The sequence below is a fragment of the Amycolatopsis sp. NPDC049159 genome (assembly GCF_040648295.1).
Lineage (GTDB): Bacteria > Actinomycetota > Actinomycetes > Mycobacteriales > Pseudonocardiaceae > Amycolatopsis > Amycolatopsis pretoriensis_A.
Map to the genome: position 1 here is coordinate 91,427 of NZ_JBEZDL010000026.1, position 52,091 is coordinate 143,517.

A 52,091-nucleotide genomic window follows, 5' to 3' on the forward strand; every position below is an offset into this window, starting at 1 on the left:
TGACCGACAACGGCCCCGGCATCGACCCGGACCTGCTCCCCGAAGTCTTCGAACGGTTCGCACGCGGCGATTCGTCGCGCTCCCGCAACGCCGGCAGCACCGGCCTCGGCATGGCGATCGCGTCCGCGGTCGTGCTCGCCCACCACGGCAGCATCGAGGTGCACAGCCGTCCCGGACGGACGGAGTTCGCGGTGCGCCTCCCCGTGGCCGTGCCCGCACAGCGAGTGCACAGCATCGGCACAACCCGGCCCCAGCTCGGCACCGGAAGCTGACCCTCATGACCGCTGTGACATCCGGGGCTTCGCCCCGGGCCGGGGGCTCCGCCACCCGGAACCCCCGAAAAGCCGGTGTAGCATCACGCGAAACCGTAGTAACCCCTCCTGTACCCGCCCGCTCGACCTGGCACCGGCCCGCACTGGCCGTCCTCCTGCTCGGCACGGCGGTGCTGTACCTCTGGGGCCTCGGCGCGTCCGGCTGGGCGAACGCCTTCTACTCGGCGGCCGCCCAGGCGGGTTCGGAGAGCTGGAAGGCGCTGTTCTTCGGCTCCAGCGACGCGGCGAACGCGATCACGGTCGACAAGACCCCGGGGGCGCTGTGGGTCATGGGGCTCTCGGCGCGGGTCTTCGGCGTCAACGCGTGGAGCATCCTGGTGCCGCAGGCGCTGATGGGCGTGGGCTCGGTGTGGCTGCTGCACGCGGCGGTCCGCCGCACGTCCGGCCCGGCCGCGGGCCTGCTCGCCGGGCTCGTGCTGGCGCTGACCCCGGCCGCCGCGCTGATGTTCCGCTTCGACAACCCCGACGCGCTGCTGGTGCTGCTCCTGGTCGCCGCCGCGTACTGCGTGGTCCGCGCCGCCGAGAAGGCGAGCCCGCGCTGGCTCGCGCTGGCCGGCGTCGCGGTGGGGTTCGGCTTCCTGGCGAAGATGCTGCAGGCGTTCCTGGTGCTCCCGGCGTTCGCGCTCGCTTACCTGATCGCGGCGCCGGTGTCGCTGGGCAAACGGCTGCTGCACCTGCTGGGCGCGTTGCTTTCCACGGTCGTGGCGGCCGGCTGGTACCTCGTGGTGGTCGCGCTCTGGCCGCCCGCCGACCGCCCGTTCATCGGCGGCTCCCAGACGAACTCCCTGTGGGAACTGGTCTTCGGCTACAACGGCTTCGGCCGCATCACGGGCGACGAGGTCGGCAGCGTAGGCGGCGGCGCCGGCCGCGGCTGGGGTTCGACCGGCCTGACCAGGCTGTTCGGCAGCGAAATGGCGGGCGGCATCGCGTGGCTGCTGCCGGCGGCCGTGCTGGCGCTGGGCGCGGGCCTGTGGTTCACCCGCCACGCCCCGCGCACGGACCGCTCCCGCACGGCCCTGGTCCTCTGGGGCGGCTGGCTCCTGGTGACGGCGCTGGTGTTCAGCTACATGGGCGGCATCATCCACCCGTACTACACGGTCGCACTGGCCCCGCCGATCGCGGCACTGGTCGGCACGGCGGCGGTCCAGCTGTGGCGCCTGCGTTCCCGCCCATCGGCATCGGGCCTGCTCAGCGGCGGCGTGGCCCTGACAGCGCTCACGGCGTACCTGTTCCTGTCGAGCTCGACGTGGCAGCCATGGCTGGCCCCGACGATCCTGGTGGGCGGCCTGCTGGCGGCGGTGGCCCTGTTCTTCGCAGCCCACCTGACCCGCTGGGCGGCGTCCGCGGTCGCCGTCCTGGCCCTGGTCGCGACTTTGACCGGAACGGGCGCGTACACGCTGGCCACGGCGTCGGTGACACACAGCGGCGCAATCCCGTCGGCAGGCCCTTCGTCCGGCTTCGGCGGCCGAGGCCCCGGCGGCGCACCGGGCGGCTTCCGCGGCGGCGGCCCGGGCTCACTGCTGAGCACGACGATGCCGGGCGCTTCCCTGACGGCGTTGCTGCAGAAGGACGCCTCCCAGTACACGTGGACGGCGGCAACGGTGTTGTCGAACGCGGCGGCGGGTTACCAGCTGGCGAGCGGAGCGCCGGTGATGGCGGTGGGCGGCTTCAACGGGACCGACCCTTATCCGACGCTGGCGCAGTTCCAGCAGTACGTGGCTGCCGGCCGGATCCACTACTTCCTGGGTGAGGGCATGACGATGCCGGGCAGCACGGGTTCGGACGCGGCCCAGCAGATCGCGGAGTGGGTGGCCGACCACTATGAGGCGTCCACTGTGGATGACGTGACCGTCTACGACCTGACCTCGATCGGCTGAACAATCCGGTAACCGATGTCCCGCAGACTGGATATCTCCGACACTTCGTGCCAAAATCCGGCCTTCTCCGCGACAAGTGGGGAACGCCAGATTCTCGACCGGGCCGGAATCCGTTCTGCGGGCGCACGGCCGGCGCCCGAACGACAGGAGTCCTCAACGGTGAGTCGATACTTGGTGCGACCGGTCCAGCCTGGTGATATCGAGATCCTCAGCGAAAAGTTCGGCGACCGGCACTTCCTCGACGACCGGCTGCTCCGGCAGAAGAACGGTCTCGGTGTGCTGTTCACAGCGTGGTCCGGCGACGACCCCGTGGGGCTGCTCTACCTCTGGCTCGAACCGGCCGAGGAGCCGGAAATCACCGCCGCGTTGCCGGAGGTGGCACTGCTCACCCATTTGGAAGTTTTGCCGGAACTGCGCAACCGAGGTATCGGCAGCGAGTTGATGAAGCACGCCGAGCGCTACCTCGAGGACCACGGCCACGAACAGGTCGCGCTGGCGGTCCACGAGGACAACACTCGCGCCGCCGCGCTGTACGCCAGACTCGGCTACCAGGACTGGGGCGGCGGCAAGATCGTTTGCCACACCTACGAGGTCCGGCCGGACGGCAGCGTCGTCCGGGAGCCGGAGAAGTGCTACGTGCTCGTGAAGTACCTCAAATCCGCGTGACCGCACGAGGCCGTGGCAGCCGGCGTTTCGGCGTGGTGCCGATCCGGCCGTCGACCCCGGGCTGGGCGAGGTGGGCAACACCCAGCGCAGCCAAGGCGTGATCGACGCCGAATCCCGAACGGTGGTCCCGGCGGAGGTCGCCGACGTGCCGGCGCCAGCGCACGGTGTCCGCCTGCCAGGCACGGAGGTACCGCACGCACAGATCCGGCGTGATGTGGTGGTTGCGTCCGATCGCGGCTTTGAGCGAGGCGATCATTCGAGCTTTCTGCGCGGGTTCGATCGTCGCTGCTTGGACCCGTTCGATGGTCGTCATGATGATCTCCCGCCGAGCGGGCAGGAATCCGCGCCAATAAGCTTCACCGGCGTCAGGCAGTCCCAGACCGTTGTCCAAGAGCGCGTAAACGCCTTCGGCGAGTGTGTCGCCCAGTTCCTCACCACGAGCTCGTGAGGCGTCGCGGTACGGATCGTAGGGGTGCTGGATCGCCGAACCCACAACCGCCGGCGGCCGCAGCGTCAGACCGTCCAAGAGGAAGAACCAGTCTTCGTTGTAGATGTTGGGGAAGAACGACTCGAACGCGGCCTCGCCGACGACGAGCGCACCTCCCCCGATGAACGTGTCTTGGTCGACGCCGACGTCGCGAAGTGCGTGGCAGACAACCGAGTTGTCCGGCATGCCGGCGTTCGCCAGCCCGACGACCGGATGCCTGGCGAGCAGTCCCGCCGCGGCGTTGAGGTCGCCGGGGTCGGGCAGGACGATGTCGTCATCGAGGAAGAGGACACGACGCCACCCGGCGACGATCGCGATGAGCAGGCCGAGGTTCCGTTTGAGGCTGGTGTCGACCGGCCGGTGGAACCGGCCGGCGCCGAGCAGCTTGTCCGTGCTGAACGTCGGGACGAGTGGTTCGGGGAGCAGATCCACATCGATGGCCCGCACCTGGACGCCGGACCGCTTCGCCTCCAGAGCCGCGCTCGAAGCACTGGCCCGCTTGCTGCACAACAACAGTAACGGCACCTCGAGCTTGCGAGCCGCCTCGATCGCTTGGGCGAGGTACGCCGCCGGCCGTCCGTTGGGCACGATGATCGCGTCCAGTGCAGCGGAGGGCGCCTTGACCGATTCGACGCGGGTCAGCAGATCTTGGTGTGATGGGTGCTGCCACGCGTTCATCCGGCTTCGGGCCATTCGTGCAGGCGGTTCTCGTCGATGCTCCAGTCAGGCGTCAGTCCATTGCCGTCCACGACGAGCACACGGCTGATGACGCTGAACAGCTCGTCGTCGCCGAACCGTTCTCGGACGTACGCCTCGTTGCGGTCCCGGAACCGTTCGTCGGTGAGCGCCCTGACCGCACCCAGCGTGCCTCGACCGTACATGCCATTGCACACGGTCACAGTGCGCTTCCGGTTGAACGGACTCACCCCGCGGTAGAAGTGCGCGACGTCTTCCAGCAGGTGGCCGTTCTCATCCAGCTGAGGTTCGATCAGCTTCTCCCGGCCGTTCTCCTCGACCAGGAACCCGCCGTGTTCGGCATCTGCCTGTCGACCGACCTGGGCCACCGGCAACTCGACCCGCTCGATGACGTCGCGGGTGACGGAATTCCAGTCGACACCCCCCAGCAAGATCAGGTGCGTGGTGTAGTGGTCGGTGGACAACTCGTCGGCGGTGTGGAACGTGACTTTGTTGCCGGGATTTCGCGCACGGATGTGGCCGAACAGTTCGATCAAGGCGTCCGGGTCGGCGTACGTGTACAGGGAGACGAAGTCAGCGCTGTCCGGATCCGTGTAGGGAAGGGACTTCCGGAACTTCTCCGGGAACGGCGCACAAACTATGGTCACGTCCTGGTCCTCGGGGAAGGTCCAGAGGTCGGCGACGGTCTCCGTGCCGTCACGCAGCCACAGCAGTTCGGCGAGCAGTTCCTTCCGCCGGACGCGCTCCTCGTCCGTCAGTTCTTCGAGAGACAGGACCCGAACGCGCCCGCCGTCCAGGGAGCGCCGTGTCGCGAAGAGCGTCGCGTACGCCTCGAGCCGCCGGGCGGGCGGGCGTACGGGTTTGTCGGCGTTTTCCCACGACGAGATGAGGGAGATGCTGAGCGGCTTGCCGACGCCGAGAGCGTCGGCCAGCTGCGCCTGGGTGATACCGGCTTCTGGCCAGTGCGTCTCCCGCAGCGCCCTCAATCGACGGGCGAGAGCAGGCCGGGGCGCGATCGGGGACACAACCTCGCCACCCTTCAGTAAATTTCAGCCCTGCAAACGGGTGCGCTGATAGTACTCCCCTGCGACGCGGAGCGCTGCGCCGCCTCGCCGAGTTGGCCTACAGTCACGTCACGACCTGTCGAAATGGCTGACATCAAACGAGTAACAGCAATCCACCTCCGTTGATACAGGTCATCTCAGGCTCTACAGTGAAGTTGACTGAACTTCAGTTCATATCTGAAGGCAGGAGCCGGCCATGGACAGCTCGGGCGACATACCCCGGTACCGGACCATCGTGGCAGTCGACATCGAAGGCTCGACGGCGCGGACGAATCCGGCTCGGGCCCAGCTCCGGAGCGTCCTGTCCGAGCTGCTGGACGAAGCCTTCCTCGCCGGTGGGATCACCAAGAAGTACCGCGACGGCTTCGTCGACCGGGGTGACGGCGTCCTGTGCCTGGTTCGCCCGGTCGACCAGGCGCCCAAGCCGGTCCTGCTCGCGACCGTCGTCCCCGCGCTGGCCGAACTCCTGGAGAAGCACGCCCGGAACCGGCCGGACCTCGCCTTCCGGCTGCGCGTCGCCGTGCACGCCGGCGAGGTGCACTACGACAGCCGCGGACCCTACGGCGAAGACATCGACATCGCCTGCCGCTTCGTCGACGCACCCGAGCTGAAACGACGGCTGCGTATCAGCGCCGGTCCGCTGGCGCTCGTCGTATCACCGGAAATGCACCGCTCGGTGGTCCGGCACGGCTACCCCGGCATCGACCAGGACGCTTTCGCCCCGGTGGTCCACGTCAGAGTCGGCACGCAACGCCTTCGGGGGTGGCTCCACGCACCCGAAGGCGTCGAGCCGGAGGAGGACATGACCGCGTAGGACCGCGAAGGAGGTGGGGACAGTGGAACCGACAGGATTCTGGACCGGACTGGCCCCGGCCGATCGGCGGGTGCTGGCGGAAGCCGCCACGCGGCGCTCGTACCGGCACGGCGAAACCCTGTGCCGGGAAGGTGACCGCTCGAGCGTCGTGCTGGTGCTGCTGTCCGGGCAGGTGCGGATCGTCCACGGCTCCGCCGACGGGCGCGAGGTCGTCGTCGGGGTGCGTGGCGCCGGCGACGTCATCGGCGAACTCGCCGCGATCGACGACCTGCCGCGGTCCGCGACGGTCCAAGCGCTCGAAGACCTCGACGTCCTGGAGGTTCCCGGCGACCGGTTCGCCACCCTGTGCCGGACGCGGTCGCGGATCTCCTGGGCACTGCTGCTCGTGCTGTCCACGCGCCTGCGATCGGTCGGCAGGCAGTGGCTGGACGTCGGGGGCGGGGTGGCCGCGCGACGGGTGGCCGCGCAGCTGATCCAGCTGGCCGTCCAGCACGGCGTGCCACGCGGGCCGGACATCGAAATCGCCGTCCCGGCCACCCAGGCGGAGCTGGCCATGACCGCCGCGATCTCCCGCGAATCCTGGGCGCGTGCGACGCGCGACCTGCGACGGCAAGGGGTGATCAGCACCGGCCGGAGACAAGTGACGATCCACCGCTTGGCCGAACTTCGACGAATCGCGAGCTGAATCCCGCCTTCTGAGTCACCTGACACACAAGGCGCGGCGTTCCGGAGGTTTTCTGGATCCACCGAGGAGGAGGGCAACTCATGGACCCCTACACCACCGCCGCACCGCGCGGCAGCCGCTGGCGTCGTGGCGTCTACGCCGCCGGGCTCGTCATCCCCTTCACCGCGTCCCAGCTGTGGGCGCTGCTGGTGCTGCTCCGGCTCGCGCCGCTCGAGGGCCTCGTGGGGCAGGCCGTCGTGCTCGTCCTGCTGGGATCCGTCGCCGCGGTCTGGGCCGGGTGGCGGTGGACCTGGCGGCTCGGTAAGGACAAGGACCTCCACCCCGCCCCCAAGACCCGGATCCCGACATGACCTCCGCGCCGGCGATCGTGGCGGCCATCGTGGCCGCCACCGGAGCCGGACGCCTGCTGCGTCACCTCGGCGGCTTCTTCCGCCGCCACCCGACCGAAAGGAGCACGGACATGACCACCAGGCAGCCGTCCTTCCCGCTGCGGATCTACCACTGGCGGTGGGAGATCCTGAGCCTGACGCTGCTCCCCTACGCCGTCGTGACGTTCGCGCTGTGGGCGGGCCCGCTGTGGGCCTCGGTCATCCTCGCCGCCGCGCTCGGCTGGGCGGTGCTGCGCCGTCACCAGGTCCGCGCCCGGATCCGCGCGGTCGCGCTGCAACACCGCTTGCGGGCGGCGTTCCCGCAGCTGCGCCTCCCCGGCGGCCGGCCGACGATCCTGTGGAGCCGCCCGCGCGGCGGTGACGTCGTCGTGTCGCTGTACGGGCACGAAGCCTTCGACCACCTGCACCGCCACCGCTCGGTACTGGCGGCGGCGTGCGCGGTGCCGGAGGTGTACGTCGACCGCCACCCGCGCTACGCGAGCCTGGTGACGCTGACGATCAGCTTCACGGCACCGAAGCACGAGCCCGGCCGGGCGTCCCTGCCGAGCAACGTGGTGCCGCTGCGGGTGCACAGCTGAGGTGCGGGTTCACCCCCGGGGAGCTCCCAGCATGGCAGTGATCAAATGCGTGAGGTTGTCGCCGTGCCAGGAGCTGTCCGAGAAGCGTTCTTGCGCTATCCCGCGCCACGGACGAGCGGCGGGGCCGACCGTGATCCTCCGGTCGGCCGTGAAGACGCCGATCTCCTGGGCCACGATCCCCTCCGCGCGCAGCGCCTTCGTGGCCAAGTCGACGTCCTCGGCCCGGGCCACGGCGACGAGACTCCAGTCACCCCACGTCTGGGCGAGGTCGAAAGGCAGGAACCCGCTCTGCCGCGCCACTTCGGCCACCGGCTCGTCCAGTTCGTACTCCCCGGTGACCGCGGCACCCAGGCCATTGGCCTCGCAAAGGGCTCGCACGGTGGCGAACAGACCGTCCGAGACGTCCATCGCCGCCTGTGCGAGCCCGGCCGCGGCCAGCACTTGCCCCGCCTTGAGCTGGGCAGTGGGCCGGCAAGCACGGCGCCGGACTTCGTCCCGGGCCGGTTCCGGGAGCGTCGCACGACCGTCGTGCAGCAAAGCTGCGGCCCAGAGGTAGCCGGGGGAACCCACCAGCAGCAGGCGGTCCCCGGCGCACGCCCCTGATCGGCGGAGCCTGCTGCCCGGCGCGCACCGCCCGATCGCCGTCGCCGTCAGCTGCATGGGTTCACCGTCACGGGTGTCACCCCCGGCGATCCTGGTGCCGTGCTCCGCACAGCAGTCGTCGACACCGTCGAGGAGCCGTTCGAAGTCACGCACCGTGGTTTTCTTCGACAGGGTGTAGGCGGCGACGAGACCGAGCGGCTCGGCACCCGTCGCGGCCAGGTCGGACAGGTTGATCGTCGCCAGCAGCCAGCCCGCGTGGTAGAGGTCGGGCTCGCCCATGAGTTCGACGACCACGGGGGTCGGGCAGCTGTCGGTGGTGGCCACGAGTTCGCTCGGCGAGCAAAGTGCGGCGAGCAGGGCGCTGTCGTCCCCGAAGCCCTCCACACCGTCGTAGCGCGGCCGCAGGACGTACTCCTGTATCCCGCGTTCGCCCAGGTCGCCCAGACGTGGCTCAGTGGTGCCGGACATGATCCGCCAATCGCGACGCGACGACAGCTTGGTCGTTCGAATAGTTGTGTGGCATCGCCCCGTAGGGTTGCTCACTCCCCGTCGAAGCGAACAGCATCAGGTTGCAGATCCGCGCACCGGGGTACAGCAGAACCGGATGCCGCAGGTGGTTCACGATCTCCAAGGTCAGCACCGCACCACCGTCCTGACCGAAGCCCGGACTCACTTGGCCGCAGAGCACGACCCCCACCCCGAGCCGCGCGTAGTCGCTGGTTCCGTCCACCAAGCCGGCGAGGTTCCTGGACAACCCGATCCGTTCCCGCGTCGGGGCGAGCACCAGTTCACCCGGCTCGACCACGAGCCTCCCGCCGTCGTCGAGCCTCTTGGGCACCAGATCCGGGTGAGTAGCACGATCGGCCACGTCGACCGGCCCCTTGCTGCGCAGGCTGAACGCCTCGGCGCCCAGGCGGAGGCTGATCGAAGCGGGCCGGACCAGTCCAGGGTCGAAGGGGTCGACGAACAGTTCACCGCTCGCGAGCGAGCGACGGATGGCGCGATCGGTCAGCACTCCCCGCTGCTTGGCACGCGAACGCCACCTCAACAGCGGGACGAGCATTCGCGGACCTCGGTGACGACCGCACTCACCAGCTGCCGGAAATCTTCCGCGGACAGCGGGCGGTTGGGCTGGTCCCCGGTCTCCCCCGGCGGACGGAACACGGTGGTGGTCGACGTGCGGTGCGGACCTTGGACGACGACCGTCGCGGTCAAGCGCTCGCCCAGCGGCTCGGCGGTGTGGACGATGTCGGTGCCGCAGGCGTAGACCCCGCCCCGTGACAGCCCCGGCGCCGTCGCGTCGACCAGCCGGGTGGCACCGTCGGCGACGAGCAGCGCGGGGTCGGCCGGGTTCGTGCCGTAGAGGTGGCGGGTGAACGGCTCTCCCCCTTCCGTGACTTCGAGGTACTCCGCCATGAGGATGCCTTGTCCCGCGATCAGCGTGGACGCGAACTCCCAGCGATGGCTGTGCGGGTTCGTCTCACCTCGTCTCGGCGCCTCCGACGCCGGCCACACGTGCATGCGGATCTTGAACTCCGGATCGATCGAGGTGTGCAAGACCAGTTTGGCGAAGCCGTTCGGGTGCCAATACGAGCGCGCCACGATTCCCCGGACTGAGTCGGCATCGCACGCCGTCTCCGCCAGCCAGCGCACGAAGCCTGCCGGGGCTTCACCCACCGTTCCGGCCGCCGTGGCCAGGCTGCGGAGGCCGACCTCACCTCGTCCCACCGAAGCAGCAAGATCGGCGATGAACCCGGAGCCACCGGCACCGTGCGAGAACGCACTCATGGGCGACGCTCCGTCTCCAGTTTTCGCCCCCCGCGCACTCCGGCGGCGACCGATACCGGGGCGGAGGCAACCGACCGGCCTGCGATCAGCGTGATCAGCCCATGAGAGCGCGGCATGGAACATCACCACCCGAACGGAGTGTCGCAGCAGTCGTCATACCACTTCCCCATGCTCACTCTCTCAGCGCGACGAGTCGCAGATGTCCGCCCATGGTAACCGGCTTGGTTCGGTCACCCCCGCATTCCTCAGCCCGAACACAGCCACGATTATTTCGTCAAGCAGCCATCAGAGTGGACATCGGCCATCCTCGAAACGGACGGTCAGCAACGACGGGGAGAGGCCGAAATGACGACACGCCACCAGAAGACCCGAGCCGGATCAGAAACTCCTCCCGACCGCAGGACCGCACGTCTGCTCCGCGGGCTGCGCCGGGATCCCGAGCAACTCATCATCCTCGTCGCGGCCGCGACAGTAGCGGTGCTCGGCGCGACCGACACGGTGAACGACGTCAAGACGCTCCTCGCCGCCACCCTGGCAACTCTGGCCATACTGGGCTTCTCACTGTTCAAGCAAGCCATGCGTCAAGAGGACAACGACCGGCGAGTCGTCGAATTGGCCCGATCAGTGGATCTGGTCGAAAAGGGAGTCGGCGAAGTCGGACACGCGCTGACGTTCAGGCCGTCCGTCGGCGAACTGACGACCCTCGCCTCCAGGCAGAAGGCTTTCGAAGCCGCTATGACGACCGCGGACATGTGGCAGTTCCGCGGAGGCACCGGAACGTTCACCCGCGCCTGGACCTTGCCGCAGCTCGCCGCGCGGGCCCGCGAAAGCAGCACGGGCACCCACTGGCGGATACAACTGCAGATCCTGGATCCGCAGAACACGACGCGTTGCCGGGAGTACGCGGAATACCGCGCCAAGCTGTCCCGCCGGCCGGAGAACAAGGGATCGGCCATGTGGACGACCGAGTTCGTGCAGACGAGCTGCCTCGCCACCATATTCGCCGCCGAGTGGCACCAGCAACACGAGTTCCTGACCGTCGAAATACGGTTGAGGTCGGAATTTTCGACATTGCGGCACGACATCTCGCCCGACTCGGTCATCATCACTAACGAGGACAGCCAGTTCCCCGCTCTGCACATCCGCCGGCAGGGCGGCGCCTCTGCCCTTTACCACGCATACCGCGCGGACTTCGACCTCAGCTTCTCGTCTCTCAAGCCGGAGTTGAAGGTGAAGAGCGACGTGCGGGTTCCCGCGGACAAGGGCCAAGTCACCGAGGACGACGTCTTCCGGGTACTCCGTGACGTGGGCATCGCGGAACAGTCCCTCGATCGACTTCCGCTCGCGTCGATCCGCGAACTCGCGTTGAACCCGACCAACCCCTACCACTGACTCCGTCCACGCACAGCAACCGCACCCGACCGCGCACCACACCGCGCGGCGCGGCCCCTCAGCCGAACCTCTTCAGCGGCGAGCGTCCAGAAGAGCACAATGACGTTCCCGCCGGAAAAGGCGAAGAAGCCGCGCCCACAATGCGACATTCTCTATTCTGAAGCCGCGGGTGGATGAAAAGGTGGTGCGGTGAACGCCAGCGCGGCCGCCCGCAGGGCGGTGACGGCGTCGAGGGTCATCCAGATGGGGAAGTCGCCGCTGCCCCAGGCCCAGAGTCCGATATCGGGTTCGTAGCGTTCCCAGAGCGAATCGAGCGCGCGGTTCAGCCGGACGGCCGGGACCCGGGGCGCCTCGGCCAGCGCTTGCACGACCCACGCGGACGTGAAGTGCTTGATGTTGACCCGGACGGTTTCCCGGCCGGGTTGCGGCAACGCCAGGTCTTCCATGACGCCGTCGTCCGGGTGCGTCCGGTCGACGAGCCACTGCGTCGCCACTTCGACCGCGTCCCGGACGTCGGCGCGGTCTGCCCCCGTACGCAGCAGGTCACGCAACGCCACGACGGCGCGCGCGGTGTGCGCTGTGGACGGTTCCGGGGCCACCAGCCCGGGTTCTTTCTTCTCGCCCCACAGGAGGACGCCGTCGAAGTCCAGCCGGGCGGTGAGGAGGTCGTCCGTCAGCCGGCGGGTCAGCGGAGCGCCGGGGCCGATCCGGGCCGACGTGCGCAACGCGGTGGCGAGCAGGAAGGGCCGGGTGCGGCTGTAGTCGTCGAGCGAGTTCTCGAGGTGCTGCAAACCCTCTTCGGCGGACAGGACGGTACTGGCCCGGCACAGCGCGTCCACCACCGCCGCGGTGACCTCGGGGCGGCGTCCGGCGGACCGACCTTGCCACCCGAAGTCGGACCGCTTGGCGTAGAGGCGCTCGACGACCGGACGTAGGTCGATGTAGGCGGAGCCCAACACGGCCAACGCGCTGATCCCGTACGCGGTGGCGAGCGTGGTCTGCTCGTTGTCCTGCTGGAGGTTGTGCCGCCAGCCGACCGCACGGCCGTTCTCGTCGCGGATCAAGTGCCCGACGAGGCTCTGTCCCGCCCGCCGGAAGACCTCGAGCAGCGAGCCGCGCGTCGACAGGAGCGCGCCGCCCGCAGGAGCGGGCGACCGAGCCGCTTCGACCATCTGGACCAGGGCGTTCGCCGCCCGGAAGTGGTCGTCGAGCAGCCTGGCGTTCTCCACCGACGGGAGGTAGCGCCCGGTTTCCCACTGCGTCAGGTTCGCCCGGCTCACGCCGATGATCCGGGCGACGTCGGCCTGGGTCAGGCCGGCTGCCTTGCGCAACCGGCGCAGCTCCGTGCCCACCGCTTCGATGGTCAGCGCTACCACTCAGTATCCATCGGCGGCGGCACATGGCGGCATGACGCCCAGCGTATCTGACGTTCTCACGGTCGGGACGTTGGTCAGCGGCGCCGGGTTCGAGGACACGCTCAGCTTCGGCGCACAGCAACCGCACAGAGAGATCACACGGTCGCCAAAGCGGCGGCCGCGACCGTAGGGGCATGACAGCCACCGCCCCCGCACCGCGGCCCGGGACCGTGCCGGTCGATCTGGCCGGTCCGCAGCCCGTTCTCGACGTCGTCATCCCGGTCTACAACGAAGAGGCCGACCTCGAACCGTGCATCCGACGGCTGCACGCGCACCTGGCCGAACACGTCTCCTACCCGTACCGGATCACCGTCGCCGACAACGCGAGCACCGACGCGACGCTGCAGGTGGCCGAACGACTGGCCCGCGAGTTCCCCGAGGTGGCCGTCCACCACCTCGACGAGAAGGGCCGCGGCCGCGCGCTCAACGCCGTCTGGCGGGCTTCCGACGCCGCTGTCCTCGCCTACATGGACGTCGACCTCTCCACCGATCTCGCCGCGCTCGGGCCGCTCGTCGCGCCCCTGCTCTCCGGGCACTCGGACCTCGCCATCGGCAGCAGGCTCGCCCGGGGGGCGCGAGTGGTGCGCGGGCCGAAGCGCGAGTTCATTTCCCGCTGCTACAACCTGATCCTCCGCTCGACGCTGGCCGCGAAGTTCAGCGACGCGCAGTGCGGGTTCAAGGCGATCCGCGCCGACGTCGCCCGCGAGCTGCTGCCGCACGTCGTCGACACCGGCTGGTTCTTCGACACCGAGCTGCTCGTCCTGGCGCAGCGCGCCGGGCTGCGGATCCACGAGGTGCCGGTCGACTGGGTCGACGACCCGGACTCGTCGGTCAACATCGTCAAGACCGCCACCGAGGACCTCAAGGGCATCGCCCGCGTCACGAAGGCCACCTTCACCGGCGAGATCCCGATCAGCAAGCTGCGCGAGCAACTCGGCCGCCAGCCGATCGGCGTGGACGCGCCCGGCGTGCCGCCACGACTGGTGACGCAGCTCGTGCGGTTCGCCGCGATCGGCGTCAGCAGCACGCTCGCCTACCTCGTGCTGTTCCTGGTGCTGCGGACCGTCGTCGGCGCGCAGGCCGCGAACTTCGCCTCGCTGCTGGTGACGGCGATCGGCAACACCGCGCTGAACCGGCGCCTCACGTTCGGCATCCGCGGCCGCACCGGTGCCGGGCGCCACCAGTTCGAAGGGCTGATCGTGTTCGGCCTCGGCCTGGCGCTGACGAGCGGGGCGCTGGCCCTGCTCAACGGCTCCACCACACCCGGCCTCGTCCTGGAGATCACCGTGCTCGTGCTGGCGAACCTCGCCGCCACGGTGCTCCGCTTCCTGCTCCTGCGCGGCTGGGTCTTCAACCCGCGCCGCCAGGCCGCCACCCAGAAGGAGTTCTGATGACCGCCGTCCTGTCCGACCCCGTGACGCGGGAACCGCGCCACCGCAAGGACTCCGTGGCGCAGGCGCCACCGCGCTGGGTCCGCCCGGCGGTGTTCGGGCTGCTGGCCGCGACCGCGGTGCTGTACTTCTGGAACCTGACCGCGTCCGGCTACGGCAACTCCTTCTACGCGGCGGCCGTGCAGTCCGGGACGCAGAGCTGGAAGGCGTGGCTGTTCGGGTCGCTCGACTCGGGCAACGTGCTGACCGTCGACAAGCCGCCGGCCGCGTTGTGGGTCGGCACGGCGTTCGCGCGGATCTTCGGGTTCTCGAGCTTCACCGTGCTGGCGCCGCAGGCCCTGATGGGCGTCGCGTCCGTCGGGATCCTGTACCTCGCGGTGAAGCGGACCGCGGGCCCGGTCGCCGGGCTGCTGGCGGGCGCGATGCTCGCGGTGACGCCGGTGGCGGCGCTGATGTTCCGGTTCAACAACCCGGACGCGCTGCTCGTCCTGCTCATGGTCGCGGGAGCCTACTTCGTCGTGCGCGCCACGGAAAAGGCGAGCCCGGTGTGGCTCGCGCTGGCCGGTGCCGCGATCGGGTTCGGCTTCCTGACGAAGATGATGCAGGCGTTCCTGGTGCTGCCGGCGTTCGGGCTGGCGTACCTGCTCGCGGCGCCGACGTCGCTCGGCAAGCGGCTGCTGCACCTGGGCGGCGCGGTCGTCGCGCTGGTCGTCTCGGCGGGCTGGTTCATCGCGCTGGTCGAGCTGTGGCCGGCGTCGTCGCGGCCGTACATCGGCGGGTCCGAAGGGGACAGCCTGCTCGAACTCGCGTTGGGCTACAACGGATTGGGCCGCATCTTCGGCGGCGAGGGCAACGGTGGCACGGGCGGCGGCGGGATGGGCGGCAACACCGGGTTCGGCGGGTCGACGGGCCTCTTCCGGATGTTCGGCGCCAGCTTCGGCACGGAGATCTCGTGGCTGCTGCCCGCGGCGCTGATCGGGCTGGTCGCCGGGCTGTGGTTCACGCGGCGAGCGCCGCGCACCGACCGGACGCGGCTGGCGCTGGTCCTGTGGGGCGGCTGGCTGGTCGTGACGGCGCTGGTGTTCAGCTTCATGAGCGGCACGGTCCACCCGTACTACTCGGTGGCGCTCGCGCCGGCGATCGCCGGGCTGGTCGCGATCTCGGGCCGCGCGCTGTGGCAGGGCCGGGCCAACCCGGGCCCGCGGGCGACGCTCGCCGGCATGGTCGTCGCGACGGCGGTGTGGTCGTTCATCCTGCTCGACCGGACGCCGGACTGGTTCCCGGCGCTGAAGTGGGCCGTCGCGGTGCTGGGTGTGGTGGTCGGCACGGTGCTGGTGATGGGCGCGCCCGCGTCGCGCCGGCTGGTCACCGTCGTGGCGGCGGCGCTGGTCCTGACCATCGGGGTGTCGTCGGCGGCGTACGGAGTCGAGACGGCGTCGGTGGCCCACACCGGTTCGATCCCGACGTCCGGCCCGACGTCGAGCAGCTTCGGCGGCGGCGGCGAGGACTCTTCGTCGAGCACGATCGGTTCCCTGCTTTCCCAGACGACGACCAAGTGGGCGGCGGCGACGACCGGTTCGCAGAGCGCGGCGTCGCTGGAACTGGCCAGCGGCAAGGCGGTGATCGGCATCGGCGGCTGGAGCGGCTCGGACCCGGCCCCGACGCTGGCCGAGTTCAAGGCGTACGTGGCGGCGGGCGAGGTCAAGTACTACATCGAGGGTGGTCGGGGCGGCGGACCCGGCGGGGGCTCGTCGGAGATCACGGACTGGGTGACGGCGACCTTCACCGCCACCACGGTCGACGGCCAGACGGTGTACGACCTGCAGAGCTGACAGAGCTGACAGGTGCGAGGCCCGGGTTCCCTTTCAGGGGGTCCGGGCCTCAGTCCGCCTCCGCACTCAAGAGATCGCTCGCACGTCCTGCACCTCGGTCTTGCAGTAGACACCCTGGACAACGCTGGTCTTGACGACGGCTTCGAACTTTCCGGAGCGCGGCCACCGACGGAGCAGCTTCGACTCGTCGAGCATTTCCGCCGCGGCAGCGGTGCCGTAACCCCAGCATCCCGCGAGAATGACGATCTCCGCGGATCCGGGCGCCAGCGGATTCGCCGATCGCACGATCAGACCGTAGTCCTCGACCGGGTCGCCGGTATCCGGGTCGGGGGCCGGAGAGAACTCTTCGCCTGCGCGGTTGTCCCGGAGTGGGGTCGCTTGATCCGGACGAGCCTCACCAAACCCGTAAGAAATCCGGTCGCCCAGGGCTTTCAGCATGGTCTTGGTGACCGTGTTCCCGTCCGGACCACCGATCAGGACGAGGTCGGACATCAGATCGTGCGGCGGCAACTCCTTCGCCTCGATGATCCGCCCGGTGAACCCGAGCCGCCGGAGCTGTGACTCGACCTCGACCAGCGCCAGGATGTCGCCCTTGCCGACCATTCCCGTCTTCTCCCATCGGCGGAGGGCTTCCGCATCCGGCGCCCCCAACACGATGAACGGCTGGCGACTGCCCATCGCCCGCCAGAACCGGCGCGCGCGGAACAGCTTCACTCTTCTGACTACTCGCGTGACCGCCCACACCAGTGCTCCACCGATCGCGGCGGCGATCAAGTTGCTCGAAATATCGGGGAAGGCGGTGGTCAACCAGCCGGCTACGCTCGATTCAGTCAGTACCATTCGGGGCCATCCTCACCTTGGTGAGCTCGGTCTCCCCCGGGGTCGCGATGCGCTGACCACTTGTTACCCGTGAGTCATCGCGTCAGGCGCCTCGCGGCGGATTCCCTCCGAATGGAGCACCCCCAGGCGGCTCAACGCTTGGGCCGCAGGTGGTGGCTGATGTCGCCGACCAGGTCCACCGTCGCGCGGCGCTCGGTGAAGTGCCAGCCGGTCTCCGCCTTCGTGAACCGGTCCGCGTAACGCCCGGCCGCGATCGTCTGCAGCGGTAACCCCGGAACCGCCTGCAGCACCGTGAAGTACGCGCTCGACGCGGCCGTCGAGCCGGTCACTTCCCAAGCCACGTTCGTGGTCACGTGCTTGGTCCGCGGAGTCCCATCGTCGTACACGATCACCGTCTCGCGCAGCATTCGCTCCACCGCCGCCGCGCCTCGCAACGTGCCGCCGCTGCCCGTGAACTCCCCTGAGGAGAACAGCTCGCCCACCGCGGTGAAATCGCCTGCGTCGACCAGGGCCGCGTACGAAAAGATCAAGTTCGCAAGCGCCCGGTGGTCGTCCACGGAAACGATCTTACAGAGAAAATATGGAAACCTTCCGTAGCTTGGCCGGTGAACGGCGGCAGGGGACCGCCGGGCAGGGGGTGCACCACATGGACCGACGAAGGCTGCTCAAGATCGGCGTTGCCACCGTTGCCGGGGCCACGCTGCTGCAAGGAACCGCGGCCGCGGACACCGGGCTTCCGCCGGTGCCGGGCATGCTCGGGGACCGGCGGGCCAACGAACTCTGGTACCAGCTCGACGAAATCGCGCTGTACCACCCGGCACAGGACGTCCAGGACGCCTACGCCGTGCTCTTCCCCTTCATCCAGCAGAACGCGCCCGAGGGCCTGTACGAAAAGTGGCGGGCACTGAGCCTGGAACCGGGCTACCCCGGCAACTACGCCGAGTTCGTCAAGCCCGTCGAACAGCCGCTGCGGACGCTCTCGAAACTCCAGCTCGGCAACTTCGACCGCTTCTACCGCGGCGACGGCGAGGGCCTCACCCGCGCCTTCGCCGCCTTCGGGCAGGGGGTGCTCTTCGACCCGCGGCGGGCGCCCGTCGAGTCGGAGGTGCACACCATGGACGGCGATCCGCCGAACGGGTACCACTTCTGGCACGCCGTGCAGCGCGCGCAGATGGTCCTCGACATCGACCGGCGGCGGTGGGCCGCGCTCGATCCGCTGCTCGGGTTCGCCTGGGCGCTGCAGTCGATCGCGAAACCCGACCACCGGCACGTCAATCCCGGGCTGCCCCGTGACCAGGTCCGCGCACTGGCGCGCTACTGGCTGTCGCGCTCGCCGCGGCAGCTCGACCTGGACTTCCGGTCGGCGCCCTACCCCGCCTGAACGTCGAGCACCCGCTGGTAGGCCGCCCGCAGCGCCGGGCCCGGCTCGATGCCGAGGCGCTCGGCCAGCAGCCGGCGGCCGCGGTGGTAGACCTCGATCGCGTCCGCCTGGCGGCCGCTCGCGCAGAGCCCGGCCATGAGCAGGGCCCTGGCGCGTTCGCGCAGCGGGTGCTCGACGACGAGCGCGGTGGCGTCGGGGACCGCCCGCAGGTGGTCGCCCGACGCCACTTCCGCGGCGATCCGGCCCTCCAGGACCGCCAGGCGCAGCTCTTCGAAACGCGCCGACTCCCCCGCGCGCAACGGTTCGGCGACGCCACATGCTTGCGGGGGTTCCGAGTGGCGGAGCCCCCGGCCCGGGGCGAAGCCCCGGATGGCGCGGCGAGCACCGGGCCACGCCAGAGCTCCAGCGCGGCGCGAAACGCCTTCGCCGCGCGGACCGCCCGCAGGTCGCCGTGGCCGGCGTCGGCCAGCCGTGCGAACTCCTCGGCGTCGATCGTGCCGCCCGGGGTCAGCAGGTAGCCGCCGCCCGTGCGGACGAGCCGGGCGGGCCGGCCGAGCGCGTTCCGCAGCCGGGAGACGTACGTGCACACCTGCGCGTCCACCGTCGAGGGCCGCTCGGCCTCCCACAGCAGCGAAATCAGCCGTTCGTCGGGCACCACCCGGCCGCGCGCCAGCAGCAACGCCGCCAGCAGCGTCCGCGGCTCGCGCCCGCCGAGCACCGCCGGGTGGCCGTCGGCGCGCGACACCGCCAGCGGCCCGAGTATCCGGAACTCCATGCCCCCACCCCGTTCCCACGGTAAGCGGACCTACACCGCGAGCACAGGAAAGTCTCAGACGGCCCACAGGTTCGGCGCGGATCATGGTGGTCAGAGGGGATGAGGAGGCCGCGATGATCACCACACGTCCGGGGTTCCCGCGCTGGCACACCGCGAGCGCGCAGGGCCCCCGCTCGCTCAACGCCGACGCCGTCGGGGCGTACGCCGCCGCCGGCGGGCCCGGCGTCGTCTTCGCGCTCGCCGACGGGGTCGGTGACGATCCCGCCGCCGCACGCGCGGCCCGCGCCGCCGCCGCGGCCGCCGCGCGGACTCCCGTCCACAAAGGACCGGTCGAGGCCGTGCTCGCCGCGCAGCGCGCCGTGCGCGAGCAGACCGGCGGGGACGCCGTGCTCGTCGTCGCGATGCCCGCCGCGCACGGCGGCTACCGCATCGCCTGGGTCGGCGACACCCGCGCGTACGCCTGGGACGGCACCACGCTCTCGCGGCTGACCACCGACCACACGCTCGCCGAGTACTTCCGCGCCCGCCACCAGCCGGTGACCCCGCGGATGGAGCACGTGGTCACGACCAGCGTCCGCACCGCCGAACCGCACGAAATCGGCACGGCCGAGACCACGAGCGCGGGCCTGCTGCTGACCAGCGACGGCATCCACAAGCCGCTCGCCGGCGCCGGCATCCGCGCCGTGCTGGCCCGGCCGGGCACGGGCGCCACCGAACTCGTCGAGGCGGCGCTGGCCCACGGCGGCTCGGACAACGCGACCGCCATCTACGTCGAACCCCTGGAGGCCGACAGCACGACGGTGCGATTTCCCGTCGCCGCGTGACGCTACTCAGCCCGCTTCAACTGCCGGTACTCGCGCAGCACCAGGACGATGATCACGACGTCGAGCGCGGCGAAGAACGGGAGCGCGATCGAGTGGGTGTGCACGGCCCGGAAGATCTCGTAGACCACGAAGGCGGCGAGGATGACCGCGGCCACCGGGTACGCGCGGACGATCTTCCGGGCCAGCGCCCACACGAGGCCGAGCTTGATGAGCCCGTGGGCGAGCAGGTAGGCGACGGCGAACGTCTTGGTGTCGCCGTTGAGGAAGTTCTCCGTCGCCGACTCGAGGTGCCGCGCGAGCGTGCCCGACGGGTCGCCGAGCAGGTCCCGCGTGATCACGGCGTGGGTGAACCCGCTCACGGCCGACGCCGGGATGAAGGCGAGGACCAGGGCCCCGACGACCTGCAGAGCGCCGTCGAGGCCCTTGATCGCGATGGCGACCCGGAAGAACTTCTCGGTCGCCGTGGTCTTCGCTTCCGTCATGCTCCCAGCTCAGCACAAACCGCAGGTCACCGCACCTGGGACGAGCCTCACAAGGCGGGCGGAACGGACGCCGTGCCCCAGGTGGTCGGGGTGTCGCTCAGCGAGAACCGGATCTTGCCCGCGCGGAGCAGGTCAGCGTGGGAGATCCAGGCGCGGTCGTAACCGCGCGACCCGATCCGGACGTCCTTTGTGTACTGCAGCTTAGCCGCGCTCGCGCCGGGCGCCTCGATCTCGATCTTGCGGCCGCCGGCCGGGCGGATCTCGACCTTCTCGAACATCGGTGTGCTGAGCAGGTACGTCCCGGAGCCGGGCTGGGCTTCGAAGACACCGGTCATGCCGAAGACGAGCCACGACGAGATGGTGCCGAGGTCGTCGTTGCCGGGCATGCCGTACGGCGTGTCGATGAAGAGCGTCCGCGCCGCGCGCAGCACGGCCGACGTCTTCCACGGCGCGCCCGTCCAGCTGTACATCCAGGGGGCGTGCAGGTCGGGCTCGTTGTTCGGGTTGAAGGCGAAGTTGTTGTGGTAGTCGTACGCGCCGTGGACCCAGGAGTCCTTGGCGGCCTTCGCCGGGTCGGCCAGCAGCAGCGGGATGTCGAAGAAGGTGTCGAGCCGCTTCTCCGCCTGCGCCGGGCCGCCCATCAGACCGAACAGCTTCGCCGGGTCCTGCTGCGCGAGCCACTGGTACTGCCACGGCGTGCCCTCGTGGAAGCCGGTCGACTGCGCCGGGTCGGGGTTGCCGACGCCGGTGCCGTCCGCGGCCTTGGTGCGCGGGAAGCCGGTGAAGCCGTGGGATTCGACGCCGGTGTCCCAGAGTTTGGCGAAGTTGCCGCAGCGGTTCTTGAGCGTCTCGGCCTTGTCCCCGTACCCGAGTCCTTGCGCCATTGTGGACAGTGCGCAGTCGGCGAGGGCGTATTCGAGGGTCGCCGAGCCGGCCTGGCGGGTGTCGCCGTAGGTGTAGCCGGGGAGGTCCTGGTACCCGATCCAGCCGTTCTTCACGTAGGACGGATTGCCGTCGCGACCGCGGAAGACCGACTGGTCCTCCGGCACTTCGTTGGCGTTGCGCCACAAGGCGTCGAAGAGCTGCCGCGCGGTCTTGTCGTCGAGGATGCCGCGGCGGTAGTTGTCGACCACCCACGGCGTGACGGGGTCGCCGCTCATCACGTTCGTCTCGCCGCCGCCCAGCGCCCAGCGCGGGACCCAGCCGCCGTCCTGGTAGACCTTGAGGACGGACTTGGTCATGTCCGCGGCCTTGTCCGGGTGCAGGAGCGCGACGAGCTGGTTCTGCGAGCGGTAGGTGTCCCAGAGCGAGAACATCTGGTAGTACGTGTCGCGGCTGCGGTGCACGGCGTCGTCGAAGCCGCGGTAGGAACCGTCCACATCGGACCCGACGGACGGGTGCAGCAGCGACCGGTACAGCGCGCTGTAGTAGGTGCGCTGGTCGGCGGTCGTCCCGCCGGCGACGCGCATCCGGTTCAGCTCGCCGGCCCAGGTGTCGTGAGCTTGCTTTTCGGCTTTGTCGAACGACTTGGGCTGCTCGGTCTTGCGGTTCAGCCGGGCGCCGTCGATCGAGGTGTACGACAGCCCGACGGAGGCGCCGACCTGGTTCTTTTCGGTGCCGAAGGTGAGCCAGGCGCCGGTCCGCTGGCTCCCCAGCTTCGCGTCGCGCTGGTTCGGCGTCAGCTTGCCGTCGGTCCAGGTGCCGAAGCTCGTGAACTTTCGGTCGAACTTGGCGCTGAAGAAGACCTTGTAGCGCTCTTTCTGGGTCTCCCAGCAGAAGTTGCCGCCCTGCAGCCAGCCTTCGACGGTGTCGTCGCCGACGACGTGGACGTCACCGGCGTAGGTGTAGCCGTTGCTCTCGCCGACCTCGATGAGGACGTTCTGGCTCGCGCCGGAAGGGAAGGTGTAGCGGTGCTGACCTGTGCGCTGGGTGGCGGTCAGCTCGGCTTCGACGCCGTTGCCGAGCTTGACGCCGTAGTACCCGGGGCTGCGGGTTTCGTCCGCGTGGCTGAACTTGGCGCCGTACTGCGCGGGATCGCTGCTGGTCACGGCCCCGGTGGTGGGCATGAAGCGGAAGTTGCCCATGGTCTGGCAGCCGACGCCGGAGAGGTGGGTGTGGCTGAAGCCGAGGGTGGTGTCCTGGGCGTAGTCGTAGGACGCGTACTTCTTGAGCTGGGTGTCCGGGCTGAGCTGCACCATCCCGAAGGGGGTGGTGGCGCCCGGGAAGGTGGTGCCGTCCCCGTTGTTGCCGATCGAGGTGTCGACGAGCGTGGTGGGATCGTCGGCGAACCTGGGCCCGCCTTGGGCGCCGGCGGGGGTCGCGAGGGCCACCGTGGTGGCGCCGGCGAGCAGGGTGGCGAGGACGCGCGTCCCCCGCTTTGGGATGCCACGTCTCATCCGTTTCCTCCTGACAACGTTGTCACATACACCGTGTGATCTTTTCCGTTGTCCGGTGGACAAATCAACCCCCGAAGGTGAACTTCGTCTTGTCCGTCCGTTCGGAGGTCCCCGCGGCGGTTTCGGCCACGACGTCGACGAGTCCGGGGTACCCGGCCGGCCGGTCCGGCACGGCCACGACGGCCTGCGTCGTGCTCGGCGGACCGATCCGGGTCGCGGGCAAGGTCCCGAAGAGGATGGTCGCGTCCATGAGCCCGGTTCCGGTCACCGTCACCGCACCGCTCGCCGAGGTACCGGGGTCGATGCCGCTGACGACCGGTGCCGCCGGGGCGCCGGGACCACCACCCGGCCCGGTGCCCGGCAGGTTCTGCGCGTCGATCGCCGTCTGCGCGGTGCGGGAACCGAAGTAGAACCCGATGACCAGGCTCAGCACGGTCAGTACTGAGGCGACGATCGTCTTGCGCAGGTCCGGCGCGTCGTCGGCGGCCGAAAAGACGGTGACGCCGAGCGCGGCGGCGACCAGCGCGACTATGAGGTAGGCGATCGTCGTACGGGCGGAGTTCACGGTGCTCCGCGGGCGGGCGATCAACCGCAGGACGGCGATCAGGTCTTCGCGGCGGATTTTGCCGCTCTTCAGCCAGTCGGTGAGCTCCTTCCGCCATTTGACGGCCTTGACGAGGTCGTAGCACAGGGGAACGAAAGCCGCGACGAGGATGATGACGACGAGTACCCCCACCAGCCACACCGCGGTCGTACCCGAGACGGAGATCAAGCCGGTGGCAGGCTTCGAAACGGAAGCCGGCGGCGTGGTCTGCGCCGGCACGAGGTGCAGACTCTCCCTGAAATGCGCCATCATCCCACCACCTGTTCTCGGAACGAGACACAAATGGTGCGACCGAAAAGGGGCTGCGCGCGGACGGACGGCCGAATCGGATCGATTTCTTCACCCGACCGGAATTTCGGCCGGGATTTGCCCGCGCCGCACTACGCCGGTCCGGGAAATTCCCGCCGTGCTCCCTATTCGTTCCCCGCTCAGATCTGGTGCGTCACGTGGCCGCCGAGGATGGTGGCCGTCACCGGGAGGTTTCTCAAGTCGGACGGCGACAGCGTCGACGGGTCCGTCGCCGTCACCATCAGGTCCGCGAGGTCGCCCACCGCCACGCCGCGCCGGCCGCCGGACGAGGAAGCCAGGGCCTCGGCGAACGGGATCGACTGTTCCGGGTGCCACGGTGGCCTGTCGTCGTCCGTGCGGGCGACCGCCGAAGCTATTCCGTCCCACGGGTCGAGGGGCGCCACCGGGGCGTCCGAGCCGAACTCCAGGCGGGCGCCCGATTCCAGCAGCGAACGGTAGGGGTACGCGCGTGAAGTCCGGCCGTGCCAATGGCGGTCCGCCACGTCCCGGTCGTCCGGCTGGTGGGCGGGCTGGATCGACGCCACCAGGCCCAAAGCCGCGAACCGGGGGACGTCGGCCGGCGAGAGCAGCTGGGCGTGCTCGATGCGGCCCGGGCAGCCGACCTCCTCGAACGCGTCCAACGCGATCGTGTTCGCGTGGTCGCCGATCGCGTGGACCGCCGGGAGCAAACCGTGGTCGAAAGCGCGCTGCATCAACGGGACCAGCGAATCCGGCGGCAGTTCCAGCGAGCCCGGGGAATCGCTGCCCGGGTACGGTTCGTGGCAGTAGGCCGTGCGCGTGTTGAGGGAACCGTCCACGAAGAGCTTGAACGGGCCGACCGTGAGGAGCCCGCCGGAATCCGGGAGGACGTCGCCCGTGCGGTGGCCGCGCTCGATGGTCTGGTCCAGCAGGTGCTTCGCGATCACGCACGAGATCCGCGTCGACGGCTTGGCCCGGCGGGTCCAGTCCGCCACCGTGTCCGCGAACTCGTAGTCGACGATCTGCGTCACCCCGCGGGCGGCCGCCGCGGCGAGGGCTTCCGCCACCCACTCGTCCTGGGTGTCGATCGCCGCCGTCGGGAGCTGGGCCGTCGCGCTCATGCAGTCGGCTTCCAGCAGGACGCCCGTCGGGTGGTCGCGGCCGATCAGCTTCAGCGCCGCCGGGCTCAGCCACAGCGTGTGCAGGTCCGCGCTGAACAACGCGACCGCGCGGCCGGGCAGCGCGCGCTGCAGCATGTCCTTGTGCGGCAGGTCCGGCCACAGCCCGTCGCGGAAGCCCGCGCCCACCACCAGTTCCGACTGCGCGGCCGGCGTCGCCAGCAGGTGCGCCAGCAGCAGCTCGATCGCCTCCGCCGCCGACCGGGCCGCGCCCAAGGGGATGCGACGGCGGGACGTCGCCCACTGCACGACGTGGACGTGCGCGTCCACCAGACCCGGCAGCAGCGTGCCGCCGTGGCCGTCGACCACCCGCGCGGCGAACCCGGGCGCCCCCGGCTCGGTGATCGCCGTGACGCGGCCGTCGTTCACCCGGACGTCCGCGAGCTCGCCGCCGAGCCCGGGGCGCACGCGGCGCAGCAGGAGATCATCCATGCCGCTTACCTTGCCAGCCGGACCCGTCCGGGTGAAGCACGGCTTGAGATGGGAAATATCCGGGTACCAGCTACCGTTGACACAGATGGCAGCCGTCGCCCGCCGAAGGGTCAGGGCCGGTCCATGGGCGCCGCCTTCACAAGCCGCGCAGGGTTCGACTCCCTCGGTTGCCGCCGAGCTCACCCCACCGGGATGTCCCGGCGTCGCAAGGCGATCAGCCCGAGCGCGCCGGCCGCCGCCGCGATCAGGACCAGCCACAGGACCGGGGTCACGGAGAACGCCCCACCCGGCAACCGGGCCAGGTGCTGGAACGGTGAAATCCCCAGCACGACGTCGTTCCACCGCAACGCCGTCCCCACCAGCGACAGCAGCAGGAACGCGCCCAGCAGCCCCCACGCCGCCGCCGCGAAGCGCGGGACGAACCCGATCAACGCCGCCGCCAGACCCGCGAGCACCCACACCGCCGGCAGCTGCGCCAGCGCCGCCGGAACCAGTGACGCGCCCGTTCCGTACGCCAACCCGGTCGCGAGTCCCGTGACCGCCAGCAGGACCGCCGAGCCGGCCAGGGCGATCAGCCAGTGCGCCGACGCCCAGCCGAGCCGTCCGACCGCCGTCGCCAGCACCGGCTCCGCGCGGCCCGCCGCCTCCTCGGCACGCGGCTTCAGCGTCGCCTGCACCGCGTAACCCGCCGCCGCGAGGCCGAACAGCGTCATCGTGCCCGCCAGGTACGCGTCGGTCACCGCGCCCCCGCCACCCATGCGGGAGAGCACGTCCGCGACGGCCCGGTTGTCGCGCATCATGTCCGCGACGTTCTGCGCGACCCCGCCCATCAGCAGCCCGATCAGCGCGAGGCAGCCGGTCCAGACCACGAGCGTCCCCCGCTGCAGCCGCCAGGCCAGCGCCCACGGCGAGCGCAGGGACGCCTTCGCCGTCGCCCGCCCGGGCCGCGCTGGAAGCAGCGCCGCGCCGAGATCACGGCGTGCCGACAGCAGGACCGCGGTCCCGAAGAACACGGCGGTCGCGAGGACGCCCACCGCGAGCACCCACCACTGTTCCCCCGCGAAGGGCCGCAGCCGGTGCGCCCAGCCGATCGGCGACAGCCACGCGAGCCAGGACGCCGAGCCGCTGCTGTCGCCCGCCGCGCGCAGCAGGAACGCCAGGACGAGCCCGCCGATCCCGATGCCCCGCGCGCCGCTCGCACCCCAGGTGAGCTGCGCCGCGACCGCCCCGGCGCCGGCGAACACCCAGCCGGACGAGGTGAACCCGAGTCCCAGCGCCAGCGCGCCGGCGACGGGAACCCCCTGCGCGGCCAGACCGGCCGCCACGACCAAGCCGTACACCAGGCACGCGCCGCAGGCCGCGAGCACCGCCGCCGCCAGCCCGGCGTGCCGCCCGACGGCGGTCGCGCCGGTCAGCTCGCGGCGTCCGGCCTCCTCTTCGGCCCGGGTGTGCCGGACGACGGTGAGCAACGCGACCAGCCCGACCACGACCGGGACGAACCCGCACTGCCAGGCCAGCAGGTTCCCGGCCGACGAGCCGTAGAGCGGGCCGTTGCGGACCACGAACGTCGCGCTGGACGCGTTGAGGTCGTAGAAGTGCTGCCGCGACGCCGCGTCCGGGTACGCCGCCTCGATCGAGGACAGGTAGCCCAGCGGCGCGGCCGCGAGGCAGACGATCCACAACGGCATGAGCAGCCGGTCGCGGCGCAGCACCACCCGCAGCAGCGCCCAGGTCCCGGTCATCGCGCCGCTCCGACCGGCTCGTAGTGGCGCAGGAACAGCTCCTCGAGCGTCGGCGGGCGGCTGACGAGGTTCCGCAGCCCGGCCTCGGCCAGGTGCCGCATGACGTCGTCCAGCGCCGCCTGGTCGACCGAGAGGTGGACGTGCGAGCCGTACGAGCTCAGGTCGTGCACGCCCGGCAGCGACCCCAGGTCCGCGGGCACGCGCACGAGCGACGCGTCGATCGTGATCCGGCCCAGGTGCCGCAGCTCGTCCAGGGTCCCCGACTCGACGGTGCGGCCGGCGCGGATGATCGTGACGCGGTCGCACAGCGCCTCGACCTCGGACAGGATGTGCGACGAGAGCAGCACCGTCCGGTCGCCGCGTCCGCGCTCCTCTTCGACGACCTGCCGGAAGACCTCTTCCATCAGCGGGTCGAGCCCGGACGTCGGCTCGTCGAACACCAGCAGCTCCACATCGGACGCCAGCGCCGCGACGAGCGCGACCTTCTGCCGGTTGCCCTTCGAGTACGTGCGGCCCTTCTTGCGCGGGTCGAGGTCGAACCGCTCGACGAGTTCCGCGCGCCGCTTGACGTCGAGCCCGCCGCGCAGCCGGCCGAGCAGGTCGATGACTTCGCCGCCGGTGAGGTTGGGCCACAGCGTGACGTCACCGGGGACGTACGCGAGCCGCCGGTGCAGCCGCGTCGCGTCCGTCCAGGGGTCGCCGCCGAGCAGGGTGGCGCGGCCGCCGTCGGCCCGCATCAGCCCCAGCAGGACGCGGATCGTGGTGGTCTTGCCCGCGCCGTTGGGCCCGAGGAAGCCGTGCACCTCGCCGGTGTGCACGGTCAGGTCGAGCCCGTCGAGGGCTTTCGCCGTGCCGAACGCCTTGGTGAGGCCATCGGCGGTGATCGCTTCGGCCATCGTCATTCCTTCCTCCGGTACGCGGCCAGCGCTTCGCGGGCCTTTTCGAGGACTTCGGTGGTGGCGAGCGGGTTCAGGAACAGGTGGCCGGCGGCGGCCGACATCCGCAGCATCGCCTCGTTCGTGCCCGGTTCCTCGCCGAGCGCGCGGGCGACGTGGTCCTGCAGGATCATCAGCCCGCCGGTCATCGCGGCGAGGGCGGCGGCGACACCCCGCGGGTCGGGCATGTCCATGCCCTGCTCGCGGAAGTAGCTCTCGGTGCCGTCGACGATCTCGACGAACTGCGCGGCCGCGGCTTCGGAGCCGTCGATCATCGCGCGGCCCATGTACCGCCGGAACAGCAGCTGGCGGGCGTCGAACGTCGGGAGGAACCCCGGGTTCGCGGCCCCCTTCGCCAGCACCTCCTCCTTGAACTTCACCAGCTCGTCGAAGACGTGCGCGTCGCACGCCTCGCGCAGGCCGTCCTTCGAGCCGAAGTGGTGGCGGATGAGCCCGCCCGACACCCCGGCTTCCTCGGCGATGTCCAGGATCGACGTCTTCTCCATGCCGCGTTCGGTGAACAGCCGGATGGCGGCGTCGCGGATCCGGGCCCGCGCGGTGAGGTCTTCGGTGCTCATGCTCGTCCTATACGTGCGTGTAGTCGACTACACGCCAACATAGCCCCTTATACGCGCATATAGCAAGAGCGTTCCTTTCACCGGAAAGCACGGCTTCGGGTTGCCGCCTAACCGGTCAGCCCATTAGGCCATTCGGCTCGCAACCAATTGCGGTCTTTGGGCTAACTGTCTTATTGCTGACGAAGATCCCACGCTGTGTACTGCACGGACGCACATCTTCACGAAGGGTCGTTTCAGTGACACAGCACAGATCGCGCTGGAGACGGCGGGCCGGGATCACCGTCCTCGCCACCGCTCTCGGCGCCTCCGTCCTCGGCGTCGCCGTTCCCGTGGCGTCCGCCCAGCAGGCCCCGCCCTCGACCGGCGCGACCGACGGCAAGACCCTCGACGAGCACGACCGCGCGCTCGTCGCCGAAGCCGAAAAGGCCGGGAAACCGGACGTCACGCTGCTGATCGCGGCGGAAAAGGGCCAGACCGGCACCGCCGTGAACGAGCTCAAGGCGCTCGGCGGCGTCGTCCAGTCCACCGACACCAAGCTCGACTACGTCAAGGTCAGCATCCCGACGGACAAGGCCGAGAAGGCCGCCAAGCTCAAGTCCGTCAACGCCGTCGACGTCGACGGCCTCATCCAGCGCGACGACCCCAAGCCCGACGGCGCGACCACCCCGCTGCCGCAGCCGGCCCCGGGCAAGAACACCCCGCGCGTCAACCCGTACCTGCCGACCGGGGACACCTACGCGGCGCAGTTCGGCCAGGTCCTGCCCAACTGGGACGGCAAGGACACCACGGTCGCGGTGCTCGACTCCGGCGTCGACCTCGACTCCCCCGCGCTGGCCACCACCAGCCACGGCGAACGCAAGATCGTCGACTGGTACAACGCCAACGCCACCAACTCCGGCGACGGCACCTGGGTCAAGCAGTCGACCCAGACCTACACCGGCACGTTCACCGCGAACGCCAAGACCTGGACCGCGCCCGCCACCGGCGGCCCGTACACCTTCGGCGTCTTCAGCGAGACCGCCGGCGACCTGGGCGGCGCGGACAGCGAGACCGGCGGTGACGTCAACCGCGACGGCGACCGCGCCGACTCGTGGGGCGTGCTGCTCGACCCGGCGACCAAGGAGGTCCGGGTCGACCTCAACGGCAACGGCGACTTCACCGACGAGAAGCCGATGACCGACTACGCCAAGAAGTACGACTACGGCTTCTTCGGCACGGACAACCCGGCGACCGACGTCGCCGAGCGGATGGCCTTCGTGGTCCAGACCGACAAGCCGGGCTACGTCGGCATCGGCATCGCCGGCGCCGAGCACGGCTCGCACGTCGCGGGCATCGCCGCCGGCAACGACCTCTTCGGCGGCAAGATGGACGGCGCGGCCCCGGGCGCGAAGCTCCTGGCCGTCAAGGTCTGCCTCACCGGCACCGCCTGCACGTCGTCGGGCCTGATCGACGGTGTCGTCTACGCGGCCAGCCACGGCGCCGACGTCATCAACATCTCGATCGGCGGCCTGCCCGCGCTCAACGACGGCAACAACGCCCGTGCGGAGCTCTACAACCGCACGATCGCCGAGTACAACGTCCAGATCTTCATCTCGGCCGGCAACAGCGGCGCCGGGGCGAACACCGTCGGCGACCCGTCGGTGGCCACGGACGCGATCTCGGTCGGCTCGTACATCACCAAGGAGACCTGGCTGTCGAACTACGGCTCGGTCACCAAGAACGCCGAGTCGCTGCACCCGTTCTCCTCGCGCGGCCCGCGTGAGGACGGCGGCTTCAAGCCGGACATCATCGCGCCCGGCGCGGCGATCGCGACCATCCCGCGCTGGGAAGCGGGAGGCCCGGTGGCCGGCACGTACGGCCTGCCCGCGGGCTACGCGATGCTGCAGGGCACGTCGATGGCGTCGCCGCAGGCGACCGGCGCGGCGGCACTGCTGGTGAGCGCGTACAAGGCGACGCACAAGGGCCAGCGGCCGCCGGTCGCGCAGCTGCGCTCGGCCATCAAGTCGACCGCGCGGTTCGTGCCGGGCATCGACGCCTACGCCCAGGGCGCGGGCCTGTTCAACGTCCCGGCCGCGTTCGTCGCGCTGTCGCTGAACCCGAAGCCGGACGCCGTTTCGACGTCGGTCGAGGTGCACACGGCGCTGTCGCAGCAGCTGGCGACGCCGAACACGGGCGTGGGCATCCACGACCGCGAAGGCGTGACCACGGGCACGGCCTACACCCGGACGTACACGATCACCCGCACCACGGGTTCGGCGCAGCCGGTGCCGTACTTCGCGCGGTGGACGGGCAACGACGGGACGTTCTCGTCGAAGTCCACGGTGGTCCTGCCGCTGAACACGCCGGTGAAGTTCGACGTCAAGGTCGACCCGAAGAAGGCGGGCGCCCACTCGGCGGTGCTGAACCTGGACAACCCGCTGACCATCGGCATCGACGTGCAGACCCTCAACACGGTCTTCGCGCCGCAGGAGTTCACCGCCGCCAAGGGTTACCAGGTCGACGTCTCCGGCAAGATCGCCCGCAACCAGGCGACCAGCTACTTCGTGCGGGTGCCCCAGGGCGCCAGCGCGCTGAAGGTGGACCTGGACGCGGGCGCCGGCGCCCCGGGCAAGGGCCAGGTGCGGTTCCTGCGCTACGACCCGACCGGTGTCCCGGCCGAGGCCAGCACGTCGACGACGTACTGCTACCTCCCCGACGCCGGTGCCGGCTGCCCCGGTGGCACGCCGACCAGCCGCACGATCGCCAACCCGCTCCCGGGCGTGTGGGAGATCGTCGTCGAGGCGCGCCGGACGTCCGATGTGGCCGACGCGGCGTACAAGCTGACGGCTTCGGTGCTCGGCACGGCGATCTCGCCGAACCCGGACACCATCGCCTCGGCCACGCTGGGCACGCCCATCGCTCGGTCCTACACCGTGACGAACACGCTGGGCGCGTTCACCGGCAAGCTGAACGGCGCCACGCTGGGCAGCGCGAAGGTGGCGCGGCCCTCGATCGCCGAAGGCGCGCAGCAGCAGTACCAGATCGCGGTGACGCCGGGTTCGACGTCGCTGACGGCCACGATCGGCAAGACGTCCGACACGGGCGCCGACCTGGACCTGGTGCTGTACAACTGCACGACCGGCACCTGCGTGCAGGCGGGGGTCAGCGCGGACGGTGACTCCGAGGAGTCGGTGACCGTGCCCAACCCGGCCGCGGGTGTCTGGGTCGCGCTGGTCGACGGGTACGCGGTGCCTTCCGGCACCACCGAGTACGACTACCTCGACGTCTTCACCAACCCGGCCTTCGGGTCGGTCGCGGTGAACGACACCGTCGCGGCGCACGCGTCGGGCAGCTCGTGGACGGTGCCGGCGACGGTGACGGTCACGACCGCCCCGGCCGCGGGCCGCACCCTGCGCGGTCAGCTGACCGTGCAGACCGACACCGGTGTCACGGTCGGCTCCTCGCTGGTGCTGGTCAACGCCGTGAGCTAGTCCCGCTCAACGGAAACCGCCCCGGGTTCGCCCGGGGCGGTTTTCGCTGTATTGGTGGGTTTCCGACGCAAGTTTGCGTATGTGCGGTGAACTCTTGCCCCTTTTCGGTGCGTGTCCGTATGGTCTGGAACATGCGCCGGATTTCGACGTTCTTCGCCGCGCTTCTGTTGCTGGCGGCCACTTTGCCGGGTGCCGCGCACGCGGCCTCGCTGTCTTCCCGGACCCATTTGTTCTACTACCCTTGGTACGGCGGCGGTTCCACCGGCTACCGCCATTGGACGCAGGGCGGCCACACGCCGCCGTCCGACATCGGCGCGAACTTCTACCCCGTACTGGGCGCCTACGATTCCGGCGATTTCTCCGGCGCCGTCGAGCAGCACATGCGCTGGATCGAGCAATCCGGCGCCGGGGTGATCGTGTACAGCTGGTGGGGCCAGGGGTCCTATGAGGACGGTCTGGCGGCCGGCGTACTGGAAGCCGCGGCCCGCCACGGGATCCGGGTCGCGTGGCACCTCGAGCCCTACAGCGGGCGGACGGCGGCGTCGACCGTGGCCGACGTCGACTACATCACCGGACGGTACGGGTCGAGCCCCGCGTTCTACCGCGAGGGCGGCCGCGGCGCGTTCTACGTCTTCGAGAGCTTGCGGATCACCGACTGGACGGCGCTGGACCAGGTCCGTTCGTCGGCGATCGTGCTGGCGCAGACGACCGACACGAGCAAGGTCGCGCACTTCGGCGGGATGTACACCTACGACGCGATCGCCGGGGCCACCGCGCCGGGCTGGCGCGAGGCGGGGGCTTACTGCGAAGCGAACGGGCTCGTGTGGGCACCTTCGGTGGGTCCGGGGTACGTCGACGATCGGGCGGTGCCGGGCAACACGACTCCGACGTTGGCGCGGGACAACGGCGCGACCTACGACCGCGAGTGGCAGAACGCGCTTTCTTCGCAGGCGGACTGGGTTTCGGTGACGTCGTTCAACGAGTGGCACGAGGGGTCGGTCATCGAACCGGCTTCTTCCTCGCCACCTTCGGGGGCTTACGAGACTTTCTCGGGGGCCTACGGGACTTCCGGCGCGGCTTCGGAAACCGCTTACCTGGACCGGACTCGGTACTGGGCCGCTCAGCTCGGCGGGCAACCCGCGTCGGTCAACCTGGCTCAGGGGCGGCCGGTGACCGCCAGCGGGGCGCAGGGCGGGTATCCGGCGGGGAACGCCGTGGACGGGAATGCTTCGAGTTATTGGGAGAGCGCGAACAACGCGTTCCCGCAGACGTTGACGGTGGACTTGGGCGCACCGGCCGCGGTCGGCCGGGTGGTGCTGAAACTGCCGGCGTCGTGGGGTCGCCGGACGCAGACGATAGCCGTGAACGGCGGGACTCCGACCGGGTACGCGTTCGACCCGGCGACCGGGAACGCGGTGACGATCCCGGTGTCCGCGGCGGATCGGTACCTGCGGCTGACTTTCACGGGGAACACCGGGTGGCCGGCGGGTCAAGTGTCCGAAGTGGAGGCTTACGCCTCCTGAGCCCGGCTCACGAACGGCGCCGGATCCGCCAGCACCCGGTGCACCACCCGGCCCGCGGCCCCCAGCGTCGCCGCGTCGCCACCCAGGCGTGAGGCCGTCAGCACCGGGGGTGCGCCGCGGAGGCCGCCCAAGCGGGTGGTCAGGACGTCCGTCACCGGGCCGGACAGCCACGGGTACAGCTGCGTGAACACCCCGCCCAGCACGATGCGGTCGAGGTCCAGGAGGTTCACCGCCGACGTCAGGGCGACACCGAGGGCTTCCCCGGCGGCCGCACACGCTGCCCGCGCCGCGCGGTCGCCGTCCGCCAGCGCGGCCAGGAACGCGGGCAGCGTCGGCGCGTTTCCCGCCGCCAGCAACGCTTCTTGGCCCGCGAAGGTCTCCAGGCAGCCGCTTCCGCCGCACCGGCAGAGCGGGCCCTGGGGCGCGACCACGACGTGACCGAGCTCGCCGGCCAGGCCGCGGGCGCCGGCGAACAGCGCGCCGTTCACGACCAGGCCGGCGCCGATGCCGACTTCGCCGGAGACGTAGAGGAAGTCGCGCTCGCCGTCGCCGTACCAGAGCTCCCCCAGCGCCGCGAGGTTCGCTTCGTTGTCCAGTTCGACCGGGACCGGCAGGTGCAGGTCGGCCGGGCGGACGTCCTGCCAGCCGAGGTTGGGGGCGCTGAAGAGGACGCCGTCGCCGACCGGGCCGGACACCGCGAGCACCGCGCCCGCCACCTCCAGGCCGAGCCGGTGGGTTTCGGTGAGCGCCTCGGTGGCGAGCGCCTGCAGCTCCCCCAGGACCTTCTTCGGGCGCGAACCGCGGTTGTCGCGCTCGCGGCGGGCGGCGAACCGGACGCCGCCGGTGAGGTCGAGCACACGCACAGCGAGGTAGTCGACGTTGATTTCGAGCCCGAGCGACGCCACGCGGGCCCCGCTGAGCACGACGTCCACGCCCGGACGGCCGCGTTCGCCCGCGCGGGCGGGCCCGGTCTCGGCGAGCAGGCCCGCGTCGACCAGGTCGCCGACGAGCTTGCTCACGGTGGACTTGGTCAGGCCGGTGACCTCGGCGAGCGCGGCGCGGGTGAGCGCGCCGCCGCGGTGGACCGCGCCCAGCACGACCTCGAGGTTGCGGGCGCGCATCTCCTCGTGCCGCACGGCCTGGGTCATCTCGTCCCCTCCTGCTGTGCACTTTAACCGGGCCCCTTGACGCCCGGGAGCCGGACAGCGCATATTTAGTCTACAACGTGAACTAAATGAAGGGACAGTCATGAGCGACTACGCCCCCCGGCCGGCCGACAAGTTCACTTTCGGCCTCTGGACCGTGGGCTGGCCCGCGAACGACCCGTTCGGGGTCGCGACGCGGGCGCCGCTGGACCCGGTGGAGAGCGTCCACCGGCTGGCGGAGCTGGGCGCCTACGGCGTGACCTTCCACGACGACGACCTGCTGGCCACCGAGCCCGACCGCGACAAGGCGATCGAGGCGTTCAAGAAGGCCCTCGCCGAGACGGGCCTCCGGGTCCCCATGGCGACGACCAACCTGTTCACCCACCCGGTGTTCAAGGACGGCGGCCTGACCAGCAACGACCGCGACGTCCGGCGGTACGCGCTGCGCAAGGTCCGCCGCAACATCGACCTGGCGGCCGAGCTCGGCGCGGAGACGTACGTGGTGTGGGGCGGGCGCGAGGGCGCGGAGTCCGACGGCGCGAAGGACGTCCGCGCGGCGCTGGCCCGCTACAAGGAGGGCCTCGACCTCCTCGCGGACTACGTCGTGGAGAAGGGCTACTCGCTGCGCTTCGCCTTGGAGCCGAAGCCGAACGAGCCCCGCGGCGACATCCTGCTCCCGACGATCGGCCACGCACTGGGCTTCATCTCGCAGCTGGAACGGTCCGAGATGTTCGGCCTCAACCCCGAGGTCGGCCACGAGCAGATGGCCGGGCTCAACTTCGTGCACGGGATTTCGCAGGCGCTGTGGCAGGGCAAGCTGTTCCACATCGACCTCAACGGCCAGCACGGCCCGAAGTACGACCAGGACCTGGTCTTCGGCCACGGCGACGTGAAGAGCGCGTTCTTCCTGGTGGACCTGCTGGAGAACGGCGGCTACGAGGGTCCGCGGCACTTCGACTACAAGCCGTTGCGCACGGAGGACGCTTCGGACGTGTGGGTGTCCGCGGCGGCGAACATGCGGACCTACCTGATCCTGAAGGAGAAGGCGGCGAAGTTCCGTTCGGACCCGGAGGTCGTGGAGGCGCTGGCCGCGTCGCGCGTGCCGGACCTGGCGACGCCGACGCTCGCCCCGGGCGAGACGTTCGAAGACGTGCTGAAGGACGACTTCGACCTGGACGCGGCGGCCGCGCGCGGGTACCACTTCACGCGGTTGAACCAGCTGGCCCTGGAGCACCTGCTCGGCGTCCGCTGACGTTGCTGAGGGCCACCATCGGGGCATCCCCTGCCTCGGCGGTGGCCCTCACCGGCATGCTTGCGCCACCCGCGAAGAAGACCTCGGCAACACCGGCAGCTTCCAGTACCGCGACGGCCGTTACGAGAACGCCGGTGACCGGGGGCAGGCCCGGGTCACCTCGACCGCCGAGCCGCTAGTCCGCTTCCGCGAAAAGCCGTGAAGGCCACCTTGAGGAACGCAACGCTCCTCAAGGTGGCCTTCACGAACCGCTAGGACACCGTCAACGTGTCGATGTCGAACAGGGAACCCGCGCCACCCCGGAAGACCAGGTGGAGGGGGCCCGTTCCGGGCGTTACCGTGGTCGAGACCGTCTGGAACGTCTCCCAGCTGCCCGTGTTCGGGACCGGCACCGTGCCCAGCAGCGTCCCCGTCGCCGAACCCGCGCGGATCTCGATCGTGCCGCCCGCGCCCGCTGAGGACACCACCGCGCTGAAGCGCGTGATGCCCGCAGTGCTCACCGACGCGTACCCGGCCCAGTCGCCGTTCTCGATGTAGCCCAGGGTCTGGCCGCCGCTGGCCGGGGCGTGGGATGCGATCTGCACCCCCGAGCCCGACGTGAACGACTCACCCTCCACAGTGGACGAGGAAGACCCGCAAGCGGCAGGTGCGACTCCGGCCGCATAACGGACCGCGCCCAGCAGGGAAGACCTGAACACCGCGTCCGAATAGGACTCGATCGTGTGGCCGAGTCCCGTGTAGAACGCGCGGCCGGCGCCCTGCGGGTGGCACCACGTGATCGGGTGGTCCGCACCCATCTCGCCGCCCGTGTAGCTGGACTCGTCCAGGGTCTGCAGCACGTGCACGCTGCCCCGCGGGTTCGTCCGGTAGTTGTACAGCTCGTCGGTCCGGGTCCACACCGCCGGCAGGCCGGCCGTCGCCGGATGGGTGCCGTCCTCCGTCACGAACCGGGCCTGCTGGATCGCCGGGTGGCTCTTGAACCACGCCCCGACCAGCTGCCCGTACCACGGCCAGTCGTACTCCGTGTCCGCCGCCGCGTGGACGCCGAGGTAGCCGCCGCCACCTTCCACATAGGACTGGAACGCGGTCTGCTGCGCGGCGTCCAGCACGTCGCCGGTCGTCGAGTGGAAGACCACCGCCGCATAGGACGACAGCGAAGCCGAGGTGAACACCGACGCGTCCTCGGTCGCCGTCACGCTGAAGCCGTTGGCCGCGCCCAGTTCACGAAGAGCCTGGATGCCCGCCGGGATCGCGTCGTGGCGGAAGCCCGCCGTCTTGGAGAACACCAGTACCTCGTACGACGGATCCACCTGGGTCGGCATACCGTTCAGCGTAAAGGAATCCACGTCGAACAGGGAACCAGAACCGCCGCGGAACACCAAGAACAGCGGTCCCGAGCCACCCGACACCGACGTCGTCACGTTCTGGAACGTCTCCCAGCCGCCCGTCGACGGCACGGCCACCGAACCCAGCAGCGTCCCCGTCGCCGAACCCGAGCGGATTTCGATCGTCCCGCCCGCGCCGGCCGACGAAATCCGCGCCGTGAAGGACCGCGCGCCCGCCGTGCTCACCGATGCGTAGCCGGCCCAGTCACCGTTTTCGAGGTAGCCCAGGGTGTTGCCGCCGCTCGCCGCCGCGTGCGGGGCGATCTGCACACCGGACCCGGACGTGAACGACTCGCCCTCGATCGCCGGCGAAGCCGTCGTGAACGTGAACGCGTCGAGGTCGAACAGGTTGCCCTGCCCGGTCACGCCCTTGAACACCAGGTACAGCGACGTCGTCCCGGCCGGCCGGTCGGCGAGGTTCGCCGTGACGTCGGCGAACGTGTCCCAGTCACCGGTGTTGGCGACGGCCGCCGATCCGAGCAGCGTCCCGGTCGGCGAACCCGCGCGCACCTCCAAGGTGCCGCCCGGGCCGCCGGACGACACGCGGGCGCTGATCGACGTGGCGTTGCCCAGCGCGTACGGCGCGAACGAGATCCAGTCGCCGTCGTCGGTGTACCCGACCGTCCGGCCGCCCTCCGCCGCGCCGTGGTCGGCGAGCTGGATCCCCGACTGCGCCGAGAAGTGCTCACCCTGCCGGTGTCGCGGCTGCAGCTTCCGGACGCTGTGCGACGTCAGCCCGCCCTTGTCGGTGTACTGCGCGTCGAAGACGCCGTAGATGTTCGCCGCGGCGTCGTGCTCACCGTCGACCGGGACCGCGATCGAGCCGGAACACCCGGTCTGCTGGGTGATCTGGTGCTCGTGGCTGTCGTGCCCGAGGAGGTAGGTCACCTTCACCTTCGCGCAGTCCAGCGGCCCGTCCTCCGGATCGCTGCCGGTCACCTGGAACGGCACGGTGTCACCGAACGAGAACAGCTGCCCGTCCGCCGGCGTACCCAACGAAACCGTGGGCGCGGTGTTCCCCACCGTCACCACCAGGCTCGCCGTGCCGGTCAGCCCCTCCGGATCGGAAACGGTGAGCGTCGGCGAGTACGTGCCGTTGGTCGTGTAGGTGTGCGCCGGGTTCGCCGAGGTCGACGACGAGCCGTCGCCGAAGTCCCAGCGGTAGCTCAGCGCGCCACCCTCGGGGTCCGCGCTGCCCGCGGACGAGAAGTTCACCGTCAGCGGGTTCGGCCCGGACGTCTTGTCGGCCGCGGCCTTCGCGACCGGGTTGCGGTTCGTGCCCGCGAGGTACTCGATCCGGTACAGCGCCTGGTTGTCGCTGCCGGTGCCGTAGTCGAGGACGTACAGCGCGCCGTCCGGGCCGAACGCCATGTCCATGACCTGCGTGCCGGTCCACGGGAAGTTCTCGATCGGACCGCGGGTGCCGTCGCCGTTGACGGTCACCGCCTTGATCCACTTGCGACCGTACTCCCCCGCGAAGTACTTGCCGTCCAAGGATTGCGGAAACTTGACCGTGGACGTCGACGCGGCGTCGTACCGGTAGACCGGTCCGCCCATCGGCGACTCCGAGCCGCTGCCGAACTCCGGCGGCGACCCTTCGTCGCCCGCGTACTTGATCCACGCGGCCTTCGGCACCGGCAGCTTGGCGAGCCCGGTGTTGCGGAACGACGAGTTCGCCGGACCGCCCGCGCAGTCGTACTTCGCGCCCGACGGCCCGCTCGGGAAGGTGTAGTGGTTGTACGTCTCGGTCGTGGTGTTCGAGCCCGTGCAGTACGGCCAGCCGAAGTTGCCCGGCCCGGTGATCCGGTCGAACTCGACCTGCCCCTGCGGTCCGCGGTCGGGGTTCGTGACGCCCGCGTCCGGGCCGTAGTCGCCGAGGTAGACGACGCCGGTCGGCTTGTCGACACTCATCCGGAACGGGTTCCGGAAGCCCATCGCGTAGATCTCCGCGCGGGTGTTCGCGGTCCCCGGCGCGAAGAGGTTGCCGGAAGGCACGGTGTACGTCCCGTCGGCCTGCGGGTGGATCCGCAGCAGCTTGCCGCGCAGGTCGTTCGTGTTGCCGGACGAGCGCTGGGCGTCGAACTGCGGGTTGCGCGTGGTCCGCTCGTCGATCGGCGAGTAGCTGTCGGAGGAGAACGGGTTGGTGTCGTCGCCCGTGGTCAGGTACAGGTTCCCGGCGGCGTCGAAGTCGATGTCGCCCCCGACGTGGCAGCACTGGCCGCGGTCGTTGGCCACCTTGAGGACGACCTTCTCGCTGGCCAGGTCGAGCGTGTTGTCGGTCTTCAGCACGAACCGGGACAGGTGCAGCTCGCCCTTGAACGGCGCGAAGTCCGCCTCGGTGCCGTCGGTCGGCGCGTCACCGTCCGGTGTGGACAGCCGCGGCGAGAAGTACAGCCAGATGAACCGGTTCGTGGCGAAGCCGGGATCGGCAGCGACGCCTTGGAGCCCTTCCTCGTCGTGGGTGTAGACGTTCAGCTTGGCCGCGACGGAGGTGGCCCCCGCCGCGGTGGTGACGCGGACGGTGCCGTCGCGGGAGGTGTGCACGACCGAGCGGTCCGGGAGCACGGCGAGCGACATCGCCTCGCCGCCGAGTTCGGCCGCGCCGGTGGCGAGCGCGACCTGCTGGTAGTCCGCGGGTGGGATGTCCGCGCGGGCCGGGGTGTCGAGGGTGAGCAGGAGGCCGGCGCCCAGGAGCGCGGTGCCGAACAGCCTCGCCCACTTCGGTGGGGACGGAGACATGCGGGATCCTTCCTGATTTTGAGCGTGCTTCGCCCCGGTGTGGCGCGAAGCCGGTTTCGATCACCTTCCGACGGGGCTGGCGGTCACCCGTTGAACAGAAGCGCTACTTCGAGGAGAACGCGGCGTCGAAGGCCGCCGTGGGTGGGGTGAAGTTGAGCTTGCGGACGAACTCGAGCGCTTCGGGCGCGCCGATGAGCCGGTCCATGCCCGCGTCCTCCCACTCGATGGAGATCGGGCCGTCGTAGCCGATGGCGTTGAGCATGCGGAAGACGTCCTCCCAGGGGACGTCGCCGTGGCCGGTCGAGACGAAGTCCCAGCCGCGGCGCGGATCGGCCCACGGCAGGTGCGATCCCATCCGCCCGTTGCGGCCGTTGAGCTGTTTGCGGGCCTCCTTGCAGTCGACGTGGTAGATGCGGTCCTTGAAGTCCCACAGGAACCCGGCCGGGTCGAGGTCCTGCCAGACGAAGTGCGACGGGTCGAAGTTGAGCCCGAACGCCTCGCGGTGGCCGATCGCCTCCAGCGTCCGGACGGTGCTCCAGTAGTCGTAGGCGATTTCGCTCGGGTGCACCTCGTGGGCGAACCGGACGCCGACTTCGTCGAAGACGTCCAGGATCGGGTTCCAGCGGGTGGCGAAGTCGGCGTATCCGCGCTCGATCATCGACGGCGGCACCGGCGGGAACATCGCCACCGTGTGCCAGATCGACGAGCCGGTGAACCCGACCACGGTGGACACCCCGAGCTTCGCCGCGGCGCGGGCGGTGGCCTGCATCTCGGCCGCCGCCCGCTGCCGGACGCCTTCGGGTTCGCCGTCGCCCCAGATCCGCGCGGGCAGGATGGCCTCGTGCCGCTCGTCGATCGGGTGGTCGCAGACGGCCTGGCCCACCAGGTGGTTCGAAATCGCCCACACCTTGAGGTCGTACTTGGCCAGCGTCTCGAGCTTCGCCGGGACGTAGCCGTCGTCGGCGAGCGCCTTGTCCACTTCGAAGTGGTCGCCCCAGCAGGCGATCTCGAGGCCTTCGTAGCCCCAGCCGCTCGCCAGCTCGCACACCTCCTCGAACGGCAGGTCGGCCCACTGCCCGGTGAACAGGGTCAACGGTCGTGCCATGTCTGACCTCCAGGGTGCGTCTATTCGGTGCGGATAGCCGTGAGCAGCAGATCCTTGACTTCGGTGGCGTGGATCTTCTCGCGGGCGAGCGAGGGATCCGAGCACAGCAGCACGGGCCCGTCCTCGGGCGCGTCCGGCAGCCGCCCGTGGCTGCCCTTCACCGGCGCCGGGTCGAGCGGGACGACCTGCATCGAGTACCGCAGGCCGAGCTTCTTGCGGGCCAGCGCCGACGCCGCCTTCAGCTTCACCGCCGGGTCGTTCGGGTCGAAGAACAGCTCGGCCGGGTCGTACCCGGGCTTGCGGTGGATCTCGACCGTCTTCGCGAAGTCCGGCGCGCGGTCGTCGCTCAGCCAGTAGTAGTAGGTGAACCACGCGTCCGGTTCGGCGATCGCGACGAGCTCGCCCGCGCGCTCGTGGTCGATCCCGATCCCCGCCTGCCCCTCGCGGTCCAGTACGACGTCCACACCGGACAGTCCGGCGACGATGTCCCGCACGCGCGGGATGTCGGCGGGGTCGGCGACGTAGACGTGCGCGACCTGGTGGTCGGCCACCGCGAACGCGCGGGACGTCCACGGGTCGAGGTACTCCATCCCGGCCTGGACGTACACGTTGAGCAGGCCCTCACGGCGCAGCGCCCGGTTGATGTCGACCGGCCGGCTCGCGTTCGTGATGCCGTACTCCGAGAGCGCGACGACGGTGTGCCCGCCCGCGGCCGCCTGGTCCAGCAGCGGCTTCAAGGCGTCGTCGATCTCCCGCGCGGCCGCCGCGGCCTGGGGCGCGTCCGGGCCGAAGCGCTGGAGGTCGTAGTCCAGGTGCGGGAGGTAGACGAGCGTGGTGTCGGGCTTGTCCTCCGCCATGATCTTCTGCGCCGCGGCGATGATCCACTTCGACGACGTGATCGCGGCCGTCGGGCCCCAGTAGGTGAACAGCGGGAACTCGCCGAGGGCGCCGACCAGGCGGTCGTGCAGCTGCGGCGGGTGGGCGTAGGCGTCCGGGGACTTCTTGCCGTCGGCGTGGTAGATCGGCCGCGGGGTCACCGTCAGGTCGACGTCCATGCCCATCGCGTACCACCAGCAGACGTTCGCCACGCGATGTCCGGCCTGCGCGCGGCGGGCGGCGTCCCAGAACTTGTCGCCCTGGACCAGTTTGTTGTGCTGGCGCCAGAGGAAGATCTCGCCGAGGTCGCGGAAGTACCAGCCGTTGCCGACGATCCCGTGCCCGGCCGGCTGCAGGCCGGTGAGGAACGTGGACTGCACCGAGCACGTCACCGCCGGGAAGACGGTGTCCAGCTGCGCGGTGAAGCCGGGCTCGGCCATCTTGCGCAGGTTGGGCATGTGCGGCAGCAGCCGCGGGGTCAGCCCGACGACGTCGAGGACGAGCAAACTCATTCCGAAACCTCTTCCAAGCCTAGTTCGATCAGGGAACGCCGGGTCCAGTCCAGCTCGGCCGCGATGCCCGCGACCAGCCCGGCGTCGTCGGCGGGTGCGTCCGGGAGCACCTGCCAGGTGTAGGTCTCGACCTCGACGTGGTCGGTGCGCGCGGTCGCGCCGCCGAACAGCTCGGCCAGCGTCTCGGCCAGCACCGGCCGGGTCGACGTCAGCGGCGGCGCCGGGTCGGCGTGCAGCGGCACGTGGAAGTGCACGCGCCACGGTGCCTCGCCGGGGAGCCCGCCCGCCAGCGCGAGGTCGAGGTCGTCGGCGCCCGGTGGGGCGCCTTCGTTGCTCTGGTGCAGGAAGCGGGGTTCCACAAAGGACTCCAGTGCGCGCCGGGTCGCCGGATCCCGCGGCGAAGCGGCCTCCAGCGCGGCCGACGCCTGCAGCTTGACGACGTCGAGCCCGGCGGCTTCGAGGCGGCCGAGCGCGGCCGCCGGGTCTTCGAAGCCCACGGCGAGGTGGCACGTGTCGAGGCAGACGCCGAGCCAGTCCTTGTCCACATCGGACAGCAGTGACGCCGCCTGCGCGGTCGTCTCGATGACGCAGCCCGGCTCGGGCTCGAACGCCACCCGCACCGGCCGCTCCTGCCCGGCCAGCCCCTTGGCGAGCAGCTCGAGCCGGCCGCGGTCGTCGCGCCATTCCGTGCGCCAGCCGAGCGGCAACGTCGAGACGCTGCCCCGCACGGCGTCGTCCGGCATCAGCTCGGTGAGCAGCCGCGCGAGGTCCAGGGTGTACCGCGTGCGCTCGGGCGTCGACCAGTCCGGCCGGTACACCTTGTGCTTGACGACCGGGTCGTGGAACCCCTGGTACGGGAACCCGTTGAAGGTGACGACCTCCAGCCCGCGGGCGGCCAGTTCACCGCGCAGCCGGGCGACCGCCGCCGGGTTCGCGACCAGCTCCGAAGCCACCGGGCGCGCCAGCCACAGGCCGAGCCCGAGCCGGTCGGCGCCCAGGCGTTCCCGTACCGGCTCGCCGAAGCGGGCCAGCTGGGTCAGCACGCCATCGAGGTCCTCGGCCTGGTGCACGTTGGTGCAGTAGGCGAGGTGGACGAGCGTGCCGTCGCGGTGCCGGAGCCTCACTTGCGCGCACCCCGCAGGATGGAGTTGCCCGCGAACTCGGCGGCGGCGGTGTCGGATTCGAGCGAGAGGCGGCCGCTCTGGCCGTAGAACTCGACCGGGTTGCGCCACAGGACGCGGTCGACGTCGTCCTCGGTGAACCCGGCGGCCAGCATCGCGTCGCCGGTCTTGCGGGTCTTGAGCGGGTCGCTCTTGCCCCAGTCGGCCGCGGAGTTCACGAGGACCTTTTCGGTCCCGTATTCGCGAAGGATCGCGACCATCCGCTCTTCGTCCATCTTGGTGTCCGGGTAGATCGAGAACCCCATCCAGGAACCGGACTCCTTGACCTGCCGGACGGTCACCTCGTTGAGGTGGTCGAGCACCACGCGCTCGGGCGCGATGCCGGATTCGCGGACGACGGCGATGCTGCGCTCGGTGCCGGTCGCCTTGTCGCGGTGCGGGGTGTGCACCATCGCCGGGAGGTCGTGGTCGATCGCCAGCGCGAGCTGCGCGGCGAACGCCTTGTCCTCCTCCGCGGTCATCGAGTCGTAGCCGATCTCGCCGACCGCGACCACGCCGTCCTTCTCCAGGTAGCGCGGCAGGACGTCGAGCACCGGCGCACAGCGCGGGTCGTTGGCCTCCTTGGGGTTCAGCGCGATCGTGCAGTGGTGCGCGATGCCGTACTGGCTCGCGCGGAACGGCTCCCAGCCGACGAGGGCGTCGAAGTAGTCGGTGAAGCTGCCGACGTTCGTGCGCGGCTGGCCCAGCCAGAACGCCGGCTCGACGAGCGCGCGGACGCCGGCGGCGTGCATGGCCGCGTAGTCGTCGGTGGTCCGGGAGCTCATGTGGATGTGCGGGTCGAAGATGCGCATCAGGCGTCCTGTTCGGTCAGCAGCGGGAGGAGGTCGGCGGGGACGTCGCGGCCCGCGGCGGTGCGCTCGGCGGCGAAGGACCGCATCATGCGCAGCAGTTCCTCGTCGGTCCGGCGGTCGAGCCCGGCGATGCCGGCCAATGGAATGCCCATGAACACGCACTTGAGGACGCCGTGGCGGTACGCGGCGGCGTCGAGGTGCGTGGCGGCGTACTCCCCCATCGCGGCGGTCACCAGGCGGGTGTCGTTGGTGCGCAGGGCGTCCGCGACCAGTTCGAGCCCGGCGTCGCCGGTGTCCACGACGGACAGTCCACGCAGGACGGCCCGCTTCTCGGCGGCGTCGCCGTAGCGGTAGAGGTCCGGCATCTCCGCGGCGGCTCCGGGTGCGGCTTCCAGCAACCGGACCCGGGCCACGTCGTCGACCGTCCACCCGGGAGTCTCCGCCGGGCCGCGGCCGACCCGGCGCCCGACGCCGGGGAACACCGTGCGCAGCACCGTCGCGTCGGCGGCGACGTCGTGCAGTGCCTTGTCCAGCCAGGCGTTCACGCCGCCACCGCCTTCCGCAGGAATTCGAGGGACTCGCGGGCGATCCGCGGCGCCGCGTGGCTGTCGCGCGGCAGCTCCACCGCCACCAGCCCGGCGTACGGCGACAGCGCTTCCAGCACGGGCGGGAAGTCGATCTCGCCCGCGCCGAACTCCAGGTGCTCGTGCGTGCCGCGGCGCATGTCGTCGATCTGCACGTTGACCAGCCGCGGCAGCGCCCGGCGGACGCAGTCGGGCACGGCCGCGGACTCGTTGCACCGGCAGTGCCCGATGTCCAGCGTCAGCCCGAACCGCCCGGGGTCGCCGAGGCGCCGGGAGAGTGCGAAGTACCCGTCGAGGTCCTCGACGAGCATCCCCGGCTCCGGTTCGAAGCCGAGCTTGACGTCGTGCTCCTCGGCCGCTTTGAGCACGTCCGCGCACCCGTCGACCAGGTGCGCCCAGGCGTCCTCAGTGGACAGCTCCGCGGGTTTGTTCCCGCTCCAGAACGAAACCGCCTCCGCCCCGAGGTCCGCGGCGATCTCCACGGCCCGCGTCAGGAACTCGACGCGGTGCGCCCGGTCGGGGTCGAGGAACGTCGGCGAGTGCTTGCGCCACGGGTCCAGCAGGAACCGGGCACCCGTCTCGATCACCACGGCCAGCCCGAGCCGGTCCAGCTCGGCCGCCAGCGACGCGACCCGCCGGGCGAGGTCCGGGCCGAACGGGTCGAGGTGCTGGTGGTCGAGGGTGAGCGCGACCCCGTCGTAGCCGAGGTCGGCCAGGACGCGCAGGGCGTCGCCGAGGCGGTGGTTGGCGAAGCCGTTGGTGCCGTACCCGAACCTCATGTCGGCGACACCTTTCGGCTCAGCGCCCGCGCGATCGGGAACGCGGCGGCGACGGCCAGCGCCGAGCGCCACGCCCCGGTGCGCGCGATCAGCCCGGCCTGCAACGGGATCATGCCGTGGATCCCGGCCCCGACCGCGCGGCGGATCTTCGGGGCGGCCGGGTCGCGCACGGCGTCGTACTGCGCCCGCCCGGTGGTCAGCGCGTACGTCCCGAGCAGCGCCGAAGCCAGCGGCCCGACGCGCCCGGCGGCGACGCGGACCCCGGCGGTGGCGGCCAGGGTGGCCGCGGGCAGCGCGGGCTTCGCGCCGTGGACCTCCGACCTCGACAGCGTTGTCACGGCGTAGGTGTGCGCCCCCACCGTCAACGCCGCCGACAGCGCGGGCTTGGCCCCGCCCGCCCCGAGCAGGACGTCGAGCGCGCGGGCGGCGGCCATCGCGGCCGGGCCGAGCGCGGTCTCCTTGAGCACGAAGTCGTACGCCCACACGGTCGCGGCCAGTGGCAGCGCGACGCGCAGCGCCCGCTTCCCGCCGGCGGCGGCCGCGATGCCCAGCCCGCCCGCGGTCAGGCCGGTGGCCACGCCGAGCGCGGTGCCGGGCTTGATCCGGCCGGACGGGATCGGCCGCTCGGGCCGTTCCATGGCGTCCAGGTGCCGGTCGGCGTAGTCGTTGAGCGCCATGCCCGCCCAGTAGATGCAGACGGACGCGCCGGTCAGCGCCGGCGTGCGGCGGCCGAAGGGCCAGCCGGCCGCGGCGGCCCCGGCGACGGCGTCCCCGGGCACGGTCAGCGCCGCGGGCGCGCGGACGAGTTCGACGAAGGCCTTCACCGGTGCGCCCACTCACGCAGGGCCGCGTACTGCGACGCCAGGTCGTGCGGGCCGTCCCCGGCGGGATCCTTGAAGAAGAACCCGAACTCGGCCACCGGGCCGGCGACGCCGTCACGGCAGGCCTTGCCGGTCAGCCGGGCGAGGTCGAGCACCAGCGGCGCGGCGAGCGCCGAGTCGCAGCCCTGCCAGGTGAGCTGCAACGTCATGCGCGCACCGAGGAAGCCTTCGAACAGCACGTGGTCCCACGCCGTCTTCCAGTCGCCGAGCGCCGGGACGTAGTCGATGTGCACCTCGCCGTCGACCTCGCGCCCGAGGTTCTGCGAAAGCACTTGCTGCTTGGACGCGTTCTTGCTCGCCGCCGCACCGGGGTCGGCCAGTGTGGCGCCGTCCCCGCCGCCCAGCAGGTTCGTGCCCGACCAGGACAGGACGTTCAGCGCGCGCTGGGCGAACATCGGCGCGAGCACCGACCGCAGCAGCGTCTCGCCGGTCTTGCCGTCGCGGCCGGCGTACGGCTGCCCCGTCGAACGGGCCAGCTCGTCGAGCGCAGGCAGGCGCGCGCCGGTGGACGGGGTGAAGTCGACAAAGCCACAGCCGGCGCGGAAGGCTGCGTAGGCGTACAGCGCGCTCGGCGGCAGGGTGTCCAGCGCACCCTCCAGCGCGGCGAGGGACGCGTGCGCCGGGTGCGGCGCGCACGGTGGCTCGGTGGAGGAGACGTTGACCACGACGACGTGGTCCAGACCCTCCCGGAACTCGGTCAGGTCCGCGACGATCCGCTCGGCCGCGGCCTGCCCGCCTTCGGACGGCGCCGGGCGCAGCCGGGCCTCCGCCGCCTCCAGTTCCGCGCTCACCGCGCCGGGCAGCGCCGACGGCAGCACGCCCGCCGCGGCCAGGTGCTCGGCCCGCTTGACCAAGGGCGTGTCGACGACGTCGTGGCCCCCGAAGACCAGGTCCCCCAAGCCGGGCAGTTCAGCCCCGGCGAAGTCCGGCAGCTCGGTCACGCAGCCCGTGCGCGCGGCCAGTCCCGCGCGCATGGCGGCGGCCCCGGCGACGGCGGTCGTGGCCACCGAGCCGCGGGCACCGATCAGCCAGACACCGATCTTCCCCATAAGTTCCTCCACCTGTTCGGCACATCAGCCCGCGCCCCGGCGATTCGCCGCCCGGCGCGCGGGCGCCCACCCGATCTACATCGCCGGACTCGATCAAGTGTTTCCACCCGGTCGGGGGCAGCACGCTCATCCGCTCTCCCGTTCCGCGCGGACCGGCACCAGCGCCGGGTCGTCGAACACCGCCTGCAGCGCCACGTGCGCGCCGCCTCGCGAAGCCGCGGAGAACCCGAGCCAGGACAGCTCGACGCGGCAGCCCCCGATGCCCGGGGCGATCACGCGGGTTTCGAGCTCGGCCAGCATCGGGCCGAGCAGGTACGGGCCCAGCTGCGCGAAGTAGCCGCCCAGCAGCACCACGCGCGGGTTGAACACGTTGACCAGCACCGCGGCGCCGACGCCGAGCCCGGTGCCGACCTGCGCGAGCGCGTCGAGCGTCCGCTTGTCCTTCAGCTCGGCGCGGCGGCGGATCAGGTCGAGCCGCTGTTCGAGGTCCAGCGACGGGTCGTGCACCGGGTCGCCCGGCGACGCGGCGAGCCGCAGCATCCCGGCGAGCCCGACGAGCGTTTCCCAGCAGCCGCGGCGCCCGCAGCCGCAGATCCGGCCGGCCGGGTCGAGCTGGATGTGACCGATCTCGCCGGAGAACCCTTCGGCGCCGCCGAGCAGCCGTCCCCCGGCGATCACCCCGCCGCCGACGCCGATCTCGCCGGTCAGGTAGACCAGGTCGGCGGTGCCGGCGACGCTGCCCATGGCGTATTCGCCGAGCGCGCCGAGGTTCGCGTCGTTGGCCGTGCGGATCGGGTACGACGGCGGGCCGAGCCGCCGGGTCAGCCGCTCGGTGATGCCGCGGACCACCCGGACGTCGGTCCAGTGCAGGTTGGGCGCGAAGGCGACGGTGCCGCTCGCGACGTCGACCAGCGCCGGGATGCCGACGGTGACGCCGGCGGGCATGACCCCGAGCCGCCGGAACTCCCGCAGCGCCCGCGCGGTCAGCTCCGCACCGGCGTCGAGGACCTTCTCGACGGGGAACGCGGGTACGTCGAGCGCGACGCGCTGCTCGAACAGGACGGCGCCGGTGAGGTCGAGGGCGAGCGCGGTCAGGTAGTCGACGTTGATCTCCACGCCGATCCCGCCGACGCCGCGGCCGTCGAGTTCGACGATCGTGCCCGGGCGCCCCACCGCGCCGGCGCGCTCGCGGTCGCCTTCCCGGACCAGCCCGCGTTCGGCGAGTTCGGCGACGAGGCTGGACACGGTTCCCTTGTTCAGCCCGGTGTCCGCGGCGATCCCCGCCCGCGACCGGGGACCCGCGTCCCGCAGGTGCCGCAGCACCAGCGAAAGGTTGCTCCGCCGGACGGCGGCCTGGTCGGCCGGGCGCACCGGTTTGAGCGAGAAGGAGGAGTCCACGCCGACACCACCCCAGTTCGTCTGGTGGGACAACAAATTAGGGCGGCGCAAACGGTCCGGTCAACGGCTGACGGGAACGGCCGGAAGCCGGACAAACCGTGCTGACCAGCGAAACTATCGAACGCGGCGAGCGAAAGTGTCCCACGGATGGAGCAGGGGTTCGGGCGGGTGGCCGCCGCAATCGCACGGCCGATCGGGAATGTGCCGCTCAGCGGGAGTTTCGGAAGACTTTCGCAAGCTTGCGTCAGGCCGAAGGCACAGCCGGGAAGGAAAGCGTGCCCAGCGCCCCGACCAGCGGTGAAAGTTCCGGCAAGGTTTCGGCCTCGGCGAGCGCTTCCGCCAGGGCCGTGTCGTGGGTCGGGCGGGCCGCCGTCAGCAGGGCCTGCCCCGCCGGCGTCACCTCCGTGTAGATGCCGCGGCGGTCGTCCGCGCAGAGGTAGCGGGCCAGCAGACCGCGGCCCTCCAGCCGGGTCACCAGCCGCGTCGTCGCCGACTGGCTGAGCACCACGGCGTTGGCGAGCTGGTTCATCCGCAGGTGGAAGCCGTCCTGGCGGGCCAGCACGTCGAGCACGGTGTACTCGCTCACCGACAGCTCGTGGTCGCGCTCGAGCGCGCGCTGCAGCTTGTCCTCGATCCGCGCGTGGAGCGCGGCGAGCGTGCGCCAGCCCTGCGCGCGTGCCGCCACGGCGTCGTCGTCCAGTGACACGGTTCACCTCTCCCCGGCTTGCGCGTACACGTTTGCACGCTGCACTATCGAGCTCGTGCAATATACGGCGTCTGCAACTATCTCGGACGCTCGTAGTTGCCAACGCCCACAACAGTCTACCCCGGGAAGAAGGAAGTCCATGCCCGCCGCTCTGCTCGCACTGGCGATCAGCGCTTTCGGGATCGGCACCACCGAGTTCGTGATCATGGGTCTGCTGCCCGAGGTCGCGGGCGACTTCGGTGTCTCGATCCCGTCCGCAGGCCTGCTCATCTCGGGCTACGCGCTCGGCGTCGTCGTCGGCGCGCCCGTGCTCACCGCGCTGGCCTCGCGGGTGCCGCGCAAGACCGTGCTGGTCGCCCTGATGGGGCTGTTCATCGCGGGCAACGTGCTCTCGGCGCTCGCCCCGAGCTACGGCCTGCTGATGACCGGCCGGGTCGTCGCAGCCCTCTCGCACGGCGCGTTCTTCGGCGTCGGCTCGGTCGTCGCCGCTTCACTGGTCGCCCCGGCGAAGCAGGCCAGCGCGATCGCGCTGATGTTCACCGGGCTGACCGTGGCCAACGTCCTCGGCGTGCCCGCCGGCACCGCGCTCGGCCAGGCCTTCGGCTGGCGCTCGACGTTCTGGGTGGTCAGCGTCCTGGGCGTGCTCGGTGCCATCGGCATCCTCGCGCTGGTGCCGCACCAGAAGCCGGACCCGGGGGCGGGCCTGCGCGGCGAGCTCGCCGTGTTCCGCCGCCCGCAGGTGTGGCTCGCGCTGGTGATGACCGCGCTCGGCTTCGCCGGGGTGTTCGCGTCCTTCACCTACATCGCGCCGATGATGACCGAGGTCGCCGGCTTTTCCAGCGGGGCCGTGACCTGGCTGCTCGTGCTGTTCGGCGGCGGCCTCTTCGCCGGCAACCTGCTGGGCGGCCGGGCGGCGGACCGCAAGCTCATGCCGAGCCTCTACGTGATCCTCGCGGCACTGGCGATCGTGCTGGTCGCGTTCGTCTTCACCGCGCACGCCAAGGTGCCCGCGGCGATCACCATCGCGCTGTTCGGCGCGGCCGGCTTCGCGACCGTGCCGCCACTGCAGGCCCGCGTGATGGCCAAGGCCGAGGGCGCCCCGGCGCTGGCCTCGGCGGCGAACATCGCCGCGTTCAACCTCGGCAACGCGGGCGGCGCGTGGCTCGGCGGCCGGGCCATCGAGTCCGGCCTCGGCTACACCGCCCCCAACTGGATCGGCGCGGCGCTCGCCGCGGCGGGCCTCGCCGTGGCGCTCGTCTCCGGCCTGCTCGACCGCCGTTCCCCGGCTAGTTTCGCAGCCGGGGAACGGGTACTCGCCCGATGAACCACCCACCGAAAGGAACCCTCGTGACCAGCGTGCCCGTGATCGAACTCAACAACGGCGTGCGGATGCCGCAGCTCGGCTACGGCGTGTTCAAGGTCCCGGACGACGAGACCGCCACCGCCGTGAAGGCCGCTCTCGACGCGGGCTACCGCAGCATCGACACCGCCACCGTCTACGGCAACGAAAAGGGCGTCGGCCAGGCCCTCGCCGAGTCGGACGTGCCCCGCGACGAGCTCTTCGTCACCACCAAGCTGTGGAACTCCGCCCAGGGCTACGACTCGACGCTCAAGGCGTTCGACGAGAGCATGGCCAAGCTCGGCCTGGAGCAGCTCGACCTGTACCTGATCCACTGGCCGACGCCGCAGCGGGACAAGTACCTGGACACGTGGAAGGCGTTCGAGAAGCTCTACGCCGACGGCCGCGTCCGCGCGATCGGCGTGTCCAACTTCCAGCCCGCGCACCTCGAGCGGCTGATGGACGCTTCCGACGTCGTGCCGGCGGTCAACCAGATCGAACTGCACCCGTACCTGCAGCAGCAGGAGGTCCGCGAGTTCGACGCGAAGCACGGCATCGCGACGGAGGCGTGGAGCCCGCTCGCCAAGGGCGGCAGCCTGCTGGGTGACCCGGTCGTGGCGGAGCTGGCGGTCAAGCACAGCCGGACGCCCGCGCAGATCGTGCTGCGCTGGCACCTGCAGCTGGGCAACGTCGTGATCCCGAAGTCGGTGACGCCGTCGCGGATCGAGGAGAACTTCGACCTGTTCGGGTTCACCCTCACGGAGGAGGAGGTCGAGTCGCTGAACCCGCTGGACCGCGGGGAGCGCACCGGCCCCGACCCGGACACGTTCAACGCCGCCTGACCCCAGTTGAACTCCGACGCCGTCGCGAGGATCGCGAGCACGAGCAGCACGGTCCGGCCGTTGCCGCTCGCGAGCTGGGTGTTGCCCACGG

General features: G+C 70.7%; 45 protein-coding genes and 1 pseudogene (1 of these 46 cut by a window edge). 17 read left to right on the plus strand and 29 right to left on the minus strand.

Annotated elements, in window-relative coordinates:
• The 3 genes from AB0B33_RS38740 to AB0B33_RS38750 all read left to right on the plus strand — a co-directional run.
• Positions 1–272: the end of an ATP-binding protein gene (locus AB0B33_RS38740; protein ID WP_360781411.1), read on the plus strand. The gene continues 1,264 nt to the left of window position 1, outside the view; 272 of the gene's 1,536 nt are visible here — the last part of the coding sequence; its start codon lies beyond the left edge, outside the window; the stop codon is at positions 270–272.
• Between the two features lie 170 nt (positions 273–442).
• Positions 443–2,209, plus strand: coding sequence for a glycosyltransferase family 39 protein (locus AB0B33_RS38745; protein ID WP_360781413.1), 1,767 nt, complete (start codon positions 443–445; stop codon positions 2,207–2,209).
• Between the two features lie 15 nt (positions 2,210–2,224).
• On the plus strand, positions 2,225–2,875 hold the full coding sequence (locus tag AB0B33_RS38750) for a GNAT family N-acetyltransferase (protein ID WP_360781415.1): 651 nt from the start codon (positions 2,225–2,227) through the stop codon (positions 2,873–2,875).
• Here the strand turns inward: AB0B33_RS38750 and AB0B33_RS38755 are convergent.
• Both AB0B33_RS38755 and AB0B33_RS38760 read right to left on the minus strand, forming a co-directional pair.
• Positions 2,862–4,040 carry a hypothetical protein gene (locus AB0B33_RS38755; protein WP_360781417.1) on the minus strand — a complete coding sequence of 393 codons (1,179 nt, stop codon included), beginning with the start codon at positions 4,038–4,040 and terminating at the stop codon, positions 2,862–2,864. The genes AB0B33_RS38750 and AB0B33_RS38755 overlap by 14 nt on opposite strands.
• Positions 4,037–5,083, minus strand: coding sequence for a helix-turn-helix transcriptional regulator (locus AB0B33_RS38760; RefSeq protein WP_360781419.1), 1,047 nt, complete (start codon positions 5,081–5,083; stop codon positions 4,037–4,039). The genes AB0B33_RS38755 and AB0B33_RS38760 overlap by 4 nt, the downstream gene beginning before the upstream one ends.
• 274 nt (positions 5,084–5,357) lie before the next feature.
• On the opposite strand from AB0B33_RS38760, the gene AB0B33_RS38765 reads away from it, so the two are divergent.
• The 4 genes from AB0B33_RS38765 (at position 5,358) to AB0B33_RS38780 (ending at position 7,588) form a co-directional block, all read left to right on the plus strand.
• Entirely contained in the window at positions 5,358–5,936 is a 579-nt protein-coding gene (locus AB0B33_RS38765; protein ID WP_360781421.1) for a hypothetical protein, read from the plus strand.
• A gap of 22 nt (positions 5,937–5,958) precedes the next feature.
• Positions 5,959–6,621, plus strand: coding sequence for a Crp/Fnr family transcriptional regulator (locus tag AB0B33_RS38770; RefSeq protein ID WP_360781422.1), 663 nt, complete (start codon positions 5,959–5,961; stop codon positions 6,619–6,621).
• An 80-nt stretch (positions 6,622–6,701) separates the two neighbouring features.
• Positions 6,702–6,971, plus strand: a complete 270-nt coding sequence (locus AB0B33_RS38775; RefSeq protein WP_360781425.1) for a hypothetical protein — start codon at positions 6,702–6,704, stop codon at positions 6,969–6,971.
• Complete coding sequence (locus AB0B33_RS38780) at positions 6,968–7,588, plus strand: hypothetical protein (RefSeq protein WP_360781427.1); 621 nt, start codon at positions 6,968–6,970, stop codon at positions 7,586–7,588. The genes AB0B33_RS38775 and AB0B33_RS38780 overlap by 4 nt, the downstream gene beginning before the upstream one ends.
• 9 nt (positions 7,589–7,597) lie before the next feature.
• On the opposite strand, the gene AB0B33_RS38785 is transcribed toward AB0B33_RS38780, so the two are convergent.
• The 3 genes from AB0B33_RS38785 to AB0B33_RS38795 are packed head-to-tail and all read right to left on the minus strand — an operon-like array spanning position 7,598 to position 9,979.
• Positions 7,598–8,659 (minus strand): thiamine-phosphate kinase, encoded by a 1,062-nt coding sequence (locus tag AB0B33_RS38785; RefSeq protein ID WP_360781428.1) that lies wholly within the window; start codon positions 8,657–8,659, stop codon positions 7,598–7,600.
• Positions 8,643–9,254: a dCTP deaminase gene (gene dcd / locus AB0B33_RS38790; protein ID WP_360781430.1), complete on the minus strand. Its 612-nt coding sequence runs from the start codon at positions 9,252–9,254 to the stop codon at positions 8,643–8,645. Before dcd ends, AB0B33_RS38785 begins: the two co-directional genes overlap by 17 nt.
• Positions 9,236–9,979: a hypothetical protein gene (locus AB0B33_RS38795; RefSeq protein WP_360781432.1), complete on the minus strand. Its 744-nt coding sequence runs from the start codon at positions 9,977–9,979 to the stop codon at positions 9,236–9,238. The genes dcd and AB0B33_RS38795 overlap by 19 nt, the downstream gene beginning before the upstream one ends.
• Positions 9,980–10,324: 345 nt before the next feature.
• Between AB0B33_RS38795 and AB0B33_RS38800 the strand changes: the two genes are divergently transcribed.
• Positions 10,325–11,371 carry a hypothetical protein gene (locus AB0B33_RS38800; RefSeq protein ID WP_360781434.1) on the plus strand — a complete coding sequence of 349 codons (1,047 nt, stop codon included), beginning with the start codon at positions 10,325–10,327 and terminating at the stop codon, positions 11,369–11,371.
• 152 nt (positions 11,372–11,523) lie between these two features.
• Here the strand turns inward: AB0B33_RS38800 and AB0B33_RS38805 are convergent, their stop codons facing one another.
• Complete coding sequence (locus tag AB0B33_RS38805) at positions 11,524–12,738, minus strand: helix-turn-helix domain-containing protein (RefSeq protein ID WP_360781488.1); 1,215 nt, start codon at positions 12,736–12,738, stop codon at positions 11,524–11,526.
• A gap of 182 nt (positions 12,739–12,920) precedes the next feature.
• Here AB0B33_RS38805 and AB0B33_RS38810 point away from each other — a divergent pair, with 182 nt between their 5' ends.
• Both AB0B33_RS38810 and AB0B33_RS38815 read left to right on the plus strand, forming a co-directional pair.
• Complete coding sequence (locus AB0B33_RS38810) at positions 12,921–14,177, plus strand: bifunctional glycosyltransferase family 2/GtrA family protein (protein WP_360781436.1); 1,257 nt, start codon at positions 12,921–12,923, stop codon at positions 14,175–14,177.
• Positions 14,177–16,009, plus strand: coding sequence for a glycosyltransferase family 39 protein (locus AB0B33_RS38815; RefSeq protein WP_360781438.1), 1,833 nt, complete (start codon positions 14,177–14,179; stop codon positions 16,007–16,009). The genes AB0B33_RS38810 and AB0B33_RS38815 overlap by 1 nt, the downstream gene beginning before the upstream one ends.
• Positions 16,010–16,075: 66 nt before the next feature.
• Here AB0B33_RS38815 and AB0B33_RS38820 read toward each other — a convergent pair whose 3' ends face one another.
• Together AB0B33_RS38820 and AB0B33_RS38825 are read right to left on the minus strand one after the other, a co-directional pair.
• Positions 16,076–16,849 (minus strand): hypothetical protein, encoded by a 774-nt coding sequence (locus AB0B33_RS38820; RefSeq protein ID WP_360781440.1) that lies wholly within the window; start codon positions 16,847–16,849, stop codon positions 16,076–16,078.
• 131 nt (positions 16,850–16,980) lie between these two features.
• Positions 16,981–17,406, minus strand: coding sequence for a nuclear transport factor 2 family protein (locus tag AB0B33_RS38825; RefSeq protein ID WP_360781442.1), 426 nt, complete (start codon positions 17,404–17,406; stop codon positions 16,981–16,983).
• An 89-nt stretch (positions 17,407–17,495) separates the two neighbouring features.
• Here AB0B33_RS38825 and AB0B33_RS38830 point away from each other — a divergent pair, with 89 nt between their 5' ends.
• Positions 17,496–18,230, plus strand: a complete 735-nt coding sequence (locus tag AB0B33_RS38830) for a hypothetical protein (protein WP_360781444.1) — start codon at positions 17,496–17,498, stop codon at positions 18,228–18,230.
• On the opposite strand, the gene AB0B33_RS38835 is transcribed toward AB0B33_RS38830, so the two are convergent.
• Positions 18,218–18,529: an AfsR/SARP family transcriptional regulator gene (locus tag AB0B33_RS38835; RefSeq protein WP_360781446.1), complete on the minus strand. Its 312-nt coding sequence runs from the start codon at positions 18,527–18,529 to the stop codon at positions 18,218–18,220. The genes AB0B33_RS38830 and AB0B33_RS38835 overlap by 13 nt on opposite strands.
• A gap of 128 nt (positions 18,530–18,657) precedes the next feature.
• Positions 18,658–19,005: pseudogene (locus tag AB0B33_RS38840) on the minus strand (winged helix-turn-helix domain-containing protein); the annotation flags it as partial.
• Between the two features lie 113 nt (positions 19,006–19,118).
• Here AB0B33_RS38840 and AB0B33_RS38845 point away from each other — a divergent pair.
• Complete coding sequence (locus AB0B33_RS38845) at positions 19,119–19,829, plus strand: serine/threonine protein phosphatase (RefSeq protein ID WP_360781448.1); 711 nt, start codon at positions 19,119–19,121, stop codon at positions 19,827–19,829.
• Between the two features lie 2 nt (positions 19,830–19,831).
• On the opposite strand, the gene AB0B33_RS38850 is transcribed toward AB0B33_RS38845, so the two are convergent.
• The 7 genes from AB0B33_RS38850 to AB0B33_RS38880 form a co-directional block, all read right to left on the minus strand.
• Positions 19,832–20,311: a DUF2127 domain-containing protein gene (locus AB0B33_RS38850; protein ID WP_247020560.1), complete on the minus strand. Its 480-nt coding sequence runs from the start codon at positions 20,309–20,311 to the stop codon at positions 19,832–19,834.
• Positions 20,312–20,358: 47 nt separating this feature from the next.
• On the minus strand, positions 20,359–22,707 hold the full coding sequence (locus AB0B33_RS38855) for a GH92 family glycosyl hydrolase (RefSeq protein ID WP_360781450.1): 2,349 nt from the start codon (positions 22,705–22,707) through the stop codon (positions 20,359–20,361).
• Positions 22,708–22,771: 64 nt separating this feature from the next.
• Positions 22,772–23,443, minus strand: a complete 672-nt coding sequence (locus AB0B33_RS38860; protein WP_360781452.1) for a hypothetical protein — start codon at positions 23,441–23,443, stop codon at positions 22,772–22,774.
• Positions 23,444–23,739: 296 nt separating this feature from the next.
• A complete protein-coding gene (locus tag AB0B33_RS38865) occupies positions 23,740–25,188 on the minus strand; it encodes an amidohydrolase family protein (RefSeq protein WP_360781454.1) in 1,449 nt (482 codons plus the stop codon).
• Positions 25,189–25,367: 179 nt separating this feature from the next.
• Positions 25,368–26,930, minus strand: a complete 1,563-nt coding sequence (locus AB0B33_RS38870) for an ABC transporter permease (protein ID WP_360781456.1) — start codon at positions 26,928–26,930, stop codon at positions 25,368–25,370.
• Positions 26,927–27,826, minus strand: coding sequence for an ABC transporter ATP-binding protein (locus tag AB0B33_RS38875; protein ID WP_360781458.1), 900 nt, complete (start codon positions 27,824–27,826; stop codon positions 26,927–26,929). Before AB0B33_RS38875 ends, AB0B33_RS38870 begins: the two co-directional genes overlap by 4 nt.
• A 2-nt stretch (positions 27,827–27,828) precedes the next feature.
• Complete coding sequence (locus tag AB0B33_RS38880) at positions 27,829–28,443, minus strand: TetR family transcriptional regulator (RefSeq protein WP_247020549.1); 615 nt, start codon at positions 28,441–28,443, stop codon at positions 27,829–27,831.
• 236 nt (positions 28,444–28,679) lie between these two features.
• Here AB0B33_RS38880 and AB0B33_RS38885 point away from each other — a divergent pair, with 236 nt between their 5' ends.
• On the plus strand, positions 28,680–31,913 hold the full coding sequence (locus AB0B33_RS38885; protein ID WP_360781460.1) for a S8 family serine peptidase: 3,234 nt from the start codon (positions 28,680–28,682) through the stop codon (positions 31,911–31,913).
• Between the two features lie 131 nt (positions 31,914–32,044).
• Positions 32,045–33,436, plus strand: a complete 1,392-nt coding sequence (locus AB0B33_RS38890; protein WP_360781462.1) for a discoidin domain-containing protein — start codon at positions 32,045–32,047, stop codon at positions 33,434–33,436.
• On the opposite strand, the gene AB0B33_RS38895 is transcribed toward AB0B33_RS38890, so the two are convergent.
• A complete protein-coding gene (locus AB0B33_RS38895) occupies positions 33,424–34,584 on the minus strand; it encodes an ROK family transcriptional regulator (protein ID WP_247020543.1) in 1,161 nt (386 codons plus the stop codon). The two genes, AB0B33_RS38890 and AB0B33_RS38895, sit on opposite strands and share 13 nt — an antisense overlap.
• Positions 34,585–34,684: 100 nt before the next feature.
• Between AB0B33_RS38895 and xylA the strand changes: the two genes are divergently transcribed.
• Positions 34,685–35,833, plus strand: coding sequence for a xylose isomerase (xylA, locus tag AB0B33_RS38900; RefSeq protein WP_360781464.1), 1,149 nt, complete (start codon positions 34,685–34,687; stop codon positions 35,831–35,833).
• A 251-nt stretch (positions 35,834–36,084) separates the two neighbouring features.
• On the opposite strand, the gene AB0B33_RS38905 is transcribed toward xylA, so the two are convergent.
• The 11 genes from AB0B33_RS38905 to AB0B33_RS38955 all read right to left on the minus strand — a co-directional run bounded on the left by AB0B33_RS38905 (position 36,085) and on the right by AB0B33_RS38955 (position 49,819).
• A complete protein-coding gene (locus AB0B33_RS38905) occupies positions 36,085–39,957 on the minus strand; it encodes a carbohydrate-binding protein (protein ID WP_360781466.1) in 3,873 nt (1,290 codons plus the stop codon).
• 103 nt (positions 39,958–40,060) lie between these two features.
• Positions 40,061–41,062 carry a sugar phosphate isomerase/epimerase family protein gene (locus AB0B33_RS38910; protein WP_247020537.1) on the minus strand — a complete coding sequence of 334 codons (1,002 nt, stop codon included), beginning with the start codon at positions 41,060–41,062 and terminating at the stop codon, positions 40,061–40,063.
• Between the two features lie 20 nt (positions 41,063–41,082).
• Positions 41,083–42,450: a nucleotide pyrophosphatase/phosphodiesterase family protein gene (locus tag AB0B33_RS38915; RefSeq protein ID WP_360781468.1), complete on the minus strand. Its 1,368-nt coding sequence runs from the start codon at positions 42,448–42,450 to the stop codon at positions 41,083–41,085.
• Complete coding sequence (gene eboE, locus AB0B33_RS38920) at positions 42,447–43,574, minus strand: metabolite traffic protein EboE (RefSeq protein WP_360781470.1); 1,128 nt, start codon at positions 43,572–43,574, stop codon at positions 42,447–42,449. Before eboE ends, AB0B33_RS38915 begins: the two co-directional genes overlap by 4 nt.
• Positions 43,571–44,422: a TatD family hydrolase gene (locus AB0B33_RS38925; RefSeq protein WP_360781472.1), complete on the minus strand. Its 852-nt coding sequence runs from the start codon at positions 44,420–44,422 to the stop codon at positions 43,571–43,573. The genes eboE and AB0B33_RS38925 overlap by 4 nt, the downstream gene beginning before the upstream one ends.
• Positions 44,422–44,967 carry an EboA domain-containing protein gene (locus tag AB0B33_RS38930; RefSeq protein WP_360781474.1) on the minus strand — a complete coding sequence of 182 codons (546 nt, stop codon included), beginning with the start codon at positions 44,965–44,967 and terminating at the stop codon, positions 44,422–44,424. The genes AB0B33_RS38925 and AB0B33_RS38930 overlap by 1 nt, the downstream gene beginning before the upstream one ends.
• Complete coding sequence (locus tag AB0B33_RS38935) at positions 44,964–45,785, minus strand: sugar phosphate isomerase/epimerase family protein (protein WP_360781476.1); 822 nt, start codon at positions 45,783–45,785, stop codon at positions 44,964–44,966. Before AB0B33_RS38935 ends, AB0B33_RS38930 begins: the two co-directional genes overlap by 4 nt.
• On the minus strand, positions 45,782–46,609 hold the full coding sequence (locus AB0B33_RS38940) for an SCO3242 family prenyltransferase (RefSeq protein ID WP_360781478.1): 828 nt from the start codon (positions 46,607–46,609) through the stop codon (positions 45,782–45,784). The genes AB0B33_RS38935 and AB0B33_RS38940 overlap by 4 nt, the downstream gene beginning before the upstream one ends.
• Positions 46,606–47,715 (minus strand): inositol-3-phosphate synthase, encoded by a 1,110-nt coding sequence (locus AB0B33_RS38945; protein WP_360781480.1) that lies wholly within the window; start codon positions 47,713–47,715, stop codon positions 46,606–46,608. The genes AB0B33_RS38940 and AB0B33_RS38945 overlap by 4 nt, the downstream gene beginning before the upstream one ends.
• 126 nt (positions 47,716–47,841) lie before the next feature.
• On the minus strand, positions 47,842–49,113 hold the full coding sequence (locus AB0B33_RS38950; RefSeq protein ID WP_247020525.1) for an ROK family transcriptional regulator: 1,272 nt from the start codon (positions 49,111–49,113) through the stop codon (positions 47,842–47,844).
• A 244-nt stretch (positions 49,114–49,357) separates the two neighbouring features.
• Positions 49,358–49,819, minus strand: coding sequence for a MarR family transcriptional regulator (locus AB0B33_RS38955; RefSeq protein WP_247020522.1), 462 nt, complete (start codon positions 49,817–49,819; stop codon positions 49,358–49,360).
• 139 nt (positions 49,820–49,958) lie between these two features.
• On the opposite strand from AB0B33_RS38955, the gene AB0B33_RS38960 reads away from it, so the two are divergent.
• Positions 49,959–51,143, plus strand: coding sequence for an MFS transporter (locus tag AB0B33_RS38960; RefSeq protein WP_247020520.1), 1,185 nt, complete (start codon positions 49,959–49,961; stop codon positions 51,141–51,143).
• Between the two features lie 23 nt (positions 51,144–51,166).
• Positions 51,167–52,000: an aldo/keto reductase gene (locus AB0B33_RS38965; RefSeq protein WP_360781483.1), complete on the plus strand. Its 834-nt coding sequence runs from the start codon at positions 51,167–51,169 to the stop codon at positions 51,998–52,000.
• The last annotated feature ends 91 nt before the right edge of the window (positions 52,001–52,091 follow it).

Coding starts and splice junctions, on each gene's coding strand:
- AB0B33_RS38935 (WP_360781476.1), bottom strand. CDS start 45,785: ATGAGGTTCGGGTACGGCACCAACGGCTTCGCCAACCACCGCCTCGGC.
- AB0B33_RS38750 (WP_360781415.1), top strand. CDS start 2,225: ATGTCCCGCAGACTGGATATCTCCGACACTTCGTGCCAAAATCCGGCC.
- AB0B33_RS38800 (WP_360781434.1), top strand. CDS start 10,325: ATGACGACACGCCACCAGAAGACCCGAGCCGGATCAGAAACTCCTCCC.
- dcd (WP_360781430.1), bottom strand. CDS start 9,254: ATGCTCGTCCCGCTGTTGAGGTGGCGTTCGCGTGCCAAGCAGCGGGGA.
- AB0B33_RS38905 (WP_360781466.1), bottom strand. CDS start 39,957: ATGTCTCCGTCCCCACCGAAGTGGGCGAGGCTGTTCGGCACCGCGCTC.
- AB0B33_RS38890 (WP_360781462.1), top strand. CDS start 32,045: ATGCGCCGGATTTCGACGTTCTTCGCCGCGCTTCTGTTGCTGGCGGCC.
- AB0B33_RS38945 (WP_360781480.1), bottom strand. CDS start 47,715: ATGGGGAAGATCGGTGTCTGGCTGATCGGTGCCCGCGGCTCGGTGGCC.
- AB0B33_RS38910 (WP_247020537.1), bottom strand. CDS start 41,062: ATGGCACGACCGTTGACCCTGTTCACCGGGCAGTGGGCCGACCTGCCG.
- AB0B33_RS38880 (WP_247020549.1), bottom strand. CDS start 28,443: ATGAGCACCGAAGACCTCACCGCGCGGGCCCGGATCCGCGACGCCGCC.
- AB0B33_RS38815 (WP_360781438.1), top strand. CDS start 14,177: ATGACCGCCGTCCTGTCCGACCCCGTGACGCGGGAACCGCGCCACCGC.
- AB0B33_RS38830 (WP_360781444.1), top strand. CDS start 17,496: ATGGACCGACGAAGGCTGCTCAAGATCGGCGTTGCCACCGTTGCCGGG.
- AB0B33_RS38755 (WP_360781417.1), bottom strand. CDS start 4,040: ATGAACGCGTGGCAGCACCCATCACACCAAGATCTGCTGACCCGCGTC.
- AB0B33_RS38870 (WP_360781456.1), bottom strand. CDS start 26,930: ATGACCGGGACCTGGGCGCTGCTGCGGGTGGTGCTGCGCCGCGACCGG.
- AB0B33_RS38780 (WP_360781427.1), top strand. CDS start 6,968: ATGACCTCCGCGCCGGCGATCGTGGCGGCCATCGTGGCCGCCACCGGA.
- AB0B33_RS38845 (WP_360781448.1), top strand. CDS start 19,119: ATGATCACCACACGTCCGGGGTTCCCGCGCTGGCACACCGCGAGCGCG.
- AB0B33_RS38785 (WP_360781428.1), bottom strand. CDS start 8,659: ATGTCCGGCACCACTGAGCCACGTCTGGGCGACCTGGGCGAACGCGGG.
- AB0B33_RS38820 (WP_360781440.1), bottom strand. CDS start 16,849: ATGGTACTGACTGAATCGAGCGTAGCCGGCTGGTTGACCACCGCCTTC.
- AB0B33_RS38895 (WP_247020543.1), bottom strand. CDS start 34,584: ATGACCCAGGCCGTGCGGCACGAGGAGATGCGCGCCCGCAACCTCGAG.
- AB0B33_RS38850 (WP_247020560.1), bottom strand. CDS start 20,311: ATGACGGAAGCGAAGACCACGGCGACCGAGAAGTTCTTCCGGGTCGCC.
- AB0B33_RS38855 (WP_360781450.1), bottom strand. CDS start 22,707: ATGAGACGTGGCATCCCAAAGCGGGGGACGCGCGTCCTCGCCACCCTG.
- AB0B33_RS38925 (WP_360781472.1), bottom strand. CDS start 44,422: ATGCGCATCTTCGACCCGCACATCCACATGAGCTCCCGGACCACCGAC.
- AB0B33_RS38795 (WP_360781432.1), bottom strand. CDS start 9,979: ATGAGTGCGTTCTCGCACGGTGCCGGTGGCTCCGGGTTCATCGCCGAT.
- AB0B33_RS38775 (WP_360781425.1), top strand. CDS start 6,702: ATGGACCCCTACACCACCGCCGCACCGCGCGGCAGCCGCTGGCGTCGT.
- xylA (WP_360781464.1), top strand. CDS start 34,685: ATGAGCGACTACGCCCCCCGGCCGGCCGACAAGTTCACTTTCGGCCTC.
- AB0B33_RS38915 (WP_360781468.1), bottom strand. CDS start 42,450: ATGAGTTTGCTCGTCCTCGACGTCGTCGGGCTGACCCCGCGGCTGCTG.
- AB0B33_RS38875 (WP_360781458.1), bottom strand. CDS start 27,826: ATGGCCGAAGCGATCACCGCCGATGGCCTCACCAAGGCGTTCGGCACG.
- AB0B33_RS38960 (WP_247020520.1), top strand. CDS start 49,959: ATGCCCGCCGCTCTGCTCGCACTGGCGATCAGCGCTTTCGGGATCGGC.
- AB0B33_RS38865 (WP_360781454.1), bottom strand. CDS start 25,188: ATGGATGATCTCCTGCTGCGCCGCGTGCGCCCCGGGCTCGGCGGCGAG.
- AB0B33_RS38810 (WP_360781436.1), top strand. CDS start 12,921: ATGACAGCCACCGCCCCCGCACCGCGGCCCGGGACCGTGCCGGTCGAT.